Consider the following 57,671-nt stretch of genomic DNA (forward strand, 5'->3'; position numbering starts at 1 on the left):
GGTCCCCTCCCTCTCCCGGGGCGGGAGAGGGCGTTAACCTCACACCGCCCCCGAGAACTCCAGCGTGCCAAGCTGCAGCATCGGAATGCTCTCCTCGCCGACCAGGAAGCAGCGCTGGCCGATGCCCCGCACCGGTGTATCCTCCGACCAGTCCGTCGCCCGGCCCAGCTTCAGCGCATCCTCGGCATCGGCCGGGGCGCCGCCGTACAGCGTGGGCAGATAGACCTCGCCGTCCGGGCCGCCACGCACCACCATGTGCGCCGGGCGCCACAGCAGGTCGCGAGGGCGCTGGGGCGCGCGGAACTCGACCAGCTCCACCGTCTCGCTGGCGATCCAGAAATACTTGCCGGTGCTGGTGTAGACCTCGAAGAAGCCGCCGGTCAGGTCGTCCAGGTCGCGGAAATCGTCGAAAGGCGTGCCGTCATGGCTGCCGGACACCGGCGGGCGCATCTCCTCGGCCTGGGCCAGCTTCGCCACGGCGTCGGCGGTGTCGCCGGCGCGCAGGGCGACCAGCGCCTCCAGATGCAGGCGCAGATGGTCGGCCGGCTGGTCGATGAATTCCGGCACGCGGCCGTCGGCGAACAGCTGGCGCCGCGCCTGCTCGGCCCGCACCAGCTGGCGGAACAGCGCCATGGTGACGGCGACCTGCGGCTCCTGCGTGCCGATGGTGTCGAGCTGCAGGTCGGCGCGCTCCAGGTTGCCGGCGAAGCTCAGCAGCTCGGCCAGGAAGACGCGGCGGTCGAGATCGGTCGGCTTCTTCTTGATCTCGCCGTTCAGCGCGGTGATCGCCTCGTCGAGGCGGCCCGCCTGGAACAGCTGGGCTGCGGTTTCGCTCATGGTCTGTATCTCTCCCTGGATGGAGCGCCTGACTTGGGTTGACGGCCGGGTCAGGCCGCTCCGCCGGTTTGGGCCAGCTCGGTCACCAGCTTGAAGGTCGAGAAGACCTGATCCAGCTGGAAGTGCGGCCGAAGATGGATGACGCATTGATAATTGCCGGGCTTGCCCGGAATGGCGCGGACCTGGATGCTGCCCTCGCGCAAGGGATAGCGGGCCTTCTGGTCCAGGCTGGCGTCGTCGTTGCCCAGGCAATAGCCGTGCAGCCAGCTCTGCAGGTCGCGCTCGCATTCCTCCGGCGTGACGAAGGAGCCGACGCGGTCGCGTACCATCACCTTCAGGAAATGGGCGAAGCGTGCCACGCAGAACATGTATCGCAGCATCGCCGACAGCCGGGCGTTGGCCGTCGCCGTGGCGGTGGTGAGCTGGCCGACCCGCTGGACCGACTGGTTGCCGTAGAAGACCAGATAGGGCGTGTCCTTGCAGCGGCTGACCGGAATGAAGCCGAGATCGTCGAGATCGCGCTCCAACTGGTCGGAGATCGAGACCTCTATCGAGAATTTCTGCGCGACCTTCACGCTGTCGGTGGCGAAATCCGGCACCACCAGCTCGGTCACCAGCCCGCCGCCCACCACGTTGCGCTGGGCGCCGCGGATGTCGGCGAACCAGCCATGCTGCAGGAAGGAGCGGATCAGCACGGTGCCGAAGGCATAGACGGCATTGCCCCAGCAATGGTCCTCCAGCCGCATGCCTCCCTCTCCGCCCACCGATTCCTCGCGGAAGCGGAAGCCGTGACGGGCCTGCGGATCGTCGCCATAGGGTTCGCGCATCAGCACGCGCGGCAGGGCCACGCCGACGAACCGCGAATCCTCGGTCTCCTGGAAGCGTTGCCAGCGCTGGTACTCCGCTTGCCGCAGCACCGATTTGAGATCCAGCGGCAGGCCGAGCTCGTGGAAGGTCTCCAGCCCGAACAGCTCGGGCGCCGCGCCGACGATGGCCGGCGCGAAGGCGGCGGCGGCGACCTGCGCCAGCCCCTTGAGGCCGGAGACGTCGTCGGTCGGCCGCTCCCTGGTCGGGCGGTGCTGGACGGCATAATCGCACAGCAGCACGCCGAAGGGGCGACCGCCGGGCATGCCGAATTCGTCGCTGTAGACCTTGTTGAACAGCTGGCTCTGGTCGAACTCGATAGCGCGTTCCTGGTCGCGGCACAGTTCGGGCCAGGTCAGGTTGAGCAGGCGCAGCACCACCGTCTCGGCGTTCTGCGCCTGCTTCACCAGCGTGCGCACCCCGCGCCACGAGCCTTCCAGCGACTGGAAGCGCTTGTGGTGCAGGATGGCGTTGACCTGTTCGGACAGCAGCGCGTCGATGGCCGCGATGTCGCGGTCGAGCGCGGCGCGCAGCTTGTCCAGGCTGTCATGAACGGGCAGCGTGATGCCGAACCACAGCCGCAGCGCCTCCCCGGGGCCATTGGCCGCCAGGAAGGCGTCGAGCGGGCCGGCATCGTCGCGGCCGAGCGCCATGTCGACCGCCCGCAGACGCAACGGCCGTTCAAGGACCGTCGCCTCCGCGTCGTCGGCGTGGAATTCGGCAGCCTGGCCGGTCATGCGGTTATCAGCCGGCCTGCGGGATGCGGGCGACCATGCGCATGGAGGTGGTCAGTTCCTCCATCTGCAGCCACGGGCGCATCCAGGCGACGGCGTTGTAGGAGCCGGGCTTGCCCGGGATCTCCTTCACCTGCACCTTGGCTTCGGCCAGCGGGTACTTCGCCTTCATCTCCTGGCCCGCGGCTTCGTTGCCGTTGACGTAGTTCAGGATCCAGCGGTTCAGCCACGCCTCGCAGTCGCTCGCCTCCATGAAGGAGCCGATCTTGTCGCGCGCCATGATCTTCAAGTAGTGGGCGAAACGCGAGGTCGCCATGATGTAGGGCAGGCGGGCGGAGATCGCGGCGTTCGCGGTCGCCTCCGGCCGGTCGTACTTCTTGGGCTTCTGCGTGGTCTGGGCGCCGAAGAAGACGGCGTAGTCCTGGTTCTTGTAGTGGCAGAGCGGCAGGAAGCCCAGCTTCGACAGCTCGGCCTCGCGGCGGTCGGTGATGCCGATCTCGGTCGGGCACTTGGCGTCGCTGTCGCCGTCGTCCGAGGTGAAGGTGTGGAAGGGCAGGTTCTCCACCTTGCCGCCGCCCTCGGCGCCGCGGATGGCCGTGCACCAGCCATACTGCGAGAAGGCGTTGGTCAGGCGCTGGCCCATCGCGTAGGAGGCGTTCATCCAGCAGTAGTCGTTGTGGGCCATCGGCCGGGCGATACCGCCTTCGTACGGGGCTTCCTCGTACTCGAACTCCTCGATCGGCTTGGTGTTGGCGCCGTAAGGCATGCGGGCGAGCACGCGCGGCATGGTCAACGTGACGAAGCGGCTGTCGTCGCTCTCACGGAAGCTGCGCCACTTGGCGTATTCGACGCTGTCGAAGATCTTCTCCAGGTCGCGCGGCTTCGACAGCTCGGTCATGTCCTCGAAGCCGAACAGCTTCGGGCTGGCGGCCGAGATGAAGGGAGCGAAGGCGGCCGCCGCGACGTTGGAGACGCCAGTCAGCAGCTCCATGTCGTCGGGGTGGTTGGTGAACTCGTAGTCGCCGATCAGGGCGCCGTAGGGTTCGCCGCCGGCGATGCCGAACTCGTTCTCGTAGATCTTCTTGAACAGGTTGCTCTGGTCGAACTCGACCGCCTTCGAGATGTCCTTGTACAGGTCCTTCTTCGGGCAGTTCATGACGCGGATCTTGAGCGTGGAGCCCGTTTCCGAATTCATGACCAGATAGTTCAGGCCGCGCCACGAGCCTTCCAGCTTCTGGAACTTCTCGTGGTGCATGATGGCGTTGAGCTGCTTGCTGATCTTGGCGTCGATCGCGGCGATCGCCTTGTTGATCGTCTGGCCCAGGTTCTTGTTGAAGGTGACCGTGCCGGCCAGCGCTTCCTGGGTCAGGGTGCGCAGCAGCTCCTGCGCACGGTCCGGCTCGGTCTGCTTGGTGGCGGCGATGGCCTGGTCGAGAATCGAGAGGCCGGTACCTTCGGCAACGGCGCCGGTGGCGCCTGCGCCCTGGGTCTGAGCGTCGCTCATCGGATCAACCCTCCTTCTTCTCGGTGCCGAGCTCGCCGCTCAGCGCCTTCAGCTCGTCGGTGTTCTGCAGCACGCGCTCCAGCAGGCCCTCCAGCTCTTCCGAGCGGTCGGCCTTGCTCAGCAGGTCGCGCAGCTGGTTGCGGGTCTCCAGCAGCTTGCGCAGCGGCTCGACCTGCTGGACGACGCGGCCCGGCTCGAAATCCTCCATCGACTTGAAGGCGAGCTCGACAGCCATCTCGGTGCCGTCGTCGGCCAGGGTGTTTTCCACCTTCATCTTCAGGCCGGGCGTCATGCGGGCCATGACGTCGTTGAAGTTGTCGCGGTCGATCTGGATGAACTTGCGGTCCTTCAGGGGCTTCAGCGGCTCCGTCGGGTCGCCCGAGAAGTCGCCGAGCACGCCGACGACGAAGGGCAGCTCCTTGACGACGGTCGCACCCTCGGTCTCGACGTCGTAGGTGATGTGGACGCGGGGCTTGCGCACGCGATCCAGCTTCTGGTGGATACTCGCCATGTTATCGGACCTCCCTGCTCACGCCGTAGGATAGGCGGTGATCGTCAATACCCTGATTGCTCTGCCGGCGGCGGCGCCTTGGCGCCGGACGCGATGAAGAACTGCCGCCGCGTCTCCTCGTCCGTGATGAGCTCCTGCAGGAGTTCCTGCAAAGACATGCGGCCGCGGCGGACCACCTCCTCCAGCGTATAGGAGATGGGGGAATGGGGTTCCGTCTTGCGGAAGAAATCGGCGACCTGCAAGAGGACCTTGAAGGCTTCTTCGCGCGTTGTCACAGCCCCGCTTGCCTGCACCTTGGCGCCGGCAGCCGCGACCGCCCCGCCGCCGGTCGTCGCGGCCGGATCGGTGGACGCGGAGGCGGCCTCCGCCGCGGCGGGCTCGTCGCCGCCCAGCGTCGCCAGCCGGTCGCGCGCGGCGTAGTTCACCGCGTCGAGAGCCGCCGTCAGGACGTTGCGGATATTGCCGGCCGGCGGCGCATCGTAGCCGGCCTTGTCGTAGAGGATTTTGCCCAGCGCCTCGAACTCGTCGATGGCGCCCTGGATATCCTCCAGCAGCGTCTTGAATTCGGAGGCCGGCGTCTCGCGGACGCTCTGCTCGAACTGTTCCCAGGTCACGGCGCCGTTGTCGATGCGCGCCTGACGGCGCGCCTCGTCGGTGATCTTCGCCAGTTCGATGGCCTGCTCGTACTGCCAGAGCGAATAGGGAATGTCGCCCATGGTCAGCGGCACCTTGCGGACCGGCTGGATCAGCGTGCCGTCGGCCGATTCGCCGTTCAGGCCGGTCAGCGGGCCGACGCGGGTGGCGATGCCGTCCTCGTCCGGGGCCGGGTAGAGGTTGTCCCAGAACCGCTCCACCAGCCCGCGGGCCAGCGCGAAGCCGTCGCGCAGGCCGGCATAGCCCTCCGCCCGCAGCAGCGCCTCGATGAACCAGGCGGTGACTTCGAGGTCCTTGGCCTGGGTGCGCAGGATCCGCGGGCTGACTTCCAGAATGGTGCGCCATTCCGGCAGAAGGCCGCCGGCGTCGTCCTCCACATCCATGGATCGTTCGGCGGCGCGGGCGGCGCTGCGGGCATCCTTAACGGTGTAGTAGTCGGCCGAGGCATTCTCGCGAAGGTCGATTCCGCATTCGGAGTCTCCTTCGATCGGCTGCAAAAGCTCTTCGATGTCGAAAATCTGCGGTGTGGGCATGAAGGAAAGCACCCTTTCCACATTCGTATGAAGAAGGTCAGAGCCGCAGGGCGCGGAGCCCGCCGAATTGGGGTAAGCGTTCGTGCCGGGAAATTGATAGCGTTACTTCCGACGCTTCGACAAGGCTATTCGTCATTTCGAGGGCTGCCGAATAGAATATTGCAGTTGCGTAACAAATAAGCGCCGGGGCTACCCCTATGAGCTTGACGAAACGCAATTGCGGATGAATGCTGTTCGTCTGACGTCGGAACGAACCCTTCCCGGGATCCCATCTGCAATGACTCCTGACGCCATTCCAGCTGCAACCTCCGGCTTTGCTGCCGCTTCGGCGGAAAGTTCCGGAATTGTTTCTCCCGTCGTGATTGATAAACGCGATCCTGCCGGCCGTCTGCTCGCACGGGTCGGCATCGCCGACGGGATGCTGGAGGGGCCCTGCCTCTTCTTCGCGGAAGACGGGGAGACGGTGGTTGCGCGGACGCTGTTCCGTGCCGGCCGCCCGGTTCCGCCGCCGGCCGGGTACGATCCCGCGCCTTTCCTGCCCGGCGCCCCGGTGGCATCGGGCGAGTCGTTGTTCTGACCGGCCGGAGACACCGGATGCCGCCCGCCGCCCGCCTCGGCGACCTGATCAAGCAGGACACGCCGCACTGCCACGCACCGATCCACCCGCCGGCCCTGGTGCCGGCGCCGGCGCCGCATCCCGGCCTGCCGTTGGCAATCGTGCTGGGCAGCCCGACGGTGCTGATTGGGAAAATGCCGGCCGCGCGGCTGACCGACATTTCCGCCCCCTGCATGCTGCCGGGCTGCATTCCGGCCGGGCCGGGCATGATCTCCCAGGGGTCGGCGACGGTGCTGATCAACAGCCTGCCGGCGGCGCGCATCAACGACATGACCGCCCATGTCAGCTGCGTCGCGCCGATCCCCGCCCCGGTGGGCAAGGTGATGCCGCCCGGCTGTCCGACCGTCATCATCGGCGGCTGACCGCATGCGCCTTTCCCATTTCGAACGTCTGCGCCCGGTCTGCCCGCGCTGCCTCGCCACCCGCGGCGTGGCGGTGCCGCTGGCACTCGGCATCGTGGAGGCGGCGGACACCGGCGAGGTTCATTGGGGAACGCTGGTCTGCGGCGACGGGGCCTGCGCGATGGAATATCCCATCGTCGACGGCGCTCCGATCCTGGTGCCGGACCTGCGCGGCTGGATGGCGGCGAACGGGCATCTGCTGACCGCGCGCGCCGACATCCCGGCGGCGATGGAAGGGGTGCTCGGCGACGGGTTCGGGCCGGACAGCGCGTTCAACGCCACCCGGCAGCATCTGTCCAGCTATGGCTGGGATCATTACGGCGACCTCGATCCCGCCACGCCGGACGGGCAGGCCGGGTCGGTCGTCCGCTGCCTCGCCGCCGGGCTGGACCGGCTGGGTCCGCTGCCGGCGGGGCCGGTGCTGGATCTCGGCTGCGGCGCCGGGCGGACCAGTTTCGAGCTGGCGGCGCGCGGAGACGATCTGGTGCTCGGCCTCGATCTGCACTGGCCGCTGCTGACGCTGGCGCGGCGGGTGATGGCGCGGGGAGAGGCGGTCTTTCCGCTGCGCCGGTCGGGGATCGCCTATGACCGGCAGCGGATCGAGGCGCGGTTCGCCGCGGCGGAGCGGGTGGATTTCTGGATCGGCGACGCGCTGTTCCCGCCCTTCGCCCCGCAATCCTTCGCGCTGGTCGCGGCGATGAACGTCCTGGACTGCGTCGCCTCGCCGCCCGCCCTGCTGCGCGCCATCGACGGCATGGTGGCGGACGGCGGCGGCGCGCTGCTGGCGACGCCCTTCGACTGGTCGACACAGGCGACGCCGGTCGAGGCCTGGCTGGGCGGCCATTCGCAGCGCGGCGACGATGCCGGCCGCTGCGAGGCCGTGCTGGCGCGGCTGCTGACGCCGGGCGCTCACCCGCAATCGGTCGAGCGTCTGCATCCATTGGGAGAGCCGGTCGATGTTCCCTGGACGGTACGGATGCATGATCGCGCCTTCATGCAATATAGAACGCATTTGGTGATGTTACGGGCATGAATCGGGAATGAAACGAAGAAGTTTCAGTCTAATCGCGAAGCATAGCAGTGGATTTTTCAAAATGGCTTGGTCAGAGTCCGCGGCACAGCCACAGGACGAACCGGCCGGCCGGTTGAGTTGGCGCGGACGCCGCAGGCGCTCTGCCCGCATGGGTTGAAGTCACGCAAGTCACACGAAGGGGGTGGAGCCATGGTGGCGGTCGATCTGCAGAGCATGATTTCGCGGCTGAATCCTCTGTGCCGGCGGGCGTTGGAGGCTGCGGCCGGACAGACCCTGTCGCGCACGCATTACAATTGCGAGATCGAGCACTGGCTTCTCCAGCTGATCGGCGCCGCCGACGGCGACATCTCCGCCATTCTGCGCGTCTACGAGATCGATGCCGGCCGCCTGTCCGCCGACCTGACGCGGGTGCTGGACAAGCTGAAGACCGGCAACAGCCGGGCGCCGGCCCTGTCGCCCAATCTGGTGCAGCTGATGCGCGAGGCGTGGGTGCTGGCCTCGCTGCAATATGGCGAGGGGGCGGTGCGCTCCGGCCATCTGCTGGCGGCTCTGCTGTCCGACGAATCGCTGTCGGCCCAGGCGCGCGACATGTCCGGCCAGTTCGCGAAGATCACCGCGGACGTGCTGCGGCGTGACCTTCCCAAGATCGTCGCCGATACGGCGGAGGCGCGCACCAGCGCACCGGTCGCCGCGGCGGGCGGAGCAGCCGGCGGGGTCGCCGCGGGCGGCGCGCCGAAGGCCGGCGGGGCGACCCCCAACCTCGACCAGTACACCATCGACCTGACCGACCGCGCCAAGAACGGCAAGATCGATCCGGTGCTGGGCCGCGACGCCGAGATCCGCCAGATCATCGACGTGCTGACCCGCCGCCGCCAGAACAACCCGATCCTGACCGGCGAAGCCGGTGTCGGCAAGACGGCGGTGGTCGAAGGCTTCGCGCTGCGCATCGCCGCCGGCGACGTGCCGCCGGACCTGCGCAACGTCCGCCTGCTGTCGCTCGACCTCGGCCTGCTGCAGGCCGGCGCCGGCATGAAGGGCGAGTTCGAGAACCGGCTGAAGGGCGTGATCGACGAGGTGAAGGGCTCCAGCCAGCCCATCGTCATGTTCATCGACGAGGCGCACACCCTGATCGGCGCTGGCGGGCAGGCCGGCCAGAACGACGCCGCCAACCTGCTGAAGCCGGCGCTGGCGCGCGGCGAGATGCGCACCGTCGCCGCCACCACCTGGGCCGAATACAAGAAGTATTTCGAGAAGGACCCGGCGCTGACCCGCCGCTTCCAGGTGGTGAAGGTGGAGGAGCCGGCGGAGCCGGTCGCCGTCGACATGATGCGCGGCCTGACCGCCACGCTGGAGAAGCACCACAAGGTCCGCATCGTGACGGAGGGGTTGATCGAATCGGTCCGCCTGTCCAGCCGCTACATCCCGGCGCGCCAGCTTCCCGACAAGGCGGTCAGCCTGCTGGACACCGCCTGCGCCCGCGTGGCGATGAGCCAGACCGCGACGCCGCCGGCCATCGAGGATCGCCGCCGCACCATCCAGCTGACCGAGACCGAGGTCGCGATCCTGGAGCGCGAGGAGGCCATCGGCATCGACCATGCCGAACTGCTCGCCGCGCTGAAGGACAAGATCGCCGCCACCCAGGCCGACCTTGAGGCGCTGGAGGCGCGCTGGACCAAGGAACTGGAGCTGGTCAAGGCGATCAACGAGACGCGCGACCAGCTGGTCGCCGCGCATGAGCAGTCCAAGGCCCCGGCTGCGGAGGGGGCTCCTGCCGCCGAGCCGCTCGACGCGGATGCGCTGAACGCCAAGCTGTCGGCGCTGACCGCCGAGCTGACCGCTCTGCAGGGCGAGGATCCGCTGGTCAAGGTCGCGGTGGACGGGCAGGCGGTGGCCGAAGTGGTCGCCAACTGGACCGGCGTTCCGGTCGGCCGCATGGTCTCCAACGAGATCAAGACCATCCTGTCGCTCGCCGACCGCATGAAGGAGCGGATCATCGGCCAGGACCACGCGCTGGACGCCATCGCCCAGGCGATGTGGACCAGCCGGGCCAAGCTGACCGACCCGCGCAAGCCGATCGGCGTCTTCCTGATGGTCGGCACGTCGGGCGTCGGCAAGACCGAGACGGCGCTGACGCTCGCCGACCTGATCTATGGCGGTGAGCAGAACGTCACCACCATCAACATGACCGAGTACAAGGAGGAGCATAAGGTCTCCCTGCTGCTCGGATCTCCTCCCGGCTATGTCGGCTTCGGCGAGGGCGGCGTCCTGACCGAGGCGGTGCGCCGCCGGCCCTACAGCGTCGTCCTGCTGGACGAGCTGGAGAAGGCCCATCCCGGCGTGCAGGACATCTTCTTCCAGGTGTTCGACAAGGGCACGATCAAGGACGGCGAAGGCCGTGACATCGACTTCAAGAACACCGTCATCATCATGACGTCGAATGCCGGCACGGACCTGATCCACAAGCTGTGCGCCGACCCGGAGACGGCGCCCGACGCCGATGGCCTGCTGGAGGCCCTGCATCCCGAACTGCAGAAGAGCTTCAAGCCGGCCTTCCTCGGCCGCTGCACGGTCATCCCCTACTTCCAGTTGTCGGACGAGAATCTGGCGAAGATCGTTGTCCTGCAGTTGAACCGCATCGCCAAGCGGGTGGTGCAGAACTACAAGGCCGCCTTCTCCTACTCCGACGATCTGGTCCAGAGCATCGTCAACCGGTGCCAGGAGGTGTCGAGCGGCGCCCGCAACATCGAGACGATCCTGAGCCGCACGCTTCTGCCGGAGATCTCGTCCCGCATCCTCGCCCGCATGGGCGACGGCGAGCCGATCACCCGCATCCACGTCTCGGTCGATGGCGAAGACCGCTTCGTCTACGACATCGCCTGAGGCCCCAGGGAGCGGGAGGACCGGGGCGGGGGCGCAGAAGCCAGACGGGTCGTGATGCCCGTCACAGCACCCGCCTCAATTCTTTCGTAACCATACAGCACAGATCAAGCTTCCCCCGTTAAGACCGACTTCCAGAGAGCGAGGAGACAACCATGGCGATCTATGTTAAGTACGACGGCATCGACGGCGAGGCCACGCACGAGACCCACAAGAAGTGGCTGGACGTCAGTTCGCTGCAGTGGGGCGTCGGCCGTGCCATCAGCACCCCGTCGGGTTCGACCGCCAACCGCGAAGCGTCGGAGCCGTCGGTGTCGGAAGTGACCATCACCAAGCAGATGGACAGCTCCTCGCCGAAGTTCTTCGTCGAATCCTGCACCGGCGCCATCGGCAAGAAGGTGCAGATCCATCTCGTCACCACCGGCAGCCCGGGCAACACCTATGCCGAGTACACCCTGACCAACGCCCTGGTCTCGGCCTACTCGATGTCGTCGGGCGGTGACCGTCCGTCGGAATCGATCTCCATCAGCTTCACCAAGATGGAGTACAAGTTCATTCCGTACGACGACAAGAACAAGGCCGGCACGCCGATCTCGGTCTCCTACGACCTGTCGACGACCAAGAGCGCCTAAGTTCGGCTCCACTTGCCCCCACCCTAACCCTCCCCCGCTGGGCGGGGGAGGGGATCTCTCCCTCCCCTGCGAAGCGGGGGAGGGTAGGGGTGGGGGCAAAGCCTCTCCAGATCATTATCTTCCCAACACATAGGACCAAGCCCGCATGTCGGATGCGCCCACCATCTCGCAGACCGGCCGGCTTCTGTCGCTGACCTCGCCGCTCGGCGCGGACGTGCTGATCCCGGTTGCCGTCGAGGGAGAGGAAGGGCTGTCGCGCCTGTTCCGCTACACCATCACCATGATCTCGCCGCGGATGACCGTCGCGCCGGCCGACATCCTTGGAAAGTCGCTGACGCTGTCCGTCGCGCGCCAGGGTGGCAGCCCCCGCATTATCAACGGCATCGTGAAGAGTTTTTCCGCCGGGCCGCTGGCTCTGCGCGGCTACCGCCGCTATACGGCGGAGATCGTGCCGTCCCTGTGGCTGGCGACCCTGCGCTCCGACTGCCAGGTGTTCCAGGACAAGAGCGTCGTGCAGATCGTCGACACCATGCTGTCCGACTGCGGCGTGACCGAGGTGAAGAAGCAGGGGCTGTCCGGCACCCACAACGCCCGCCCTGTCTGTGTGCAGTACCGCGAAACCCATTTCGACTTCATCGCCCGCCTGCTGCAGGACGAGGGCATCTATTTCTATTTCCAGCACGAGGCCGGCAAGCACACGCTGGTGCTGAGCGACAGCGCGTCGGGCTACACCGACTGCCTGGACAAGAACGTCATCCACGCCGCCGCGTCGCAGGGCAACACGCTCGTCATCGACGGCTGGTCGCATTCCCAGTCCTACGTGTCCGGCAAATGGACGCTGCAGGACTATAATTTCGAGACGCCCAGCACCGACCTCGCCGCCAGCACCACCACGGTCCTCGGTGTTTCCGCCTTCAAGTCGCACGAGATGTTCGACTATCCCGGCGGCCATATGGTGAAGGCCGACGGCACCACCCTGTCCCGCCTGCGCATGGAGGAGACGGAGACCGGCTATGAGCGGGTGGAGGGTACGGCGACCTACCGCGGCCTGTCCGCCGGCGGCAAGATCTCCATGGCTGGCCATGCGGTGACGGCGGAGGTCGGCAAGGGCTATGTCATCACCGATCTGGCACTGAGCGCCCAGGACGAGACCCATCTCGGCAATGGTGGCATGCCCCCGCAATTCTCCTGCCGCTTCGCCGCGATCCCGGAGGCCACGGTGTTCCGTCCGCCGCCGGTGCCGCGCCCTCGCACCCATGGTCCCGACACCGCGACCGTCGTCGGTCCCAGCGGCGAGGAGATCTATTGCGACAAGTACGGCCGCGTCCGGGTGCAGTTCCATTGGGACCGCAAGGGCACCGACGACGAGAAGAGCTTTGTCTGGCTGCGCGTGGCCCAGACCATGGCCGGCAAGAACTGGGGCACCATCTTCACCCCGCGCGTCGGCATGGAGGTGCTGGTCGACTATATCGGCGGCGACCCCGACCGGCCGCTGATCGTCGGCTGCGTCTACAACGCCGAGAACATGCCGCCCTACACGCTGCCCGACAACAAGACGCAGAGCGGCATCAAGACCCGTTCCAGCAAGGGCGGCGACACCGCGACCTTCAACGAACTGCGCTTCGAGGACAAGAAGGACGCGGAAGAGATCTATTTCCACGCCCAGAAGGACTTCAAGCGGGTGGTGGAGAACGACGACACGCTGCAGGTCGACCACGACCAGACCATCACCATCAAGAACGACCGCACCGAAACGGTGTCGGAAGGCAACGAAACGGTCACCATCGCCAAGGGCAACCGCAGCGTCACTGTGTCGGAAGGCAACGACACCCATGACGTGACGAAGGGCAACCGGACCCTGACCGTCGGCGAAGGCAACCGCACCGTCACCGTCAGCAAGGGCAACGATACCCACACGGTCAGCCAGGGCAACCGGACGGTGGACGTCGGGCAGGGCAACGACAGCCTCACCGTCGGCCAGGGCAACATGGCGATCGACGTGAAGCAGGGCGACTACGCGCTGAAGCTCGGGCTGGGCGACGTGTCGGTGAAGGCCAGCACCGGCAAGATCACCATGGAGGCGACGACCTCCATCGAGCTGAAGGTCGGCGGCAACAGCGTCAAGATCGACCAGACCGGCATCACCGTCAAAGGCCTGATGGTCAAGGTCACCGGCGACAGCCAGGTGCAGATCAAGGGTGCGATGACCCAGGTGAACGGTGATGCGATGGTCCAGGTCAAGGGCGGCGTAGTAACCATCAATTGACGAACGCCGTCCACAGTGGGGCGGTCATCACAGCGGGGTTGGGACGGTGGACATCGGGCTTTTGCCGAAGTTGCGCTTCGCCCGCGCGGCCGAAGCGGTCGCGGGGCTGGACCTGTCGCCGGAGGCGAAGGCGCTGTTCGCGCCGAACGCTCCGACGGCGGTTTTCCTGAAGGCGCTGATCGACGGCGAATTGTATGCGGACGCCATCCGGCTGCTGGCCATTGCCCTGCCGCGGCGCGAGGCCGTGTGGTGGGGCTGCCTGTCCGCCCGCGGCGCGCTGCAGGCCGAGCCGGCGCCGGCCGACGTCGCGGCGCTGGAGGCGGCGGAGGCCTGGGTCTACCGCCCGACGGAGGAGAACCGCCGCGCCTGCTTCGCCCCGGCCGAGGCGATGAATTTCGAGACCGCTTGCGCCTATGCCGCCATGGCCGCCTTCTGGTCCGGCGGCAGCCTCGCCCCGCCCGACGCGGCGGTGGTGGTGCCGCCGGGCGACGGGCTGACCGGGACGGCCGCCGCCGCCGCCGTGCTGCTCGCCACCGCGGCGGTGCCCAAGGAGATCAAGGCACGCCACAGGGCGGCGCTGGCCCAGGCGCTGGACATCGCCAACGGCGGCAGCGGCAAGGTGGGGGCGGCGTGATCCGATGAAGCTGCGCCTGACCCTGATCCAATGCCCGCCCGCGCAGGGTGGCGACATCGCCCGCGATCTCGGCACCGGCCGGCTGGTGATCGGCCGCGGTCCCGATTGCGACTGGGTGCTGAACGATCCGGAGCGGATGCTGTCCAAGATCCACTGCATGGTGGAGTTCAAGGGTGGCGTCTACATCGTCATCGACAGTTCCACCAACGGCGTCTTCCTGAACGACGCGCCGACCCCCATCGGCCGCGGCAACTCCGCCGTGGTGGGCGAGGGCGACCGGCTGCGGATGGGCGGCTTCGTCATGCGCGCCGGCTTCGCCGCGGAGGAGGCGCCGCCCGCCAACGACCCCTTCCTGGCGGTGCTGCGCGGCTCCGACGAACCGGCGCAGTCACCGGCGGCCTCGCCCGAGGACGATCCCTTCGCCCTGCCGGCCTTCGGCCGCGGACCGATGTCGGTGATGCCGATTCCGGAGGATGACGACCTGTTCGGCGACCTGCCGCAGCCGGACACGCGCTGGGGCGGCAATTCGGCTGGCGGCTGGCAGCCGACCGCGGCCGGAAACGCCTCCGGCGGCGATCCCGACTGGCCGGGCTCCACCCAGACCGACTTCTCGCCGGACAGCCTCGGCACCATCCGGGTGTCGACCGGGCAGGCGGGATTCGGCGCCGCCAAGTTCGATGCCGGCTTCGATGCCGGCTTCCACAAGGGCAATGGCGGTTCGTCGATCCCCGACGACTGGCTGGACGATCCCGTCGACCTTCCGCCGGCCACCCAGCCGTCGAACCCGCCTGCAAACCCGCCCGCCATTCCGCCTGACGATTGGGCCGACGAGCCGCTGGTCCCGCCGGCCTTCGGCGCGCGTCCGTCGCCCTTCGCTGCGCCATCCGTCAACCCGGTTCCCGCCGATCCGGCCGCCGACGCGCTCAGCCGCGCGCTGGTCGATGTCGTGCTGTCGCTGGTGCGGCGGCAGGCGGCGCTGGAGGCCATGCTCGGCCTCGACCCGGACGACACGATGGCGCAGGGAGACTCGATCCTGCGCCGCGCCGTGGATGCCGACGACGCGCTCGCCCGCCTGCGTGCCCTGCCGCTCGCCGAGGCGGAGGCGCTGTTGCAGGCGGCGGTGTCCGACGGTGCGGCCCACCAGTCGGCCCTGCTGGCGGCGGTGCGCGAACTGACGGGGGAAACCGCCGACGGCGGCACCCGGCTGGCCGCCCTGTACCGCCGGCTCCTGCCGATCCACCGCCACGCGCTGGGCGGCTGACCGGCGGGACGGAACCCATGGCAACGACCATCAGCCTGCGAGAGGGAAAGCGCCCATGAGTTGGGACGACAAGGTCATCTGGTCCGAAGGCATGTTCCTGCGGGCGCAGCATTTCCAGCAGCAGGACCGCTATGTCGAGCGGCTGGTGCGCGGCCGTGTCGGCGGCATCCGCCCCTTCGCCTGGGGCATCAGCGAACTGACGATCAACCGCGAGCTTCTGGCCGTCGGCAAGTTCGCCGTCCTGCGCTGCAAGGGCATCCTGGAGGACGGGACGCCGATCAACATCCCCGACGACGACGATCCGCCGCCGCCGCTCGACCTGCCGGAAACGCTGGCCAACAGCATCGTCTATCTGGCCCTGCCCATCCGCCAGCGCGGCGGCGTGGAATTCGAGGTGGGCGAGAGCGCCGACGCGGCCACCCGCTATGTCGGTGAGGAGACGGAGACGGTCGACGCCATCGCCGGGTCGGCCAGCGTGTCGCGCATCCGCACCGGACGGCTGCGCCTGCGCTACCGGCTGGAGCGGCAGGAGCGCGCCGGCTACCACTGCCTGGGCCTCGCCCGCATCCAGGAGGTGCGGTCGGACCGCCAGGCCACGCTGGACGAGCGCTATATCCCGCCGGCCCTGAACGTCCAGGCGCTGGCCCCGCTGGCCGGCTTCGTCACCGAGATCCAGGGGTTGCTGAACAGCCGGTCGGAAGCGCTGGCCGCGCGTGTCGGCGGGTCCAACGGGCGCGGCGCCGGCGAGATGGCCGACTTCCTGATGCTGCAGGTCGCCAACCGCTCGGAACCGCTGTTCGCCAACATCGCCCGCATGCCCGACATCCATCCGGAACGGCTGCACGGCATGATGCTGGGGCTGGCCGGCGAACTGGCGACCTTCACCGCCGTCAACAAGCGGCCGCCCAGCTTCCCGCCCTACCGCCACGAGGATCTGCAGGGCACGCTCGAACCGGTGATGGCGGAGATCCGCCGCTCGCTGAGCGCGGTGCTGGAACAGACCGCCATTCCCATCGACCTGCAGGAGCGCAAATACGGCATCCGCGTCGGCACCATCGCCGACCGTTCGCTGATCACTACGGCGACCTTCGTGCTGGCGGTGCGGGCGGACATGCCGGGCGAGGCGTTGCGCCGCAACTTCCCCGCGCTGGTCAAGATCGGCCCGGTGGAGCAAATTCGCGAACTGGTCAATGTACAGTTGCCCGGAATCCGAGTAAGGCCGCTGCCTGTCGCTCTGCGCCAGCTGCCCTACCATGCAGGTGCCGTGTATTTCGAGCTCGAACGGGGTAGCCCGATTTGGAAACAGCTTGCAACTTCGGGCGGAATCGCGGTTCATCTAGCGGGTGATTTCCCCCAGGTGGCGATGGAGCTTTGGGCGATCCGTGGCTGAAGCATCACCTTTTCCTGTTGTAGGGACACCATGAGGCTGGGCGGGGTGCTGGCCCTGCGCACCGGTGCCGTCATAGCGGCGACGGTCGCGACCGCCGTGCTGTTGTCGGTTGCGTTGTCGGGACTGAAATTCGAGCAAAAGTTGCGCGAGGTCGCCGGATCCCGCCTGACGGTGGTGGCGGACGAGATGCGGCGCCGGGTCGAATACGGCCTGACGCTGGGCCTCGACCTGTCCGAGCTGGTCGATCTGCAGGCCCAGGCCGAGCGTGCCGCGTCCGGCGAGGAAATCCTCGGCGTCGAGGTGGTCGATGACCGCGGCATCGTTCTGTTCGCCGCCGACCGCAATGCCGTAGGGCAGCCTACGCCGGTCCGCTGGAAAGAGGACGCTTCAACCGGAACTCTGCGCCGGCAGATCGAGGGCGATGTCCTCATCCTCGGCTCGGACGTGCGCAACAGCTTCGGGCAGACGGTGGGGCAGGTGATCCTGCGCTCCTCCCTGACCGGGCTGAAGTCGCGGGTTGCGGCGGTCGAGGAGGGGTTGCGCGGCAGCATCCTGGCGCTGGTGGGGGTCGCCGCGCTGGTGACGCTGGCCGCCGTCTTCGTCGTGGTGCGGCAGCGCGGCGGACGCGGTGGATTGGCCGACGGCACTGCTCCGCTGGGCGTGGTGCGCGACCGCCTGAACCACGGCATCGCCGAGGCCGATCACGCCATGGAAGACCTGGAACGCGAATTGGACGCCATGGCGCCGAATGCCCCCGGACCACACCCAGCGAAGGGCGCGGTGACATGAGCGACCCGGCCCGCAACGCCCCTGCCAAATCCGCCGCCAAATCCGCCGCCAGGCCGACCAAGCGGCGCGATCCGATCAGCGCACTGGTGCTGCGGCTGACCATCGTCACGGTGGCGGTCCTGCTCCTGGCGGCCGGCGCGGCCTCCTGGCTGTCGCTGCGCAGCTTCGACCCGCTGTTCCAGCCGGAACTGGCGCGCAAGGCGCAGACGGTCGGCGACCTGATGGGGGCGCAGATCGACCGCGGGCTTGGCGTGCGCATTCCGCTGGAGCGCATGGCCGGCCTCGATGCCCTGCTGGCGGCGGAGGTCGAGCGCCACGACGACATCGCCTACATCGCGGTGACCGACCCGGCCGGACGCATCGTCGCCGCGGCGGGCGGACCGCTGGCCGGCATCACGGCGCTGTCGGCTGACCGGCTGACCGGCCCGGCCGACGGCCGGCTTGCCCGCGGCTTCGTCGATGTCCTGCGCCCGCTGGGCGACAGCGCCAGTCCGGCCGGCGGGCTGCATGTCGGCGTCGACAGCGCCTTCCTGGCCAAGGCCTCGACCGATCTGGCACTGGACGTGCTGTCGGTGGTCATCGTCTCCGTCCTGTTGATCTTCGAAGTGCTGCAGCTGGTGGTGAATCTCGCCATGCGGCGGGTGCTGACCCTTCGGCTGCTGGCCGACCGGGCGGAGGAGGGCGATTTCCGCGCCACCCTGCCGGAGATACCGGGGCCGCTCGCGGCGACGGAGGACCGGGCGCTGGAAGGCGGCGTGCGCGCCGCTCTGGACAGCGTGAACGCCCGCTATGCCGGGCTTGCCGCGCGGGTGGCGGAGCTTCGCGGCCGGCTGGGCGGCGACGACCCGCGGGTCGGCCGGGCCGAGGCCGGGCTGTCGGCGCTCGCCCGCCGCTTCCGCTTCCGCGATCCGGACTCCGCGCGCCCGCCGCCGACGCCGCTGAACCTCGTCTTCCTGCGACTGCCGGTCTTCCTGTTCTGCCTGTCGGAGGAGCTGTCGCGCCCCTTCCTGCCGGCCTATGCCAAGTCCTTCGCCGGCGAGGTGCCGTGGCTGACGCCGGACATGGTGGTCAGCCTGCCGATCACGCTGTTCATGCTGATCTGGGCGCTGTCGCAGCCGGGCGGCGCCCGCTTCTCCGAACGCTGGGGCCGGTCGCGCGCCTTCACCATCGGCGCGCTGCTGGGCTCCGTCAGCCTGGCGCTGACCGCCTTTGCCGGGTCGCTGGCAGAGCTGATGCTGTGGCGCTGCCTGACCGCGCTCGGCTATGGGCTTGTGCTGATCACCGCGCAGGGAATCGTCGTCGACCACACCACCCCGCGCAACCGCGCCGCCGGCATGGCCATGTTCATCGGCGCCCTGCTGGCCGCCGGCGTTTGCGGTCCGGTCAGCGGCGGCATCATCGCCGACCAGATCGGCTTCCGCGCCACCTTCCTGCTGGGTGCGCTTCTGGCGCTCGGGTCCGGCCTGTCGGTCAGCCTGCTTCTGCTGCGCGGACGCGGTGCGGCGCAATCTCCTGCCGCTGCCGGTGCGGCGTCCCGGCCGGCGATGGGCAGCGCCTTGCCGCTGTTCCGCGACTTCCGCTTCTCCGCCCTGATGGTGCTGAGCGCCATCCCGACGAAGATCGCATCCACCGCCTTCCTCTTCTGCCTCGTGCCGCTGCTGCTGACCGCCGACGGCGCGTCGAAGGCGGAGATCGGGCGGGTGCAGATGATGTATTTCGTCGCCTTCATCCTGGTGTCGCCGCTGGCCGCCAGCCTGTCCGACCGATGGCAGGCGCGGCGCGGTTTCATCGCCCTCGGCGGCATCGGCACGCTGGCGAGCTGCCTGCCGATCGTCGCCACCCAGGCGATGTGGGGGCCGCCGCTGGCCATCGCCCTGTTCGGCCTGTCGCAGGCGCTGGTCGGTGCGCCGCAGCTGACGCTGGTTTCGCAGATCGCCCGCGACGGCGGCCTGCCGGAAACCGCGGCCATCGGCTGGTACCGGCTGATCGAACGGCTGGGCGGCGCGCTCGGCCCCGTCACCGCAATGGCGGTGGCGGTCGCCACCTCCTACCGCGAGGCGATGCTGAGCATCGGCCTGCTGTGCGGGGTGAGCGCGCTTCTGTTCTGGATCCTTTTCCGCACCGGGCGTCCGGCAACTCCCGCCGCCCGGCCACAGGAGGCATGACCGCGATGAGAGTCGACGAAAGCGATCTCCTCCGCATCCGCCGCCGCTCGCTGCTGCGCCTCGCCGCTGCCGGCGGGCTGGCCCTGCCCGGACTGCCGCTGGCCGGCAACTCGCTGATCGGGACGGCGCTGGCCGCGACGGTGCCCGACAAGACCTTCCGCATCACCATGGTGCTGGGCCGCGGCGAAAGCGACAACGAGTTCGGCTTCAAGGATTATCTGGCCCGGCGCGGCCTGAAGGTGGACTACACCATCCGCAACACCGGCGGCGACACCGCCAAGCTCCCGGGTATCATCCAGGAGATCAAGGACACTCGGCCCGACCTCGTCTACAGCTGGGGGACGCCACAGACCAGGGCTCTGGTCGGCCCCTATGACGCGGCGGACCCGCAAAAGCACATCACCGACATTCCGGTGGTCTTCACCTTCGTCGCCGCTCCGGTTGACGCGAAGATCGTGCCCGACCTCGCAGGGTCGGGACGCAACGTCACCGGCACCATCCACATCGCGCCCATCGCGGTGCAGCTGAACACCATCCAGGCCTACCGCCCGATCAAGCGGCTAGGCGTGGTCTTCAACCCGCAGGAACGCAACTCCGTTCTCACGGTGGAAGGGCTGCGGGCCGAGACGGCGCTGCGCGGGCTGGAGCTGATCGAGGAGCCGGTCCCCCTGAACGACCGCGGCGAGCCGATCTCCGCCGCGGTGCCCGACGCGCTGGCCCGGGTGGCGAAGCGCGGGGGCGAGGTCCTCTATATCGGTCCCGACACCTTCATCGCCTTCCACAACCGCACCGTGGTGGCGGCGGAGGCGTTGCGCCTGGGCCTGCCGACCTTCTCGGTGACAGAGCTGATCGTGCGCACCGACAAGGCGATGCTGGCGCTGGCGAGCAGCGCCTACGGCATCGGCCGCTTCACCGCCTTCAAGGCGGCGCAGATCCTGGTGGACGGCGTCAGTCCGGCCGAAATTCCCGTGGAAACGCTGAAGCGCTTTTCCGTCATCATCAACATGGCCACCGTTCGGGCGCTGGAGTACTACCCGCCCATCGGCCTCCTGAATTTCGCGGAAATCATCGAATCATGAGCGCCCGCATCCCCATGACCCTGCCGTTCGGCGGAGCCCCCCTGTGTGGCGAGGCCGCCCGCGCGGTGGCCGCCGTCCGCCTGCAGGCGCTGGCCGCCGACCTGCCGGACGGGCTGACCGCCCGCATGATGGACCTGGACGATTCCAACCTGCTGGCCGACTTCCGCGTCCGCGTGGTGGCGACGCTGGAGGATCCCGACCATTACCGCATGGCGGGCGAGGTCGGGAACTTCGTCGCCGACCATCTGGGCGAGAAGGGGCTGACCGCCGGCATCTTCCGTCACGAGGGGCGCAGCGGCGATGGTTCCGGCGGCCGTCTGGTCGCCTACGGCGCGCTGGGCCTGCCGTCGGGCAAGGACCCCAACCGTGGCCGCGACCTCGATCTTCCGGAAGCGGAACTGCCCTGGGTCGCGCACATGTCGTCGGCGATGGTCGATCCGTCGGAGCGCGGGCGCGGCCTGCATCACCGGCTGATCGACTGGCGGATCGAGGTGGCGGAGGCGCTGGGCCGCCGGCACCTGATCACCACGGTCAGCACCCGCAACCACCGCAGCTGGGGCCATCTGGCCGGCCACGGCATCTATCCCAAGCGGCTGGTCCGCGTCGGCGGCGATCTGGTGCGCCTGCTGGTCCACCGCGATTTCACCGCCGATCCGATCTTCGACACCGCCAGCGCCGAACTGGTGGCGGTGGAGGAGCTGGCTGGACGCTGGGACGTGTTCGAGCGCGGCCATGTCTGGGGCCGCGTCGCCGTGGGCGACGGTGCCGCGCTGCGCTGGTACGCGCTGTGCGGCCGGGAAAAGGGCTCCGCTGGAGCATGATGGCACGGGGCCGGGCGGGCGCTGAGGCGCTCGGCCGGCTGGAGGGGGATGGCCGGGATGGGATCGGGCAGTTTCGGGGCGCGGCTGGCGGCGTTCATGGCGGTGGCGGTCTTCGTCTCCGCCCTGTCCGCCGTCGTGATGTGGACGCGCGAACAGGCACGCCGCCTGGACGAGGCCGTGACCTCCCAGGTCGGTTTCGTGCTGAGCGAGGCCAAGGCATCGCTCGAGACCCAGCTGAATCTCGGCCTTGCGCTGGGCGACCTGCCGCAGGTCGACGGGCTGCTGGCCCGCGCCCGCGTCGCCCTTCCCGGCATCCAGTCGGTCACCGTTCTGGACGAGACCGGCACCGTCCTGTTTTCGACCAACGCGGTGGAGGTGGGCGAGCATCTGCCCGTTCGGACCTCGGTCGAGCCTAATGGCGGCGTCAGCGGCTTCTGGTCGGAGGAGCGCGGGGACGAACGGGTCTATGGCGTCGGACTCGCCACCAGTTTCGACACGGTGGCAGGCAGCCTGCTGGTTCGCATGCCGGCCGGCGCGATGGACGAGCCGATGCGCCATTATGCCCTGACCCTTTCCATCGGCGCGGTGCTGATCGTGCTTCCGCTGGCCCTGCTGGGCTGGCTGGCTGGCCTGCGGCTTGCTGCCGGACCGCGCCGCTCGCTGTCCGACCTTGCGGCTACCCTCGAAGGGCTGGGGGAGGTCGGGCGCATCCGCGCCGAACTGCCGGCGCAGTTGGCGCACCAGACGTTAGGGCTGCCGGCCGCCGCCTTCACCGATGCGGTGCGGCGGCGCCTGACCATCCTGGACGAGGCGGAGCGCGAAGTCGCACGCCTGGATGAACTCGCATGACGACCCGCAACACCGTTCGCGGCGCATTCCGCGGCCATCGCCTGTTCATGGCCGGCATTCCCGCCGTCATCCTGCTGGTGGCCGCCCTGGTGATGGCCGGGGTCGGGTTGCTCGGCACCTGGCTGGCGCAGGACCAGCTGGGCGAGGCGCGCGCCGCCAAGGCCGCCGCGGTGGCGGAGGCGGTTCAGCATGATCTGGAACGCGCCATCGGCTACGGCATTCCCCTGCCGCGCATCGAAGGGGTGGCGGCCTTCCTTCAGGGCATCGCCAACCGCAACCCCGATCTGGGGTTCCTGGCGCTGACCGGCGGCGACGGTGTGCTGCTGCAGGGGGCGGTCAATGCCGGCGGCGGCATCGACGCTGCCGGGTTGCAGGCGCTGACCGCCGGCCTGCGCGGCCTGCCGACGCCGGAAACCCGTGCCGCGACCCTCCAGCCGATCGAGCGCGACGGCCTGCTGATCCTGCGGGTGCCGGTGCGGGTCGGCCGCCTGTCGTCGGAAGGCGGCGGCGGCGGAGTGGGCCAGCCGCCGGCCGGCCATGTGCTGGTGGGCGTCCAGCCGATGCAGGTGCGTGGTCAGATCGCCGGGGAGCTGGCGACGGTGGCGCTGGGAGGACTGGCGGTTCTGCTGCTGCTGGCCGAGCTGGCCGGCGTTCTGGCCCGTGCCAGCTTCCGTGCGCCGTTGCGCCGCCTTGCCCTTGCGATGGCGGATGCGGCGGACGGGCATTTCGCCACCCTGCTGGGCCGCCGTCCGCGCGATCAGGTCGGTCGGCTGCTGTTCGCCTTCAACGCCGTGGTCTTCGGCCTTCACGAGCGCCGCCAGCGCTTCGCCGCCCATGCCGACGAAGTGCGCGCCGCCGTCTTCGATCCGGAGGTGGCCTCTGCGGTCGAGAACACGCGACTGTCGGCTCTGACCGCCCTCGGTCCGGGCCTGGAGGCGGCGCCGCGCCGCGAGATCGATTCCCGATCCGACGATGTCCTCGCCTTCGCCCTGCTGTCGGCCGCGGCGGCGGCGATGCTGGTTCTCGCCGGCAGCCTTTCCCTGGCCGGTCCGGCGCTGGCCCTGGTGGTGGCCGCTGCATTGGTCGGTGCCATTGCCGGCTATGTCGTCCCGCCCGGCTGGCGCCGTGTCGCGGCGGTGCTGAATGCGCTGGCGCTGTTGTCGACGGCGGCGGTGCTGCTGCTCGGCGGTGCATCGCTGCCTGCCGGATTGGCCGGCGGAGTGTGCGGCGGTTTCGCCGCCGGGCTGGCGCTGTCCTATGTGCGCCGTCAGGCGGCCGATGGCGGGCAGCTTTCGCTGTTGCGGACGCTGGCCTCCGGGATTGTCGCGGCCCTCTTGTGGGCGGCGGCGGTCGGCTGGGACGGCGGGATGCTCGCGGCATCGTCGCTGTTGCCGGCGGCCTTGGCTGCGCTGCTGGCCCGCCCCATCGTCGTTTCGCGGAGCTGAGAGGCCCCCATGCTGCTTCAGACCCGCATCATCCTGTTCGTTCTCGCCACCGTCACCGTGGTGGCCGGTCTTCTTCTCGGTTTTGCCGCGCTGCGCGAGGATGCCCTCGACCGCCGTGCGCGCGAGCTTGAGCTGGCCCGGCTGGAAACCTCGTGGCAGCTGGCCGTGTCGGGCGCGGTCGGACGCATCGACCAGGGTCTCGGCCGGATGGCGGGCGACGCCGAGATCGCCCGCACGGTGGAGGCGGAGGACCGCGGCGCCCTCGACCGCCGTGTCGCGGCGCTCGGCATCGTCGCCGCCCCCGCCACCGGCGGGATCACCGACGTCAACCTGCTGTCGAAGTCGGGGGAGCTGCTCTACAGCACCGACCCGGCGCTGGAACCGCAACCGCTGCTGAACCGCGGCGCGCTGGACGCCATCCTGTCCGGTCAGAAGCTGGCGCGCGGCGTCCGTCTGGTCGACGGCGAGCGGCTGGTCGTGGTGGCCGGCGTGCCGATCTATGCCGGGACCGGGGCCGGCGGCGGGGCGGGCAGCGGGGCCGGCGTCACCGGTGCCGCCGTCGCCGGGCTGGATTTCGTCGCCGCGCTGGACGTGCTGCGGCGGACCACCGGCGGGCGCGTCTTCGCCGTGACCCGCAACGGCACGGTTTTCGACGGGCAAAGCGATCCGCTGTGGCCGGCGGTCAAGCCGCTGGTCCGCCCGGCGGAACGCAGCATCGCCACCATCGCCGGTGGCGGGCGCCGCTATGCGCTTGCCAGCCTGCCGGTCGCCGACCTTGCCGGCGGGCGTGTCGCCACCGTGCTGATCGCCACCGACGTCACCCAGGCGGTGGAGGAACAGGCTCTGTGGTCGGTCGCCTATGTCGCGGCGGTCGGGCTGGTGCTGCTGGGCGCGCTCGGCCTGCTCTACGGCTTCCTGCGGCGGAACTTCTCCACCCTCGACGGGGCGGTGAAGGCGTTGCAGGACCTCTCCCGCGGGCGCGCCATGGGCTATGTCGAACTGCCGGCCGGCAATGACGAGATCGGCCGGATCGCCGGTGCGGTGGAGGTCTTCCGCGGCGTGATGCGCGAGATCGAGCGCAGCGCCGGCCAGCGCGAACGGCGCCTGCGCCGCCAGCAGCGCTTCATCCGCCGCCAGATGGAGGCGCTGGCGGTGACGCTGGAGGAGGACGCCCGCCAGAACCTGCTGGAGGAGCTGCGCCAGATCGAGGCCGAGACCCACGACGCCCAGTCCGCCCAGTCCAAGGGCGTCGGCGATGAACTGGGGCTGCTGGCGCTGGGCTTCTCCAGGCTGGCGACGCGGGTCAGCACCCAGCAGGTGCAGCTGACCCAGATGGTGCGCGACCTGCGCGAGGCTCTCGCCGACAAGCGGCGGCTGATCAGCCTGCAGCAGGAGCTGGAGATCGCCCGCACCATGCAGCTGACCATCCTGCCGCAGGTCTTTCCCGACTTGGCCGAGCTGGACATCGCCGCGCGGATGATCCCGGCCAAGGAGGTCGGCGGCGACTTCTACGATTTCTTCCCGATTTCCGAGCACAAGGTGGCGCTGGTCATCGCCGACGTGTCGGGCAAGGGCATCCCGGCCGCCTTCTTCATGCTGATCACCCGCACCATGCTGCGCGCCATCGCCGAATCCGGCGTCGGCCCGGCGGAGACCATGCGCCGGGTCAACAACCTGCTTGCCGCGGAAAACGAACAGATGATGTTCGTCACCGTCTTCTACGGCGAGCTGGACCTGCGCACCGGCGTGCTCGCCTTTTCCAACGGCGGCCACAACCCGCCGCTGCGCATGACCGCGTCCGGCGCGGTGAAGGAGTTGGAGCGCACCCCCGGCATCGCGCTGGCCGCCATGCCCGACATGCCCTTCGGCGAGAAGAGCGTGACGCTGGACACCGGCGATATGGTGTTCCTGTTCACCGATGGCGTGACCGAGGCCTTCAATGGTGAAGAGGTGATGTATGGCGACCCGCGGCTTGTTGCCGCAGTCGGCGGGCAGGCCAATGCCTCCGCCCGCGACGGGCTGGACGGAGTGCTTGCCGACGTCGCCCGTTTCACCGCCGGTGCGCCGCAGTCCGACGACATCACCTGTCTGGTCCTGCGCTGGCGCGGGGCGGCGGAGGCGCCGACCGCCGCCGTGGCGCAGCTGGCCGATCCCGTCGCCTGATGCCGATAAATCGATGATGGCAGGCGCCCGTCCTGCCCTCGAATGCATCGTCGGACTTGCGAGGGCGTGGTATAAGCACGGGATAGGAAAGATCCTGGTAACATCCAGCTAAGACAAGGCGAGGGCAGGGGATGAATATTACCGAACAGTCGGTCAACGGCGTCACGGTGCTGCGCGCGGAAGGCCGTATCGACAGCGGCAACGCCGCCCAGTTCGAGGCGGCGCTGCTGTCGGCCATCGGGGCCGAGGGCACGCGGCTCGTTGTCGACATGGAGCAGCTTTCCTACATCAGTTCTGCCGGGCTTCGCTGTCTGCTGGTCGCCGCCAAGGCGGCCCGTGCGAAGCGCGGAGCCATCGCCCTGTCGGCCATGGCGTCGCACATCCGCGAGGTGTTCGATGTCAGCGGCTTCTCGTCTCTGTTCGAGATCCATGCCGATGCGGCTGCCGCCGTCGCGGCGCTGGGTGGATGACAGCGGGGATCGGGCGTCGGGGGTGCGTTTTCCGCCGGCTGCGGCCGGCCTTGCGATAAGGCGGTTCCCGAAAGGGGGCCGGGTGTGTGATGGGAAGTGCCATTCGGCCAAACATCCTGGTTGTTGAAGACTCGCCGGCCGTGCGGCTGTCGGTGGCCGGCTATCTCGAAGGCCGCGGTTTCGACGTGACCGAGGCGGAGAATGGCCGCGCCGCCATCCGCGCGCTGGACCGCCGCAGCTTCGACCTCATCGTCACCGACGTGCTAATGCCGGAGGTGGACGGGATCGAGCTGATCAAGGCGGCGCGCACCGCACAACCCGACGTGAAGATCCTCGCCATGTCCGGCGGCGCGCCCAACATGCCGGCGGGCTATCTCCTGAAGATGACGCGCATGTTCAATGCGGATGAGATCATCTACAAACCCTTCCTCAACGAGGAGTTGGGGGCTGCGGTTGCCCGCCTGCTCGACCAGTCGCATGCAAATTAAGCAGTTTGAAGTCTCTGCCCAATAATAGGGCGCAAAAGAAAGCGGCTTCGGTGCATGAAGCGCCGAAGCCGCAAGTGATGCGTGGAACCAACCGCTTATAGCCACGCAAAGTCCGTGCCAGAACTCTCCAGCTGGACCGTCGGCGGCCGGGAAAAATCCGGAACGCCATTTGGTCCCCCCTGTTGTTCGGGAAACGCGGGCGCACAGGCGCCGGTGGCCGATGCCAATCGCGCCGGGCCGACCGCAGTTCCAAGAATCCAGCAAGAGGGAGCCGACCACGATGGCGCAGCACGAGAATCGGTGGCGCGGTGAGGGCCGCGACTGGCGCAATGACGACCGCGAACCGAACCGGCACCGGGATTGGGGCGAGGCCCGCCATGCCGGCGTCTACGATCCGGACGATTACCGGTCCGGCGACCGCGAGAGCATGTATCACCCGCAGGCGCACCTTCACCAGGACGAGCGCGGCCGGCTTTCCCGCGATCCCAGTTACAAAGGGCGCGTCGGCAACGAATCCGGCGGCTTCGGCCGCGATTCCCATAGGGACAGCGGCGACAACCGCCGCGACAACGCCCGCGAGATGGAGCGGGTCTATGACCGCAGCTTCGGCGGCGGGCGCGACATGAGCCGCGGCGGCTATGGCGCCGGCTATGGCGGGCGCTCCGGGTCGAGCGAGTATGGCGGCTATGCCGGCGCCGGCAATGCCGGGACCGAAGGCAACTATACCAGCCGCGACGTCGGCAGCAGCGAGTATCGCGACCGCGATTACAGCGTGCGCCCCTATGGCGAGGGCGAGCAGGTCGTCCGCGGCCGCGGCTCCCTCGGCTATGGCGGCCGGGAATATGGCGAGCGCGAGTCCGGCGACCGCAACTATGCCAGCCGCGACGACCGCAACCGCGATTACGGCTCGCAGGGTGGTTATGGGGGCGGCGATGGCGGCGGTTACGAGTCCGGCCGGGACCGTGGCGAGTGGGAACGCGGCGGTTCGAGCCGGCGCGACTTCGGCAGCAGTTCATCGACCAGCTACGGCGGCAGCTATCGGCGCGACGAGGACCGCGACCGCTCCTGGGGCGAGGACCGCGGCGGGATGTACCGCGCGCAGGAGGCTCGGGGTGGCTACGGCGGTGGCCGGGGCGAGCGCCGGGGCGACGACCGTGGCCGCTCGCAGCAGCGCGGCTTCTGGGAACAGGCCGGCGACGAGATCGCCTCCTGGTTCGGCGACGACGATGCCGAACGCCGCCGGCACGACGACGAGCACCGTGCTTCCCAGCATCGTGGCCGCGGGCCGCGCGGCTACAGCCGCTCCGACGAGCGGGTGCGCGAGGATGTCAGCGACCGCCTGACCGATGACGCCTACATCGACGCGTCCGACATCGAGGTGACGGTCAGCAGCGGCGAGGTGACGCTGACCGGCATGGTCCCCGACCGTCACACCAAGCGCCGCGCCGAGGATGTCGCCGAGGCGGTGTCCGGCGTGACCCATGTGCAGAACAACCTGCGCGTCCGCAGCCAGACCGGCAATCGGGGCGGGTCCGGCTGGGGCAGCTCCACCGGGGCCGGCGCGTCGGCGATGGCGAATGCGGGGAGCGGTTCCGGGACCGGTCCGACCTCCGGTGCCTCCACCGGCACCACGTCCGGCACCACCGCCTCCGCCATGAGCGGCACGACGGGCGGCCTGCAGGGGGGCGACACCACGGTCGGCACCAACGCCGGCATCGGCGCGGCCACCGGCAGCGGCACCGGGTCCGCATCGCCGTCCTCAACCAGTTCCGGGGGCGGCACCGGGGCCGGCACCAGCGGCGGCCCTGCCGGCGCCTCCGCCGGGACCGGATCGATGAGCGGCTCCACCACCGGCGTCACCGGTTCGGTCGGCACCGGCCGATCCTCCACCACGCGGAGCTGACCTGCCACGCCCGCAAGGGTGCGTATTCGATGACGGCAAGTCCTCTCCATGGGCGCGGGTCCCGGTTTCCCAGGCAATATCGCCCTGGGACTCCGGGGCTCGCGCCCTTCCCGTTCTAATGATCCCGCCTCGCCACCGGCACAGCGTATGATGGTCGTGGTCCGGAGCGGTCAATCCCTTGCCCGCGATGGGCTTTTCAGCATGACGCCGATTTCATTTTCACTGGAGAGTGGTTCCTTGACACTCTAGGGAACTCCACTATCGTCATTTTTCGAAACCCGTGGGTTCCATTCATGCCTCTCGATGCGGAAGAGATACCTGACTGGCGGGCTCGGCGGCGCGAGGTGATCCTCAACGCCGCGGTGGAACTGTTCGCCGGCCGCGATTATGCCTCCGTCCAGGTCGAGGAGGTGGCGAAGCGGGCCGGCGTCGGCAAGGCCACGCTGTACCGCTACTTCCCCTCAAAGGAAGAGCTTTATCTGGAATCGCTGGAACGGGCGCTCGGCGGGCTGGAGCAGAAGCTGAACGCCGAAATCGCGCCGCAGCAGGTTCCGGCCTCCGTCCGGCTGTCGGCGATGGTCTCCGCCCTGGTCGGCACGCTGAGCGAGCAGTTGCAGACGCTGAAGCGGCTGGGCGGCGAGCAGTCGGACCTTGCCGACCGCACGCGCCGGATCATCGGCCGGCGCAGCGAGCGCACCGCGACCGCCCTGCAGCAGGTCATGGCCGACGGCATGGCGTCGGGCGAGTTCCGCAAGATCGATCTGGAAATCGTGCCGCTTCTGGTGATCGGCATGGTGCGCGGCGGCATCATGCAGATGGACGAACGCCCGCGCGAGGCGCTGGAGCGTTCCGTCATCGACTTCCTGATGTCCGGCCTGACCAATCTGCCTCCTTTCATATAAGCGCAAGCCGGCCCCCGGCGTTTGGAGTCCCAACGGATGAGACGGCTTTTCCTGGCCCTGCTGCTTGCGGCACTGCTCGGCGGCGGCGGGTACTACTGGTATGAGACCCGGCATGCCGGGGGCCAGTCCCAGACCGCCAAGGCCGAGGCGACGCCGGCGGGAACTCGTGCGGTTCCGGTGGTGACCCGGAAGGTGGCGGTCCAGGCCGTGCCGGAGCAGATCGTCACCATCGGCAGCGTCCAGCCCATCGCCGCCATCGCCATCAAGGCCCGCGTCGACAGCGTGGTCGAGACGGTGAACTTCGCCGAGGGGCAGGAGGTGAAGGCGGGAGACACGCTGTTCACCCTCGACAGCCGGGCGCTGGAGGCCCAACTGCGACAGGCTCAGGCCAATCTGGAGCGCGACCGCGCCAATCTGGAAAAGGCCAAGGGGGATGTCAGGCGCTATGCGGAGCTGGTGCGCACCAGCGCCATCTCCCGCACCACCTATGACGCTGCCGTCGCCACCGCCGACGCGCTGGAAGGCACGGTGAAGGCCGATCTCGCGGCGATCGAGGCGGCGAAGGTATCGCTCAGCTTCACCCGCATCGCCGCGCCGATGGATGGGCGTACCGGTACGGTGAATGCCAAGGTCGGCACCATGGTCCGCGCCGCCGACACCAACCCCCTGGTCACCCTGACCCAGCTGCGGCCGATCAACGTCTCCTTCAACGTCCCGGAAAGGCATCTGCCGGCGATCCGCGCCGCGATGGAGGCGGGAACCCTGCCGGTCACCGCCTCCATCGCCGGCAGCCGCGGCGAGACGGCGGAGGGCAGGCTGTCCTTCGTCGACAGCCAGGTCGACCAGCAGACCGGTACCATCCTGGTGAAGGGCGAATTCCCGAACGCCGACACCCGGCTGTGGCCGGGCCAGTTCGTCGACACCGTGCTGACCCTGCGGGTGGAGCACGACGCCCTGACCATCCCCGATCTTGCGGTGCAGACCGGCCAGAGAGGCCGCTTCGTCTATGTCGTCAAGGCCGACGAGACGGTGGAGGTCCGCCCGGTCACGGTCGAGCGCACCCATGGCGGCCTCAGCATCATCGCCTCAGGCCTGCAGGCCGGCGAGCGGGTGGTGGTCGATGGCCAGTCGCGCCTGTCCCCCGGCGCGAAGGTGACCGAGCGGCCCGGCGGCAAGCCCGCCGGAACCTCGTCCGGCGAAACCGCCGAGGGCGACCGCCGGCAGGGTTCCGCCGCACAGGACGCGGCCGGCCGCAGCGTCCTGACCCAGGACAAGACAGGCGGGGGTGCGACATGAACCTCTCCGAACTCTGCATCCGCCGTCCGGTGATGACCATTCTCCTGACGGCGGCGCTGGTGCTGAGCGGTCTCGCCGCCTATCGCCAGCTGCCCACCGCGGCGCTGCCGCGGGTGGATTTTCCGGTGGTCAGTGTCACCGCCACGCTGCCCGGCGCCTCGCCGGAGACGATGGCGGCATCGGTCGCCAGTCCGCTGGAGCGGGAATTCTCCACCATCGCCGGCATCGATACGCTGACCTCCAACAGCACGCTCGGCAACACCAGCATCACCATCCAGTTCGTGCTGGAGCGCGACATCGACGCGGCGGCGGCCGACGTGCAGGCGGCCATCGCCCGCACCCAGCGCCGGCTGCCGGCCGACATGACCACGCCGCCCAGCTATCGGAAGGTGAACCCGGCGGACCAGCCGATCCTGTTCCTGTCGCTGAACTCGCCGACCCTGCCGCTGGCGCGGCTGAACGACATCGCCGAAACGCTGATCCAGCCGAAGGTCGCGACCCTGCCGGGCGTGGCGCAGGTCCAGATCTACGGCTCGCAGAAATATGCGGTGCGGGTGCAGGTGAACCCCAACGCGCTGTCGCTGCGCGGCATCGGCATCGACGAGCTGCAGAAGGCGCTGGCCGCCGCCAACGCCAACACCCCGGTCGGCACCCTGACCGGCCAGCAGCAGCAGCTGGTGATTGCGGCCAACCCGCAGCTTCCCGATGCCGCCGCCTTCCGCGAGCTGATCGTCGCCTACCGCAACAACGCACCGGTGCGGCTGGGCGACGTGGCGCAGGTGCTGGACAGCGTGGAGAACAACCGCACCGCCAGCTGGCTGAACGGCACGCGCAGCATCATGCTGGCGGTCCAGCGCCAGCCCGACGCCAACACCGTCGACGTGGTGGACCGGGTGCGCGCGCTGGTGCCGGTGTTCCAGGCCCAGCTTCCGGCCTCCGCCGCCATCCAGATCGTCAACGACCGCTCGCAATCGATCCGTCAGGCGGTGGAGGACGTGCAGTTCACCCTGGCCCTGACCATCGTGCTGGTCGTGCTGGTGATCTTCCTGTTCCTGCGTCGTCTCTCCGCCACCCTGATCCCGGCGCTGGCCGTGCCGATTTCGCTGATCGCGACGGCGGGCGGCATGCACCTGATGGGGTTTTCGGTCGACAACATCTCGCTGATGGCCCTGACCCTGGCCGTCGGCCTCGTGGTGGACGACGCCATCGTGATGATGGAGAACATCGTCCGCTACGTCGAAGAAGGGATGAAGCCGTTCGAGGCCGCCATCAAGGGCTCGCGCGAGATCGGTTTCACCATTCTGTCGATCACCCTGTCGCTGGTCGCGGTGTTCATCCCGATCCTGCTGATGGGCGGCGTGGTCGGGCGGCTGTTCCATGAATTCGCGCTGGTCGTGACCATGGCGATTGCCGCGTCGGCCTTCGTGTCGCTGACGCTGACGCCGATGATGTGCTCCCGCTTCCTGGTCCACCATGCCCATGGCGAGAAGGAGGGCTGGTTCGGCCGTGTGCTGGAAGGCGGTTTCTCGGCGCTGCTCAACGGCTATGCCCGCACGCTGCGCTGGACGCTGCGCCACCGGCCGCTGATGGGGCTGGTGATGATCGCCACCGTGATCGGCACCGCGGTGCTCTATCAGGCGATCCCCAAGGGCTTCTTCCCGACCGAGGACATCGGCCAGATCCAGGTGACGACGGAGGCACGGGCAGACATCGCCTTCCCGTCCATGGCCGAGCGCCAGCAGCAGGTCGCCGCCATCATGAAGGCAAATCCGGCGGTGGTCGACGTGATCTCCTCGGTCGGTGTCGGCGGCAGCACCGGCAACCAGGGCCGCATGTTCGTCACGCTGAAGCCGCGCGCGGAGCGTCCTGCGATCGGCGACGTGATCCAGCAACTGCGTCGTCAGGTCAACGGCATTCCCGGCATGGCCGTCTATATGCAGCCGGTGCAGAACCTGCGCATCGGCGGCCGGACCTCCAAGAGCCTGTACCAGTACACCATCCAGGGGCTCGACCTGGACGAGCTCTATCAATGGTCGGGCCGGCTGGAGCAGACCCTGCACGGCATCCCCATCCTGCAGGACGTCACCAGCGACCTTCAGCTGAACAATCCGCAGGCCTATGTCCACATCGACCGCGAGAAGGCGGCGACTCTGGGCATCGGCGTCGATCAGGTGCGCTCGACCCTCTACAGCGCCTTCGGTCAGCGGCAGGTGTCGACCATCTACACCCCCAGCAACGACTATCAGGTGTTGATCGAGCTGGAGCCGAAATACCAGGGCGACGACAGTTCGCTGTCGCGCATTTATGTCCGCTCCACCACGTCGGGCAAGCTGGTACCTCTCGACGCCTTCGCGCGGGTGGAGCGGACGGCCGGGCCGCTGGCGGTGGCGCACCAGGGCCAGCTTCCGGCGGTCACCCTGTCCTTCAACCTGGCGCCCGGCGCCTCGCTGGGACAGGCGGTGGACATGATCCGCGAAGCTGAGCGCGAGATGGGCCTGCCGCCCACCATCACCACCGGCTTCGCCGGCACCGCCCAGGTGTTCCAGGATGCCCAGGCCGGGCAGGCGCTGCTGCTGTCGGCGGCGGTGCTGGTGATCTACATCGTGCTGGGCGTGCTGTATGAGAGCTTCGTCCACCCGCTGACCATCCTGTCCGGCCTGCCCTCCGCGGTGATCGGCGCGCTGGGCACGCTGATGCTGTTCGACACCGAACTCAGCATGATCGCCATCATCGGCATCCTGATGCTGATCGGCATCGTGAAGAAGAACGCGATCATGATGATCGACTTCGCGGTGGAGGCGCGGCGCAACGGCATGTCGGCGCATGACGCCATCGAACAGGCGTGCCTGCTGCGCTTCCGCCCGATCATGATGACCACCATGGCCGCCATCATGGGGACGCTGCCCATCGCCATCGCCCATGGCGCCGCCGCCGAGCTGCGCCAGCCGCTGGGCCTCGCCGTGGTCGGCGGGCTGTGCGTGTCGCAGGTGCTGACGCTCTACATCACGCCGTCGCTCTACCTCTACATGGAGGATTTCGGCCGCTTCGTCGCCAACCTGTTCCAGCGCGGCGGCAAGGCGGACTTGCCGCACGGCCCGATGCCGGCCGGCGGCGACGACTGATCCCGCAATCGCTCCGCGTGCAGAAGCATCTTGCGGGACGCGTGAAATGGCTTATCTTTGGGGACAGGCGTACCGGGGTGGCTAGACCCCGATACGCCCATCCGATCAGCGGTTCAGAAGATCAAGGCACGCCTTGATGATCTGCAACAGCAGGATCAGGAGTGCGAGGATTTTCTCCATCCTCTTCTCTCCCTTGGTGTGCGGCGGTGGCGGCCCATCCGCCACCCCGTCCGCACCCGGCCACTATAACCACATGGTTGCAGATGTGTGCGCCGGCTTGCGTTTTCGGCGAACAGAATTCTGCGGATAATCGCGTTCCGGGACGAGGGCGTGCCGTGTGCCGCCACACAGGCATGAAAAAGGCCGCTTCGTCAGCGGCCTTTTTTGATTGTCATGTGAAAAACGACTACCCGCGCGCGGTCGTGCGCAGCGTCTCTTCCGCGGCGCGGATCAGGGCCATCGACTTGTTGACGGTCTCCTGATACTCGGCCTCGGGATCGCTGTCGGCGACCACGCCGCCGCCGGCCTGGACATACATCATGCCGTCCTTCAGCACGGCGGTGCGCAGCGCGATGCAGGTGTCCATGGCACCCGACGCGCCGAAATAGCCGATGCAGCCGGCATAGACGCCGCGGCGCGCCTTCTCCAACTCGTCGATGATCTCCATGGCGCGGACCTTGGGCGCGCCGGACACCGTGCCGGCGGGGAAGCCGGCGACCAGCGCGTCGAGCGCGTCGAATTTCGGGTCCAGTTCGCCCTCGACGTTCGACACGATGTGCATGACGTGGCTGTAGAGTTCCACGATCATCTTGGCGGTCACCTTGACGGTGCCGACCTTCGCCACCCGGCCGACATCGTTGCGGCCGAGGTCGAGCAGCATCAGATGCTCGGCCAACTCCTTGGGATCGCTCAGCAGATCGGCGGCCAGCGCCTCGTCCTCCGCCGTGGTGGCGCCGCGCTTGCGCGTGCCGGCGATGGGACGGACGGTGACCTTGCCGTCGCGCACCCGCACCAGGATTTCCGGGCTGGAGCCGACGATGGTGAGGTCGCCGAAATCGCAGTGGAACAGGAAGGGCGACGGGTTCAGGCGGCGCAGCGTGCGGTACAGCGACAGCGGCGACGGCTTGAAGGGGAAGCGGATGCGCTGCGACGGCACGACCTGGAAGATGTCGCCGGCGCGGATGTACTCCTTCGCCCTCTCCACGATGGCGTGATATTCCTCGCGCGTCGTGTTGGAGGTCCAGGCCAGCGGCAGGCCGGTCTCGGTCCGCGGCTCGCGCCGGTAGGGCAGGGGGCGTTCGAGGTCGGCCAGCGCATCGGTCAGCCGTTCCCGCGCGTCGGCATAGGCCGCGGCGGAGTCCTTGCCAGCCTTCGGCCAGACCGGCGTCACCAGCGTGATCGAATCGGTGTGGCTGTCGAAGATGGCGACGATGCTGGGCCGGGTCAGGATGGCGTCGGGAATGTTCAGCTCGTCCGGATTGTTGTCCGGCAGCCGTTCCATCAGCCGCACCATGTCGTAGGTCATGTAGCCGAACAGCCCGGCGGCCATCGGCGGCAGTTCCTCCGGCAGTGGAATCCGGCTCTCCTTGATCAACGTGCGCAGTGCCTCGAGCGGTGCGGCGCCTAGCGGCTGGAAGGCGTCGCGGTCATGCAGGGCGTCGCGGTTGATCTCCGCCCTGTTGCCCCGCGACCGCCACACCACGTCCGGCTTGAAGCCGATCACCGAATAGCGGTCGCGCCGCGAGCCGGCCCCGCGCTCCGCCGATTCCAGCAGGAAGCCGAAGGGACGCCCGTCCGCCAGCTTCATATAGGCGGAGACCGGCGTCTCCAGGTCGCTGACCAGCGTGGTCCACACCACCTGCGGCCGACCGGCGGCGTAAGCGGCGTCGAAGCTGGCGATATCGGGCTGGACCTTCACGGCACGAGACCTCTTGCTTGGCTGTCGGCTAAGCCGGAGCCTCAGTTGCTGGCGAAGAACTGGTCGATGCGCTGGCGGTAGATCTGCACCGGATACTTGTCGCGCAGCGCGTTGGTGAACTCGGCCACCAGATCGTTCTCCAGCCCCTGCTCGACGGAGGCGCGGACCGGCGCCAGATCGGCATCGGCGGCCTTCGGATCGGCCGGAATGACCTCTTTCAGGCGGGCGACGACCTGGGCGTCGGCGGTGGTGCCGCTGACCACCTCGTTCGGCTTGGCGGCGAACAGCTTGGCGACCATGTCGCCCGGCAGGCCCTGGACCGATTGGGCATCGCGGGTGAAGGGCGCCGTCATGGCGAAGCTGGCGCCGGCCTGGGTGGCGACATCCTGGGCCGCGGCCTCCGCGCCCTGCTTCAGGCGGGCGGCGATCTCCTCCGCCTTCTTGGCGGCGCGTTCGGCGCGCTGTTCCTGCTGCCAGTCGGCGATGACCTGATCGCGGACGTCGGCCAGCGGACGAACCGCGGCGGGGATCACGCTGTCGACGCGGACGGCGGTGAAGATGCTGCCCTCGCCTTCGGTCAGGTTGGAGGTGGCGCCGGTCTTCAATTGGAACGCGGTGGGCAGCATCGCCTTCAGGCCGGGCAGGTCCGGAGCGGCGTCCTTGCCGTCCGGCGCCTTGCCGGTGCTGTCGATGGCGGCGACCTTGGTCAGGGCCAGCCCCTGGGCCTGCGCCACCTCGTCCAGCGACGCACCGCTGGCGAGCTGGTCCTCGACCCGGTTGGCGATGGAGAAGACGGAATCGAGCGCCTGCTCCTTCTTCAGGTCGTTCGCCAGCTGGTCGCGCACATCCTCGAAGCTGCGGGTGGTCGCCGGGGTCACGCCGGTGACGGCCATGACGTGCCAGCCGAGCGAGCTCTTGACCGCATCGGAGGTCTTGTCCTCTTCCAGCGCGAAGGCGGCGTCGCCGATTTCCGGCAGGTCGGTTCGGGCGATGTTGTCGAGCGTCACCGGCTCCTGGCCGGCATCCTTGGCGGCCTCGGCCAGCCCCTTGGTCTTGGCGGCTTCGGCGACCTGCTTCGCCTTCGCCTCGTCATCGAAAACCAGCATCTGGACGGTGCGCTTTTCCGGCGCGCCGAATTCGCTCGCCCGTTCCTCGTAGGCCTTGCGCAGCTCGGCATCGTCGATCTTGATGTCCTTGGCCAGCGCATCGGGCGACAGGAGGGCGACGGTCAGCGACCGGTATTCCGGGGCGGTGAAGCGGACCTGATGGTCTTCATAGGCCTGCTTGATCGCCGCGTCGTCGGGCACCCCGACATCGCCGATGGCGCCGTTGGGCAGGGTCACGACCTCCGCCACGCGCTTTTCGCCGCGGAAGCGGTAGAGGTCCTGCACCAGCGGCTGCGGCGGCGTCAGGCCGGCGGCGACGGCGCCGGCCACCAGCTGCCGCGCCGTGTCGCGCTGGATCATCGCGACATAGGCATCCTCGGTCAGCTGGGCGTTGCGCAGCGCCGAACGGAAGATGTTCGGATCGAACTGGCCCTGCTGGTTGCGGAAGGCCGGCTCGTCGGCGATGCGCAGCCGGATCACCTCCGGACCGACGGAAATGCCCATGTCGGTCGCGGCGAGATCGAACAGCGTGCGCTGGATCAGCGATTGCAGCGACTGTTCCAGAAGGCCGAAGCGCTTGGCCTGCTCGGCGGTCAGGGTGCCGCCCAGCATCGGGCGCAGCCGTTCCATCTGCCGGCGGAATTCCTGGTCCAGCGTCTGCTGCTCGATCTCCACCTTGCCGACTTGGGCGACGGTGGTGGGGGTGGAGGCACGGAACACGTCGCCGATGCCCCAAACGCCGAAGCTGAGGATCAACAGCACGAACAGGATCTTGACGACCCAGGAGCCGGCGAAATTGCGGATGAACTGGAGCATGGGACCCGAATCTGAGCGCGTCGTTCGGCCATCCGGCCGGGGCGGCGCATCATAGATAGGGGAGGGTGGGGCGGCAACAGCCCTTTTCCGTCAGAGTCATTTCCGGAAAGCCGATCTGCGGCGGGCCTTTTCTCACGACAAAGACCCGGCCCCGCTTCCGATGCGGCGCCGGGGCTTTCGGTCGCTGGGGCCAGAGCCTTACTTCAGGGCGTCGCGGGCGGCATCCTTGGCGCTGCCGACCGTGTTCTGAACCTTGCCGGCCGCCTTGTCGCCCTGGCCCTCGGTCTCGGTCTTCTTGTCGCCGGTCAGCTTGCCGGCGGCTTCCTTGATCGAGCCCTTGGCGGAGCGGGCGGCGCCCTCGATGCGGTCCTTGTCCATGGTGGCAACCTCCTGAGTGTTGGGTATGCCGGGACAACAGACCGGTAGGAGAAAGGCTCCATTAAATTTCGTACACGAAAGTCGAGCCTGGAAAGAGCCGGCCGTCAGGCCCGGCGCGGGCCATCGATACCACGGCCGATGCCGCGGCCGGCCGACCGCTCCGATGCCGAGGCTGCGACAGGCGTCGGGCCGGCGCTGCGACGCCGCAGCGTGGCCAACGTCAATGCGTGATGGCTGATGCGGCTGCGGAACTCGCCGTCCACACGGCTGAAGGCGCTGTAGGCCAGTTGGACGGCCGCCGGTGACCGGGTCCGTCGCGCCTCCTGCAGGGCGTCGCGCAGGGTGCGCAGCTCCAGGATGCCCGGCACGAAGGCCATTTCCACCGCTTCAGCGAGGATTTCGATCGAGCAGAGCACGGCTTCGTCGTCGAGCGCGCCTGCGTCGAGCGGGCGCTTTCCGGGCTGGAGGCTCATCTGCATGCTTCCGTCACGACGCTCAGGACCCGAGCAGGTCGAGAACCGCGTTCAGGCAACGGCGACGGGTCACGCAATCGTCACAGCAGCCGGTCGCCTGGAGATGCTGCGGGCAGTGCTGGCGGCGCAGCGCCTCCAATCCCTGGCACAGCGCATGCTTTTTCGCGTCCGAGATCACATCGGTGGCCCGGATGGTTTCCAAAGCGTCCTGCATGGGATTGGATGCGTCGATGAACATTTTGCCATGCCTCCATTCCCGACGAATCTATGCCGCACCCGCGGCCAAGTCCATGAACGGGCTGAAATATTTTCGGTGCAAATTGAAACGAGCTGTGGCGCAATTCGCCGCAGCGCAACGAATCGGCCTTTCGGAATCGCGATCCCTGCCATTGACGGCGGTCCGGGCGTGCACCAGCATCGCCGCAATCGGGTGACGGTGGCGATGCGGGGGGTGGATGGAGCGGGCGGTGTGGCCGACGCTGGCCTTGTACGGGGCGGCGGCGCTGGCGGAGATCGCAGGCTGTTTCGCCTTCTGGGGCTGGGCGCGGCTGGGGCGCAGCCTGTGGTGGACGCTGCCGGGGGTGACCAGCCTCTGCCTGTTCGCCTGGCTGCTGACGCGGGCGGATGTGGATTTTGCCGGCCGGGCCTATGCGGCCTACGGCGGCGTCTACATCGCCGCGTCGCTGCTGTGGCTCTGGCTGGTCGAAGGCGCGCGGCCGGACCGCTGGGACGCGGCCGGCGCGCTGCTCTGTCTGGCCGGGGCGGCGATCATCCTCGCTGGTCCCCGCGCGGGCTGAGGGATGGCGGAACCGGCCGGTTGACCGACCACCGCAGGGCAGGGCCGTTCACCAGGACCAGACGCCCCCCATCCACCCGCAGATAGGCTCCGACGCGCACACTGCCGCGCAGGATGTCGTCGTTGAGCATGATCTGCGCTTCGGCCAGGGACAACGGGGTGCCCTGGTAGTATGCACCGCCGTCGGCATGGCGGATCTGGTTGAATGCGTTGGTCATGTCACGGTGCTCCCTATCCGTTTCTTGAGCGGCGGACCGCTGGCGTTCCCGATACCCGACGGCGGCAGCCGCTGCCGCAACCGCTGCCGCAGCCTGTTGCCGAGGCCGGTATCGGATGAACGCCCAGAGAGTCCGGTTTATTCCTCCATCGAATGCACGCGGGTCGGAAACCACCGGGGCGCGCCTTGCCGGTCCGGACGAAACGCCGTGTTCCGCGAATATCCTGCGGGGAACACTGCCGGGGATCCGGATGCGAAGGCGCGATGCCACCGAAATGTCGCAGATCACACGCGCAAAAGCTGTGGTGGTGCGCCGGGCGGCGGTCGATTATTCCCGGGAACCGCACCGCGAATTGAACCATGTCAATCGCGCATCCGACTTCAACCGTTAGAGTGCTAACGCATCACGCTCAGACGGTCATGTGAATGATCGCTATGCCGCAGCTTGGCCGAACGTTGGAAAAGTTGCCGATAGGGGTCATAATACCTCCCTCGGATGTTCGATTGATAATATGGGTTGCCCAATCCTGTTTCGGCAGGCCGGCAGGCCGGCAGACCGAGACCAGCAACTGACACCAGCAGAAGAAAACGGATCGCTTCGTGAACCTACAAGCAGCGGATCAGATGAACGGCTCCGAAGTCAGCGGTCCCGGCGGCGATGCTTCCGTCCGGGAAGGCGGCGCCGCCGCCCTGCCGCAAGATCCGGCCTTCCTGGCTTCGCTGGCCTCCAGCCTGCTGGCCTCCAGTCCACCGGCCCAGAGCCGGCTGACCACCAACCCGCTGACCGCGAGCCCGCTCGACGGTGGCGGGGCGGTCCTGGTCTATGTCGACCGTGACCATGTGCTCCGCCATGCCGACCTGCGCTTCGCCGCCGTCCTGGATGCCGAACCGGCGGATCTCGTCGGCCATCCGCTGAGCGACTTCGATCATCCCGCGATCGCGACGCTGAGGACGGCCATCGAGACGGTCGGTCAATCGCCGTCCCGATGGTCGGTGCCGCTCGATTGCCTGACGGCCGGCCGCGACGGACGCCGCTCGATTCTCAGCGGCAGCGTGCTGGCCCATCGCGACGCCGATGGGGAGACGGTGGGGTATCTCGGCACCTTCCACCAGACCGGCGACCCCGACCGCATTGCGGAATTCGTGACCTGTCGCGATACCTTCATCGCGACCCTGCTCGACGCCGCGGTCGACGGCATCATCGTGTCCGACCGCAGCGGCATCATCCGTTCCATCAATCGCGCCTGCTGCCAGATGTTCGGCTATGACGAGGGCGAACTGGTCGGGCGGAACATGACCATCCTGATGCCGCCGCCCTTCTCGCGCGACCACAACCGCTACATCGACAGCTACGTGAAGACGGACCGGGCCAGGATCATCGGCATCGGCCGCGACACGCTGGGCCAGCGCAAGGACGGCACCGTGTTCCCCATCCATCTCAGCGTCGGCCAGGCGCGGCTGGGGGAGGAGATGACCTTCGTCGGCATCATCCGCGACATCTCCGACCGTCTGGCGGCCGAACAGCGCGCAACATATCTGGCGCGGCACGACCCGCTGACCGGCGTCCTCACCCGCACCGCCTTCCTCGAGGATTGCGAGGCACTGTTCGCCGAGCACGGCACCGCGGACGGAGAGGCGGCGGGCGCGGGGCTGTTCGCGCTCTTCTCCCTCGACGTCGACCAGTTCAGCGACGTGAACGAGGCCTTCGGCTTCCATGTCGGCGACGCGGCGCTGAAGGCCATGGTCAGCCGGGTGATGGAGGTTCTGCCTCCCAACACCATCGTCTGCCGCATCGCCGCCGACGAATTCGCAGCGCTGTCACGGGTGACCGACGGCGAGCATGCGCGCACGCTGGCCGGGGTCCTGCACGACCGGTTGACCGCTTCCATCTATGCCGACCGCCATTGGGTGCGGCTGCGGCTGTCGGTCGGGGCGGCTGTGCAGGACGAGTCGGTCAGCACGCTGGAGGATATGAACGCCAAGGCGAAGCTGGCCCTTCAGGCGGTGCAGCACAATGGCGGCAACGCCGTTTGCTTCTACACCCCGGAAATGGCGGCGGCGGCGACGCGGCGGATGCTGCTGACCATGCATCTCACCCACGCCATCGAACGCAACGAGCTGCATCTGGTCTATCAGCCCATTGTGGACCGCCACGGTCGCGTCCGGTCGGCAGAGGCGCTGCTGCGCTGGTCCCACCATGCCTTGGGGCCGGTCTCGCCGGGGGAGTTCATCCCGGTGGCGGAGGAAAGCGGGCTGATCGTCCCCATCACCGACTGGGTGCTGGCCACCGCCGTCGGCCAGATGTCGCAGTGGGAGGATGAGGGGGTTTTGCCCGACCGCGTGTTCCTCAACATTTCCGGCCAGCAGTTCCTGCGCGGCAACCTGACGCTGCGGCTGGAGGAGCTGCTGGGCCGGCACCCGTCGCTGCGCAGCCATCTGGGGCTGGAGATCACCGAACAGGCGGCGGTGCGCGATCTGAAGGTGGCGGTGCGCACGCTGGGGGAACTGGCCGACCTCGGCATCCAGGCGGCCATCGACGATTTCGGCTCCGGCTATTCCTCGCTCAGCTACGTGCAGCAGCTGCCGGTGGCGAAGCTGAAGATCGACCGCGCCTTCATCATCGACGTTCCGGACAATCCGAAGAACAACGCGCTGGTCCGTGCCGCCGTCGGCATGGCGCACGGCCTGGGCCTGACCACCGTCGCCGAGGGGGTGGAGACGGCGGAGCAGCGCGATTTCCTGGTGTCGGTCGGCTGCGACCTGATGCAGGGCTATTTCTTCGGCCGGCCGATGGCGCCGGAAGCGCTGGCCGACCTGCTGCGGGGGCAGGGAGCTTCCTCCTTGGGGTAAATCCTGGCTCGACAGTATATGCTGCAACTGATATCCATTCTCAGGACCTTGAGAGTCATTCGCAGTCCGGGAGTGTAGAATGTTCGTCGACAAGTTTGCTGGTATCGCTTTTGCCGTCGGTGCCTTGACCGCTTTCTCCGTCCAGGCGCAGGAAGTGAATGTTTACAACTCGCGACATTATAATACCGACCGCGTCATCTATGAGACCTTCACGAAGTCGACCGGCATCAAGGTCAACATCATCGAAGGCAATCACGACGAGCTGATCCAGCGGATGAAGTCGGAGGGCGCCAGCAGCCCGGCCGATCTGTTCATCACGGTGGACGCCAGCCGTCTGGCCTCCGCGGCGAAGGAAGGGCTGCTGGCTCCGGTCACCTCGCCGACGCTCGACGCCATCAAGGTCCCGGCACATTTGCGCGACCCGAACGGCGCCTGGTGGGGCCTGTCCAGCCGCGCCCGCATCGTCGTCTATGCCCGCGACCGGGTGAAGCCGGACCAGATCAGGAATTACGAAGACCTCGCCAAGCCGGAGTGGAAGGGTCGTGTCCTGACCCGCAGCGGCACCCATCCCTACAGCCTGGCCCTGACCGCCTCGATGATCGAAGCCCAGGGCGAGGAGAAGACCGAGGCGTGGGTGAAGGGGCTGGTGGCCAACCTCGCCCGTCCGCCGCAGGGCGGCGACACCGACCAGATCCGTGCGGTCGCCGTGGGCGAGGGCGACGTCGCCATCGCCAACACCTATTACGTCGGCAAGCTGATCACCTCGGCCAAGCAGGAGGACCGCGAGGTCGCCTCCAAGATCGGCGTGATCTTCCCCAACCAGGACAATCGCGGCACCCATGTGAACCTCAGCGGCGCCGGCGTGGTGAAGACCTCCAAGAACCAGGAGAGCGCCCGCAAGCTGCTGGAATATCTGCTGAGCCCCGAGGCGCAGCGGCTGTTCGCCGACGGCAACATGGAGTATCCGGTGAACCCGGCGGTCCAGCCGCATCCGGAGCTGGTGAAGCTCGGCACCTTCAAGGCCGCCGACGTCAACGCCGCCGCCTTCGCCGCCTACACCCCGCAGGCGCTGCGCATCATGGACCGTGCCGGCTGGAAGTAACAATGACCGACGCCCCGTTCACCGTGAATTCGTCCGCCCCCTCTCAATCGTCCGTCGTCCTTACGGGCATCACCCACCGCTACGGGCCGCTGATCGCCGTCGACGGCGTGTCGCTGTCGGTCGCCCCGCGGGAGGTGGTCTGCATCGTCGGCCCGTCGGGTTGTGGCAAATCGACTTTGCTGCGGCTGATCAGCGGGTTGGAGACGGTCCAGGCCGGCACGATCACGGTGGACGGGGTGCCGCTCGCCACCGCCGACCGTTCCCTGCCGCCGGAAAAGCGTCCGGTCGGCATGATGTTCCAGGATTTCGCGCTGTTCCCGCACCTGACGGTGGCGGGCAACATCGCCTTCGGCCAGACCGACCGTCCGCGCGCCGAGCGCAAGCGCCGGGTGGCCGAACTGCTTGAGACCATGGCGCTGACCCGCTACGCCGACGCCTACCCGCACACTTTGTCGGGCGGGCAGCAGCAGCGGGTGGCGCTGGCCCGCGCCATGGCGCGCGACCCCAAGGTCCTTCTGCTGGACGAACCCTTCTCCGCTCTCGACGAACAGCTTCGCCGTTCGGTCCGGGAAGAGGTGGTGCGGATCATCCGTGCCAGCGGCATCGCCACCATCGTCGTCACCCACGACCCGGAAGAGGCGATGGAGATGGGCAACCGCGTGGTGGTGATGGAGGCCGGGCGGATCGTCCAGGCCGACACGCCGGTGAATCTCTATCAGCGCCCGGCCAACAGCTTCGTCGCCCGCCTGTTCGGCGAGGTCAACCGCTTTCAGTCGACGGTGCGCGACGGCCAGATCGTCACGCCGCTCGGCCGCATCCAGGCGCCGCACCTGCCCGGCGGGACCAGGGTGGAGGTCGCCTGTCGCGTGGAGGATCTGGAACTGGTGCCGCTGGGCGCCCGTCCGGACGCGGTGCCGGTGCGCGTCCGCCATTCCAGCTTCCTGGGCCCGGCGACGCGGGTCTGCCTGGATTTGCCGGGCGGCGCCTCCGAGGTCCACGCCCGCCTGCCGGGGCATGTGGATGTGCGTGCGGGAGAGGAGTTGTCGGCTGCGATGGCGGCCGAACGGGTGATGGTGTTTCCGGCGGAGTGAGGGAGTTGTCGGGGCCATTGCCCCCTCCCTAACCCTCTCCCTCCCTCGGCCGGCCGAAGGCCGGTCCGATCGAGGGAGAGGGGACTGCCGCCTCTCCTTTGCCAAACCTCACCAAGCGTTCTACCCCCTCCACCGCCAAGGGCGGGGGAGGGATGGGGAGGGGGCAATCGGTGCAGATCCCTCAAGCCCCCGCCCGAACCTCATCCTCGCCGAACTGCAGCCGGCACAGCCGGGCATAGGCGCCGTCGGCGGCCAGCAGCGCCTCATGCGTGCCCTGTTCGATGATGCGGCCGCCTTCCATCACCACGATGCGGTCGGCATTGCGCACGGTCGCCAGCCGGTGGGCGATCACCAGCGTCGTGCGGCCCGCCGTCAGCCGTTCCAGCGCCGCCTGCACCAGACGCTCCGATTCGCTGTCCAGTGCGCTGGTCGCCTCGTCCAGCAGCAGGATCGGCGCGTCCTTCAGGAAGGCGCGGGCCAGCGCCAGCCGCTGGCGTTCGCCGCCCGACAGCTTCACGCCGCGGTCGCCGATCACCGTGTCGTAGCCCTCCGGCAGCTTCGAGACGAAGTCATGGGCGGCGGCGGCCTTGGCGGCGGCGACGATCTCGTCCATCCCGGCATCGAGCCGGCCGAAGCCGATGTTCGCCCGCACCGTGTCGTTGAACAGCACGGTGTCCTGGCTGACGATTGACACCGCGCCGCGCAGGCTGCGCAGGGTGGCGCCGCGCACGTCCTGGCCGTCGACCAGCACCTCGCCCCCCGTCACGTCGTAAAGGCGCGGAATCAGGTTGAAGACGGTCGATTTGCCGGCACCGCTGCGCCCCACCAGCGCCACCGTGCTGCCGGCCGGCACGTCGAGGTCGATGCCCTTCAGCGTGTCGCCCCCCTCCTCGTAGGAGAACTGGACGCCGCGCAGGGCGACGGCACCGTCGGTCACGGCCAGCGGCTTGGCGTCGGGCCGCTCCAGGATGGTCGGCTGCTGGTCGAGCAGTTCGAAGATGCGCTGGGCGGCGGCCAGCCCCTCCTGCAGGGCGGCGTTCAGCGTGCCGATGGCGCGCACCGGCTGGGCCGCCATCAGCAGCGCGCCGACGAAGCCGGAGAAGGCACCGACCGACCCCTCGCCCATCGTCATGCGGTAGCCGGCAAAGGCGATCACCCCCGCCACCGCGACGCCGCCCAGCACCTCCATCATCGGATCGATGCGCGAGCGGGCGCGCACCGCCTTCATGGTCAGCCGGTAGTTGTCGTGGAAGGCGCGTCCGGCGCGGGCACGCTCATAGTCTTCGAGATTGTAGGTCTTGACCATGCGCGCGCCCGACAGGCTTTCGGTCAGCAGCGAGGTCATGTCGCCCATCTGGGCCTGGGTGTCGCGCGACACGCGGCGCAGGCGCTTGCCGATTTGGACGATGGGCACCGCGGCGATGGGGTAGATGATGAAGACGATCAGCGACAGGAACCAGTCGAGATAGAACATCGACCCGACCAGCGCAATCACCGTCAGGATGTCGCGCACCAGCCCGGTCAGCGTGCGCGACAGCGCGTTGCGGATCAGGTCGACGTCGTTGATGAAGCGCGAGGTCAGCGACCCGGTGGGCGTGGCGTGCAGCTGTGCCATGTCGGCGGTCTGCAGATGCGTGAACATCGACAGGCGGATGTCGGCGATGACGCGCTGGACGATGTCGCTGGTCACCACCGTCTGCGAGTAGAGCGATACGCCCTTGATCGCCGTCACCGCGACGATGGCCAGGGGAATCGCCAGCAGCATGCCGCGGTCCTGGGCGGAGAACATGGCATAGGACTGGTCGATCAGCAGCGGATAGGCGCCGGTGGTCGCCGCAACCACCGCCATCAGCAGGAAGGACAGCATCAGCTTGCCGCGATAGGGCCGCACCCACTCGCGCCACATCCGCGCCACCAGCCGTTCGGTCGCCGCATCCAGGCGCAGGGGCTTGCCGCTCTTGTTCGTCACGGTCGCATCCGATCTCTTGTCCGTTGCCGATGGCTTAGCCCATGGGCTTCGGCTTTGTCCACCGGTCGGCGTGCCGGCCCGGTTCCGGTTACAGCCTTCCTTTACCGCTTTCGTGCAAGACTGCGGATGATCGGCATGGCGGATGTCCGTGCTGCTGGGGAAGGGGAAGCCCATGGCGAACGGGAATGGCACCAACGGGCATGAGGGCAGCGCGCGGCGTCCGCGCATCGGCCTTGCGCTGGGCGGCGGGGTGGCGCGCGGCTGGGCGCATATCGGGGTGCTGCGGGCGCTGAAGCGTTATGGCATCGAGGCCGACATCGTCTGCGGCGCCTCGGTGGGCGCGCTGGTCGGCGGCATCCATCTGGCGGGAAAGCTCGACGCGCTGGAAGAATGGGTGCGCGACCTGACCCGGCTGAAGATCGTCGGCTATCTCGACCTGCGGCTGCGCCAGGGCGGCGGGCTGATCAGCGGCGACCGTCTGCTGGCGGAGCTTCGCCTGCATCTGGGCGACCAGCGGATCGAGGAACTGCCCTGTCCCTATGCCGCCATCACCACCGATCTGGTGACCGGGCACGAGGTGTGGCTGCAGCGCGGCGAACTGGTCGACGCCATGCGGGCGTCCTTCTCGCTGCCGGGGGTGTTTCCGCCGGTGCTGATCGACGGGCGCTGGCTGATCGACGGCGCGCTGGTCAATCCGGTGCCGGTGTCGGCCTGCCGGGCGCTGGGGGCGCAGATGGTGATCGCGGTCAATCTGGCCGGCGACATCCTGGGCAAGGCGCGCAAGCCCGGGGCCAGCGTGCCGACCGCCGCCGGGTTCGACCTGCTGCGGCTGGTGGAGGGGGAGGCGCCGGAACACCGCCCGCCGAGCGGGATCGGGGCGCTGACCCGCCGCATCTTCCGCCGCGATTATGAGGGGCCGAGCCTGTTCGGCGTGATGGTGTCGTCGCTGGGCATCGTCACCGACCGCATCACCCGCTCGCGGCTGGCCGGCGACCCGCCGGACGTCCACATCGTGCCGCGGCTGGGCCACATCGGCCTGACCGAGTTCGACCGTGCCGAGGACTGCATCCGCGAGGGCGAGGCGTCGGTGGAGCGCGTCCTGCCGGAACTGCATGACGCGCTCGCCGTCTTCGCCACCGGCCCGCGGGAAACGATGCGCGAGCCGGTGCGCGGATAGCTCCGGGCGGGGAGCGGCGCTTTAGCGATCGATGGCCGTGCCGAGCGCCGCACCGCCCAGGCCGCCGATCACGGCGCCGCGGGTGCCGTCCACCGCGTAACCGCCGGCCGCGCCGGCCGTACCGCCGACCACGCCGCCGGTCGAGCAGGCGGTGAGAGAAAGAAGCGCGAACACCGCACCGATCAGACGCAAACGGGACATCATGCAACCCTCCTCATGTTGACTGTTCGATGTCTAAACACACGAAAGGGCATTTTGCTTCCATCGCCTGCCGATCTTTCGGTTCTGATTCTTTCGAGGGGAACCTCTTAACCCCACCAGCGTTGACCGGACTTTGATCGTGCAACGTTGATACGGGGGAACGACCATGCGGCGCATCACCAACCGCCTGCGCGCAACCGCCATCGCCGCCACCGCGGCCCTGTCCCTGGCCGCCTGCCAGACCGGCAACAGCGGTGGCATCGGCGGGATGAACACCTCGGAAACCGTCGGCACGCTGGGCGGCGCCGTCGCCGGTGGCCTGCTCGGCTCGCGTTTCGGCGGCGGGGCCGGCAAGCTGGCGACCACGGCCATCGGCACGCTGCTCGGCGCCTATGCCGGCCAGCAGCTGGCCCGCCAGTTCACGCCGGCCGACCAGAACCGGGCGTCGGATGCGGAGGAGCGTGCGGTCGCCAACAACCAGACCATCACCTGGAACAACCCGCAATCCGGCAACAGCGGCACCATCCAGCCGGTACGCACATATCAGGGCAACAGCGGGCAAACCTGCCGCGACTACAACCACACCGTGGTGATCGACGGCAAGACCGAGGTCGCGCGCGGCACCGCCTGCCGGCAGGCTGACGGAAGCTGGAAGCTGGTATCGTAAGCGTACAGCCTTTCCGAATGACCGCCTCCGGCTTCTACGCCTTGCGGATGTGCAGGGTTGCCGTCAAAATCAAAGGGTTCCGCCAAGGGGCGGCCTGATGCGAACGGCGTGTGGGGCTCATGGAGGCGGTCAGCTATATCATTCTCATCGGGTCCACGCTGCTGATCGTCAGCGTGCTGACCAGCTACCTCGCCTTGCGCATCGGCGCCCCGCTGCTTTTGATCTTCCTCGGCATCGGCCTGCTGGCGGGGGAGGACGGCATCGGCCGGATCGCCTTCAACGATGCCGGCTCCGCCTTCCTGATCGGGTCGATGGCGCTGGCGGTGATCCTGTTCGAAAGCGGATTCGACACCAAGCTCGCCAGCTACAAGGCCGCGGCCTGGCCGGCGATGACGCTGGCGACCGTCGGCGTCGCCGTCACCACCGGTGTCGTCGGCGTGGCCGCCCATTACCTGATGAATTTGGGGTGGTGGGAGGCGTTGCTGATCGGCGCCGCCTGCAGCTCCACCGACGCGGCGGCGGTCTTCTTCCTGCTGCGGGTGGGCGGCATCACCTTGCGCGACCGGGTCCGCTCGACGCTGGAGATCGAATCGGGCAGCAACGACCCGGTCGCCATCATGCTGACCATCTTGCTGGTGGAGGCGGCGACCCATGGTCTGGCGTCGCCCGCCGCCATCGTCGGCGAACTGGCGCTGGCCTTCGCGCTGGGCGGGGTGATGGGTCTGGCCGGCGGCTGGCTGCTGGTGGCCTTCATCAACAAGGCGAATTTCGAGACCGGGCTGAACCCGGTGGTGACGCTGACCTTCGCCCTGTTCATCTTCGCCGCCACCAACGTGCTGGGCGGCAGCGGCTATCTGGCCGTCTATGCCGCCGGCCTCTATGCCGGGAACGTCAAGCTGCGCGGCGCGCTGGAACTGCGGCGCTTCCATTCCGGCCTGACCTGGCTCAGCCAGATCGTCATGTTCGTCATGCTGGGCCTGCTCGCCACCCCGCGGGAGTTCGCGGGCATGCTGCTGCCGGCGCTGGGCGTGGCGCTGGTGCTGATCGTCGTCGCCCGGCCGCTGGCGGTGTGGATGTGCCTGCTGCCCTTCCGCTTCTCGGTGCGGGAGACCAGCTTCATCGCCTGGGTGGGCTTGCGCGGCGCGGTGTCGTTGCTGCTGGCGCTGGTTCCGGTATTGGGCGGGCTGGAGAATGGGCAGCTGATCTTCAACACCGCCTTCGTCGTCGTGGTCGTCTCTCTGCTGGTGCAGGGCTGGACCATCGGCAGCATGGCCCGCGCGCTGGAGCTGATCGTCCCGCCCCGCCGCGGCCCGGTGGAGCGTGTGGAACTGGAGCTTCCCGGAAACGCCGACCAGGAGCTTGTCGCCTACACCGTCCATGGCAAGAGCCCGGCGGCGCGCGGCCAGCGCATGCCGCGCTGGGCCAAGCCGTCGCTGGTCATCCGCGCCGGCGCGGTGGTGCCGCTGCACAAGGCCAAGCCGCTGCAGCCCGGCGACCATGTCTATCTGTTCACGCCGCAGCACCGGCTGCCGCTGATCGACAAGCTCTATGGTGGCAGCCGGGCGCTCGACCAGTCCGACCGCGAGTTCTACGGCGATCTGGTGCTGAGCCCCGATGCGACGGTGGAGCAGATCGCCGAGATGTACGGCCTGCCGCTGTCGCTGTCCAACGCCCGGCTGACGCTGAGCGACCTGCTGCGCAACGAGTTCGGCGGCTCCTGCGAGTTGGGCGACCGGGTGCGCATGGGCGGTGTCGAACTGATCGTGCGCGACATGGACGAGGACACCATCACCTCGGTCGGTCTGGCGCTGGAGCCCGTCCGCGTCACCAGCCGGCGTCGGCCGCTCTACCAGCGCGTCACCGTCATAGGCGGGCGGCTGCGCGGCTGGTGGAACGAGCATGCCTTCCGCCGCTGGAAGGAGCGCGAGAAACTGCGGGCCCGGCAGCTCGCCGCCCCCCCACCTGTGGCGGAGCCGCCCCGTGAGGAGAGGGTGGAAAGCCGCAACGAGGCGTGAAGGCGGCTAGCCCCGGTGGCCGGGACGCGACGAGGCGATGGTGCGGCTCAGATAGATGACGGGGGCGAGGCCGACCAGAACGATCACCAGGGCGGGCAGGGCGGCGTCGTCCAGCCGCTCGGTGGAGGCCATGCGGAAGGCCTCGATCGCCAGCGTGTCGAAGTTGAAGGGCCGCAGGATCATCGTCGCCGGCAGCTCCTTGGTGATGTCGACGAACACCAGCATGGCGGCGCTCAGCAGGCTGGGGCGCAGCAGCGGCAGATGGACCCGGCGCAGCACCTGCAGCGGCGTATGGCCGAGCGAGCGGGCCGCCCCTTCCAGATTCGGGCCGATCTTGGCGAAACCGGATTCGAGCGGCCCATAGGCCACCACGAAGAAACGGATCAGATAGCCGTAGAGGATGCCGGCGATGGTCGCGCCGAGGATGGCGCCGACCGGCCAGCCGGTCCAGTCGCGGGTCAATCCAACCGTGATCAGGATGCCCACCGCGATCACCGTGCCCGGCGTGGCATAGCCGAGCGAGGCGAGGCGCGCGGCGCCGGTGGCAAGCCCGCTGCGGTCGTGGCGCACGCCATGGATCACCAGCAGCGCCACGACGACGACCAGCGCGGCACCGCTGGCGCCGAGGATGAAGGTGTTGACCGTCAGGTCGGTGAAGCGGGCGAGCGTCAACTCCGTGCCGCCGCGCAGGATCATGCGGATCAGCACCGCGCCCGGCAGCAGGAAGCCGAACAGCACCGGGGTCAGGCAGACGATCCAGGCCACCACCGTGCCGCGGGCCGACAGGCGCGGGGCGGGCAGGGCGCGGTAACGGCCGGTGGTCTGGTGGAAGCGCATCTTCCCGCGCGACAGCCGCTCCAGACCGACCAGGACCAGCACCACCAGCAGCAGCACGGCCGCCAGCTGCGCGGCCGCGGCCGGGTCGCCGAGCGCGAACCAGGTGCGGTAGATGCCGACGGTGAAGGTGTCGATGCCGAAATAGCGCACGGCGCCGAAATCGGCCAGCGTCTCCATCAGCGCATAGCCGACGCCGGCCACCAGCGCCGGGCGGGCCAGCGGCAGGGCCACGCGGCGGAAAGCGCCGAACTGGGTGCAGCCCAGCGTGCGGCTGGCCTCCAGCACGCAGACAGACTGCTCGAGGAAGGCGGCGCGGGTCAGCACATAGACGTAGGGGTACAGCACCGACGACAGCACCAGCCCGGCGCCCCAGGCGGTGTGGATGTCCGGAAACCAGTAGTCGCCGCGGCGCCAGCCGAAGGTGGCGCGCAGGAAGGACTGCAGCGGTCCGGCGAATTGCAGGAAATCGGTGTAGGTGTAGGCCAGCACATAGGCCGGCATGGCCAGCGGCAGCAGCAGCAGCCATTGCAGCACCCCACGCCCGCGGAAGTCGTGCATGGTGACGGTCCAGGCGCAGGCGACGCCGGTCACCAGCGTGACCACGCCGACGATTCCCAGCAGGATCAGGGTGTTGAGGATGTAGCCGGGAAGCACCGTCCGCGCCATGTGCCCCCACAGGTCGGTGGAGACGCCGGCGGCCTGGACGAAGACGGCGAGGATCGGCAAAGCGATCAGCAGTGCAAGGACCAGGGCGAACAGCCCGGTCGGACCGACCCGCGACCACAGCCGGCGAGGAGAGAGGGACGGGGAGCCGGAAGACTTCGCGTCGGTCGCCATCGCCATGCGGGGGTGTCCTCGCTGTCGGAAAAATGGTCGGTGCGGGGTGCCCCCTCCCTCCCGCTTCGCGGGTCCCTCCCTCCCCCGCTTCGCGGGAGAGGGTGGATTTGCTATGCGGCGGGTCCCCTCTCCCGCGTGAGCGGGGGAGGGTTAGGGAGGGGGCATCAACGCCAGTACTCTACTCTAAAACGCCAGCCCTTATCAGCTCGCTTCGGCGGCGCGCTGGTGACGCTTGCGCTCGTTCGGGTCGAGGTAGCGCTTGCGCAGGCGGATGGACTTGGGCGTCACCTCCACCAGCTCGTCGTCGGAGATGTAGGACAGCGCCTTTTCCAGGGTCATCTGGATCGGCGGGGTCAGGCGGACAGCCTCGTCCTTGCTGGTGGTGCGGATGTTCGTCAGCTGCTTGCCCTTGATGACATTGACCTCAAGGTCGTTGCCGCGGGTGTGCTCGCCGATGATCATGCCCTGATAGACCGGAACGCCCGGATCGATCAGCATCGGGCCGCGATCCTCCAGGTTCCACAGCGCATAGGCAACCGCGGTGCCGTCGCTGTTGGAGATCAGAACGCCGGTGCGCCGCGCCGCGATGGCGCCCTTGAACGGGGCGTAGCCGTGGAACAGGCGGTTCATGATGCCGGTGCCGCGGGTGTCGGTCAGGAACTCGCCCTGATAGCCGATCAGGCCGCGCGACGGAGCGTGGAAGACGATGCGGGTCTTGCCGCCGCCGCTCGGGCGCATCTCGATCAGGTCGGCCTTGCGCTCCGCCATCTTCTGGACGACGGTGCCCGAGAACTCCTCATCGACGTCGACGACGACTTCCTCGATCGGCTCCAGACGCTGGCCGTTCAGCGGGTCGGTCTTGAACAGCACGCGCGGACGGCTGATCGCCAGCTCATACCCCTCGCGGCGCATGGTCTCGATCAGGATGCCCAGCTGCAGTTCGCCGCGGCCGGCCACCTCGAAGGCGTCGCCGCCCTCGGTGTCGGCGATGCGCAGAGCCACGTTGCCTTCCGCTTCGCGGAACAGGCGGTCGCGGATCATGCGGCTGGTGACCTTGTCGCCCTCGCGGCCGGCCAGCGGGCTGTCGTTGACCGAGAAGGTCATCGCCAGGGTCGGCGGGTCGATCGGCTGGGCGGCCAGCGGCTCGGCCACTTCCGGCGCGCAGATGGTGTCGGCCACGGTGGTGTTGGTCAGGCCGGCCAGCGCGACGATGTCGCCGGCATGCGCCTCGTCCACCGGAACGCGCTCCAGGCCGCGGAAGGCCAGCACCTTGCTGATGCGGGCGTTCTCGACCAGCTTGCCGTCGCGGCTCATCGACTTAACGGACATGTTGACCTTGACCGAACCCGTCTGGATGCGGCCGGTCAGGATGCGGCCCAGATAGGGGTTCGCTTCCAGCGTGGTCGCCAGCATGGTGAAGGGCAGGTCTTCCTCGACCTTCGGGGCCGGGACATGGTCGCGGATCAGTTCGAACAGCGGGGTCAGCGTCTCGCGGGCGCCGTTCTCCAGGTCCGTGGTCGCCCAGCCGTTGCGGCCCGAGGCGAACAGGGTCGGGAAGTCCAGCTGCTCGTTCGAGGCGTCGAGCGAGGCGAACAGGTCGAACACCTCGTCATGCACCTCGTGCGGACGGCCGTCGGGACGGTCCACCTTGTTGATGACGACGATGGGGCGCAGGCCCAGCTTCAGGGCCTTGCCCAGCACGAACTTGGTCTGCGGCAGCGGGCCTTCGGCCGCGTCGCAGAGCAGGACGACGCCGTCGACCATGGAGAGGATGCGCTCCACCTCGCCGCCGAAATCGGCGTGGCCGGGGGTGTCGACGATGTTGATGCGCAGGTCGTTCCACAGAACGGACGTGCACTTGGCCAGGATGGTGATGCCGCGCTCGCGCTCCAGGTCGTTGGAGTCCATGGCGCGTTCGGCGACCTGCTGGTTCTCGCGGAACGAGCCGGCCTGCTTGAGAAGTTGGTCGACCAGCGTGGTCTTGCCGTGGTCGACGTGGGCGATGATGGCGACGTTACGGAGATTCATGGAGCCTTCGGTCTCGCAAGGGCACCCCCGACACGCAGCAGCGTCATGCCACAAACAACAAAAAGGCCCAACGAACATTAATCCGTGGGCGCTGTCGGGGAAACTGTTGCGGCGCAATATATGGATCCGAAGGAAAAACGCAAGTGCCGTGCCCTTTGGTCTAACGCGAATTTCCGGGATGGAGCCATGCGTGGTCGCAGCCTACATTGTGGGCGATGATCCGCTTCGCTTCCGCTTCCCGCCGCAGGATGGCCGCCGCAACCCAGGTTGCAGCCGCGCCCTTCAAGGCTCCCATCGCCGCTCCCCTGGTCGCCGCCCTGCTGCTGCTGGGGCCGTCCGGCGCCGGCCGCGCCCAGGATTCGCCGGCCGACGGCTTCCAGCCCGCCCCAGCGCTGGACGCCCCCGCCGAGGAAGAGGTGCGGCCGGCCGGCATCCGCTACGAGGTCGAGATCACCGGCGTCGAGGATGACGGGCTGCGTGGCACGCTCAACGACGCCTCGACCCTGGTGGAGTTGAAGGGGGAGACGCCGCCCTCGCTGATCGGGCTGGAACGCCGGGCCGACAGCGACCGCGACCGATTGCAGACGGCGCTGCGCTCCGCCGGCTACTACGACGCGCGGCTGGACATCCGCATCGAGGATCCGGCAGCGACCGGCACCCTGCCCGCGGGCGGGGAGGCGCCGCCGGTCAAGGTGACGGTCGCGGTGACGCCGGGTCCGCTCTACCACTTCAAGACGGTGACGGTGCGAGGCGCCAACGGGGCGACCCTGCCGGGGGAGGTCGCGACCGACGACCTCGGCCTTGCCGCCGGGGCGCCGGCGGTGGCGCAACGGGTGCTGGATGCCGAATCGGAACTGGTCGGCCGTCTCGCCAGGCGCGGCTACGCCTTCGCCAAGGCGTCCGACCGCGAGGTGGTGGTCGATCATTCCGACCGGACGATGGACGTCGCCTACACCGTCGATCCCGGCCCGCTGACCCGCTATGGCGCCACCCGAATCGAAGGGCTGGAGAAGGTCGACGAGGATCTCGTGCGCGGGCGGCTGGCCTGGAAGGAAGGGCAGGTCTACGACCCCGGCGCCACCGACCGGGCGCGGCAGGACATCGCAGTATTGCAGGTCTTCGACACCGTCCGCGTGCGGATGGCGGACGAGCCGGGGCCGGACGGCGTGACGCCGGTGATCGTCACGGTGGGCGAGCGCAAGCGCCGCTTCATCGGCGGCGGCATCACCTTCTCGACCGAGGACGGGCTGGGCACCAACGCCTATTGGGGCCACCGCAACCTGTTCGGCGGGGCGGAGCAGCTGCGCCTCGGCGTCGATGTCGGCCGAGTCGCCGGCTCCAGCGGCGGCAGCTCCAACACCGGCAACGACCTGCCCGACCTGCGTTTCAGCGTCAATTTCCGCAAGCCCGACTTCCTGGCGGTGAAGCAGTCGCTGGTGGTCAATTTCGCCGTGGTCAACGACCAGCCGCCGGCTTACAGCCGCGTCGCCTCGGAACTGACGGTCAAGCTCGAACGGCCGCTGACCGACCAGCTGACGATCAGCTACGGCGTGACCGGCGAGCGCGGCCGGGTGAAGACGGAGGACACCACCTATCAGACCGCTTTCATCGGCGTGCCGCTGGGTTCGGCCTGGAACGGCACCGACAATCTGCTGAACCCCACCTCCGGCCAGCGGGCATCGCTGCAGGTGACGCCGTGGTTCCCGGTCGGCGGCGACACCGAATCGCCCTTCACCTCGGTGCTGCTCAACGGCTCCACCTATTACGACCTCGGCAACGACGGGCGCTATGTCGCCGCGGCGCGGATCGGGGTCGGCAGCATCCTCGGCACCTCGCTGACCGACATCCCGCCCGACCACCGCTTCTATGCCGGCGGCGGTGGGTCGGTGCGCGGCTACGGCTTCCAGAAGGCGGGGCCGCGCGACCGCTACGACGATCCCGTCGGCGGCCGGTCGCTGTTCGAGATCGGGGCGGAGCTGCGCATCAAGGTGACGGAGAGCATCGGCGTCGTTCCCTTCGTCGATGCCGGCACGGTCTATGATTCGGCCTATCCCGACTTCAGCGAGCCGCTGCGCGTCGGCGCCGGCCTCGGCCTGCGCTATTATACCGACTTCGGTCCGCTGCGGGTCGATGTCGGCATTCCCCTCAACCCGGCGAGCGGCGACGCGCGCTGGCAGCTGTATCTCAGCCTGGGGCAGGCGTTCTGATGGCGCAAAATCGTCCCAATCCTTCGGGACGATGACCGTCTATTGCGGTTGAGACAAGGTTGGCCCGGTCGGGGTGGTCGTGCTGGTGAAAGGGCGTGGTGTGACGGTTCGCATATTCCTGGTCGGTCTGATCCTTCTGGCCGGCCTGTTCGTTGGGCCGCAGCCGGCCCGCGCCCTGTCGCTGTTCGGCGATTCCACCCGCGAGTGGCTGACGGAGAAGATCGAGGGCGCCGTCGAATCGCCGGACATGCAGTTGAAGCTCGGCGCCATCGAGGGCGGCTTTCCCACCGATTTCACCATCGCCACCGTCACGCTGTCCGACAGTCAGGGCGTCTGGCTGACCATCGACCGGCTGCATGTGGTACTGTCGCCGTCCGCCCTGTTCCTGCGCAGCGCCAAGATCGATTCGCTGGAGGCGGCCAGCATCGTCGTCACCCGCGCCCCCGTCAGCACCCAGCCCGCCGCGCCATCCGATCCCGACGCCCCGCTGCTGCCCAGCCTGCCGGTCGACATCGACCTGGACAGGCTGGTGGTGGAGCGGCTGGAGTTGGGGCCGGCCCTGCTCGGCGAGCCGGCGGTCCTGCGGATAACCGGGGCGGCCGAACTGGCGCATGGCGGCGGGGCGCTGGACACCACCCTGTCGGTGGCGCGCATCTACGACAAGCCCGGCAAGGCCGATATCGCCGCCGCCTACAAGCCGGACGAGAACACGCTGACCCTCTCGGTCGACGCGTCGGAACCCGCGGG

General features: G+C 68.5%; 46 protein-coding genes (1 of these 46 only partly in view). 31 read left to right on the top strand and 15 right to left on the bottom strand.

What is annotated here, in order from left to right:
- Window positions 1-39: 39 nt before the first annotated feature.
- Genes AZOLI_RS04325 through tssA form a run of 5 tightly spaced genes read right to left on the bottom strand, consistent with a single transcriptional unit; the run spans window position 40 to window position 5,637 of the window.
- Complete coding sequence (locus tag AZOLI_RS04325; protein ID WP_014247364.1) at window positions 40-837, bottom strand: type VI secretion system accessory protein TagJ; 798 nt, start codon at window positions 835-837, stop codon at window positions 40-42.
- Window positions 838-887: 50 nt separating this feature from the next.
- Window positions 888-2,438: a type VI secretion system contractile sheath large subunit gene (gene tssC, locus AZOLI_RS04330; protein WP_014247365.1), complete on the bottom strand. Its 1,551-nt coding sequence runs from the start codon at window positions 2,436-2,438 to the stop codon at window positions 888-890.
- 7 nt (window positions 2,439-2,445) lie between these two features.
- A complete protein-coding gene (gene tssC, locus AZOLI_RS04335) occupies window positions 2,446-3,939 on the bottom strand; it encodes a type VI secretion system contractile sheath large subunit (RefSeq protein ID WP_014247366.1) in 1,494 nt (497 codons plus the stop codon).
- Between the two features lie 4 nt (window positions 3,940-3,943).
- Window positions 3,944-4,450, bottom strand: coding sequence for a type VI secretion system contractile sheath small subunit (gene tssB / locus AZOLI_RS04340; protein ID WP_014247367.1), 507 nt, complete (start codon window positions 4,448-4,450; stop codon window positions 3,944-3,946).
- Between the two features lie 44 nt (window positions 4,451-4,494).
- Window positions 4,495-5,637 carry a type VI secretion system protein TssA gene (gene tssA, locus AZOLI_RS04345; RefSeq protein WP_014247368.1) on the bottom strand — a complete coding sequence of 381 codons (1,143 nt, stop codon included), beginning with the start codon at window positions 5,635-5,637 and terminating at the stop codon, window positions 4,495-4,497.
- A 277-nt stretch (window positions 5,638-5,914) separates the two neighbouring features.
- On the opposite strand from tssA, the gene AZOLI_RS04350 reads away from it, so the two are divergent.
- From AZOLI_RS04350 to AZOLI_RS04455, 22 genes are all read left to right on the top strand, one after another.
- The gene (locus tag AZOLI_RS04350) at window positions 5,915-6,214 is read left to right on the top strand and encodes a hypothetical protein (RefSeq protein WP_162487977.1); all 300 of its coding nucleotides are present in this window, start codon (window positions 5,915-5,917) and stop codon (window positions 6,212-6,214) included.
- Between the two features lie 17 nt (window positions 6,215-6,231).
- On the top strand, window positions 6,232-6,615 hold the full coding sequence (locus tag AZOLI_RS04355) for a PAAR domain-containing protein (RefSeq protein WP_014247370.1): 384 nt from the start codon (window positions 6,232-6,234) through the stop codon (window positions 6,613-6,615).
- A 4-nt stretch (window positions 6,616-6,619) separates the two neighbouring features.
- Window positions 6,620-7,687 (top strand): methyltransferase domain-containing protein, encoded by a 1,068-nt coding sequence (locus AZOLI_RS04360; RefSeq protein WP_014247371.1) that lies wholly within the window; start codon window positions 6,620-6,622, stop codon window positions 7,685-7,687.
- 189 nt (window positions 7,688-7,876) lie between these two features.
- Window positions 7,877-10,567: a type VI secretion system ATPase TssH gene (gene tssH, locus AZOLI_RS04365; RefSeq protein ID WP_014247372.1), complete on the top strand. Its 2,691-nt coding sequence runs from the start codon at window positions 7,877-7,879 to the stop codon at window positions 10,565-10,567.
- Window positions 10,568-10,719: 152 nt separating this feature from the next.
- On the top strand, window positions 10,720-11,196 hold the full coding sequence (locus AZOLI_RS04370; RefSeq protein ID WP_014247373.1) for an Hcp family type VI secretion system effector: 477 nt from the start codon (window positions 10,720-10,722) through the stop codon (window positions 11,194-11,196).
- Window positions 11,197-11,341: 145 nt separating this feature from the next.
- Entirely contained in the window at window positions 11,342-13,462 is a 2,121-nt protein-coding gene (locus tag AZOLI_RS04375) for a type VI secretion system Vgr family protein (RefSeq protein ID WP_014247374.1), read from the top strand.
- Window positions 13,463-13,523: 61 nt separating this feature from the next.
- Window positions 13,524-14,096 carry a DUF6931 family protein gene (locus AZOLI_RS04380; RefSeq protein ID WP_244442519.1) on the top strand — a complete coding sequence of 191 codons (573 nt, stop codon included), beginning with the start codon at window positions 13,524-13,526 and terminating at the stop codon, window positions 14,094-14,096.
- Window positions 14,097-14,100: 4 nt separating this feature from the next.
- Window positions 14,101-15,357, top strand: a complete 1,257-nt coding sequence (locus AZOLI_RS04385) for a type VI secretion system-associated FHA domain protein (RefSeq protein ID WP_014247376.1) — start codon at window positions 14,101-14,103, stop codon at window positions 15,355-15,357.
- A 55-nt stretch (window positions 15,358-15,412) separates the two neighbouring features.
- Window positions 15,413-16,747: a type VI secretion system baseplate subunit TssK gene (gene tssK, locus AZOLI_RS04390; RefSeq protein ID WP_014247377.1), complete on the top strand. Its 1,335-nt coding sequence runs from the start codon at window positions 15,413-15,415 to the stop codon at window positions 16,745-16,747.
- 30 nt (window positions 16,748-16,777) lie between these two features.
- On the top strand, window positions 16,778-17,536 hold the full coding sequence (locus AZOLI_RS04395) for a hypothetical protein (RefSeq protein ID WP_014247378.1): 759 nt from the start codon (window positions 16,778-16,780) through the stop codon (window positions 17,534-17,536).
- Entirely contained in the window at window positions 17,533-19,701 is a 2,169-nt protein-coding gene (locus tag AZOLI_RS04400) for an MFS transporter (RefSeq protein WP_014247379.1), read from the top strand. Before AZOLI_RS04395 ends, AZOLI_RS04400 begins: the two co-directional genes overlap by 4 nt.
- A 5-nt stretch (window positions 19,702-19,706) precedes the next feature.
- Window positions 19,707-20,780, top strand: a complete 1,074-nt coding sequence (locus tag AZOLI_RS04405) for an ABC transporter substrate-binding protein (protein WP_244442520.1) — start codon at window positions 19,707-19,709, stop codon at window positions 20,778-20,780.
- A complete protein-coding gene (locus tag AZOLI_RS04410; RefSeq protein WP_014247381.1) occupies window positions 20,777-21,601 on the top strand; it encodes a GNAT family N-acetyltransferase in 825 nt (274 codons plus the stop codon). The genes AZOLI_RS04405 and AZOLI_RS04410 overlap by 4 nt, the downstream gene beginning before the upstream one ends.
- Before the next feature lie 57 nt (window positions 21,602-21,658).
- Window positions 21,659-22,450, top strand: a complete 792-nt coding sequence (locus AZOLI_RS04415) for a hypothetical protein (RefSeq protein ID WP_014247382.1) — start codon at window positions 21,659-21,661, stop codon at window positions 22,448-22,450.
- The gene (locus tag AZOLI_RS04420) at window positions 22,447-23,895 is read left to right on the top strand and encodes a HAMP domain-containing protein (protein WP_014247383.1); all 1,449 of its coding nucleotides are present in this window, start codon (window positions 22,447-22,449) and stop codon (window positions 23,893-23,895) included. The genes AZOLI_RS04415 and AZOLI_RS04420 overlap by 4 nt, the downstream gene beginning before the upstream one ends.
- Before the next feature lie 9 nt (window positions 23,896-23,904).
- Window positions 23,905-26,058, top strand: a complete 2,154-nt coding sequence (locus tag AZOLI_RS04425) for a PP2C family protein-serine/threonine phosphatase (RefSeq protein WP_014247384.1) — start codon at window positions 23,905-23,907, stop codon at window positions 26,056-26,058.
- 131 nt (window positions 26,059-26,189) lie between these two features.
- The gene (locus tag AZOLI_RS04430; RefSeq protein ID WP_014247385.1) at window positions 26,190-26,528 is read left to right on the top strand and encodes an STAS domain-containing protein; all 339 of its coding nucleotides are present in this window, start codon (window positions 26,190-26,192) and stop codon (window positions 26,526-26,528) included.
- Between the two features lie 89 nt (window positions 26,529-26,617).
- Window positions 26,618-27,016 (top strand): response regulator, encoded by a 399-nt coding sequence (locus AZOLI_RS04435; RefSeq protein WP_044549680.1) that lies wholly within the window; start codon window positions 26,618-26,620, stop codon window positions 27,014-27,016.
- 280 nt (window positions 27,017-27,296) lie between these two features.
- Entirely contained in the window at window positions 27,297-28,919 is a 1,623-nt protein-coding gene (locus tag AZOLI_RS30280) for a BON domain-containing protein (protein ID WP_014247387.1), read from the top strand.
- Window positions 28,920-29,212: 293 nt separating this feature from the next.
- Window positions 29,213-29,821 (top strand): TetR/AcrR family transcriptional regulator, encoded by a 609-nt coding sequence (locus AZOLI_RS04445; RefSeq protein ID WP_014247388.1) that lies wholly within the window; start codon window positions 29,213-29,215, stop codon window positions 29,819-29,821.
- Window positions 29,822-29,857: 36 nt separating this feature from the next.
- Window positions 29,858-31,117 (top strand): efflux RND transporter periplasmic adaptor subunit, encoded by a 1,260-nt coding sequence (locus tag AZOLI_RS04450; protein ID WP_014247389.1) that lies wholly within the window; start codon window positions 29,858-29,860, stop codon window positions 31,115-31,117.
- Complete coding sequence (locus AZOLI_RS04455; protein WP_014247390.1) at window positions 31,114-34,239, top strand: efflux RND transporter permease subunit; 3,126 nt, start codon at window positions 31,114-31,116, stop codon at window positions 34,237-34,239. Before AZOLI_RS04450 ends, AZOLI_RS04455 begins: the two co-directional genes overlap by 4 nt.
- Before the next feature lie 406 nt (window positions 34,240-34,645).
- Here the strand turns inward: AZOLI_RS04455 and trpE are convergent, their stop codons facing one another.
- The 5 genes from trpE to AZOLI_RS04480 all read right to left on the bottom strand — a co-directional run bounded on the left by trpE (window position 34,646) and on the right by AZOLI_RS04480 (window position 39,168).
- Window positions 34,646-36,157, bottom strand: coding sequence for an anthranilate synthase component I (gene trpE, locus AZOLI_RS04460; protein WP_014247391.1), 1,512 nt, complete (start codon window positions 36,155-36,157; stop codon window positions 34,646-34,648).
- A 41-nt stretch (window positions 36,158-36,198) separates the two neighbouring features.
- Entirely contained in the window at window positions 36,199-38,079 is a 1,881-nt protein-coding gene (locus AZOLI_RS04465; RefSeq protein ID WP_014247392.1) for a peptidylprolyl isomerase, read from the bottom strand.
- Between the two features lie 198 nt (window positions 38,080-38,277).
- Window positions 38,278-38,457, bottom strand: a complete 180-nt coding sequence (locus AZOLI_RS04470) for a CsbD family protein (RefSeq protein WP_014247393.1) — start codon at window positions 38,455-38,457, stop codon at window positions 38,278-38,280.
- Between the two features lie 104 nt (window positions 38,458-38,561).
- Window positions 38,562-38,930 carry a hypothetical protein gene (locus AZOLI_RS04475; protein WP_014247394.1) on the bottom strand — a complete coding sequence of 123 codons (369 nt, stop codon included), beginning with the start codon at window positions 38,928-38,930 and terminating at the stop codon, window positions 38,562-38,564.
- Window positions 38,931-38,952: 22 nt separating this feature from the next.
- Window positions 38,953-39,168 carry a hypothetical protein gene (locus AZOLI_RS04480; protein WP_014247395.1) on the bottom strand — a complete coding sequence of 72 codons (216 nt, stop codon included), beginning with the start codon at window positions 39,166-39,168 and terminating at the stop codon, window positions 38,953-38,955.
- 217 nt (window positions 39,169-39,385) lie between these two features.
- Here AZOLI_RS04480 and AZOLI_RS04485 point away from each other — a divergent pair, with 217 nt between their 5' ends.
- Window positions 39,386-39,727 (top strand): YnfA family protein, encoded by a 342-nt coding sequence (locus tag AZOLI_RS04485; RefSeq protein ID WP_014247396.1) that lies wholly within the window; start codon window positions 39,386-39,388, stop codon window positions 39,725-39,727.
- Here the strand turns inward: AZOLI_RS04485 and AZOLI_RS04490 are convergent.
- Window positions 39,699-39,944, bottom strand: a complete 246-nt coding sequence (locus AZOLI_RS04490; RefSeq protein ID WP_044549684.1) for a hypothetical protein — start codon at window positions 39,942-39,944, stop codon at window positions 39,699-39,701. The genes AZOLI_RS04485 and AZOLI_RS04490 overlap by 29 nt on opposite strands.
- Window positions 39,945-40,567: 623 nt before the next feature.
- On the opposite strand from AZOLI_RS04490, the gene AZOLI_RS04495 reads away from it, so the two are divergent.
- The 3 genes from AZOLI_RS04495 to AZOLI_RS04505 all read left to right on the top strand — a co-directional run bounded on the left by AZOLI_RS04495 (window position 40,568) and on the right by AZOLI_RS04505 (window position 44,986).
- Window positions 40,568-42,793, top strand: a complete 2,226-nt coding sequence (locus AZOLI_RS04495) for a putative bifunctional diguanylate cyclase/phosphodiesterase (protein ID WP_014247398.1) — start codon at window positions 40,568-40,570, stop codon at window positions 42,791-42,793.
- A gap of 79 nt (window positions 42,794-42,872) precedes the next feature.
- Entirely contained in the window at window positions 42,873-43,895 is a 1,023-nt protein-coding gene (locus AZOLI_RS04500; RefSeq protein ID WP_014247399.1) for a Fe(3+) ABC transporter substrate-binding protein, read from the top strand.
- Window positions 43,896-43,897: 2 nt separating this feature from the next.
- A complete protein-coding gene (locus tag AZOLI_RS04505; protein WP_014247400.1) occupies window positions 43,898-44,986 on the top strand; it encodes an ABC transporter ATP-binding protein in 1,089 nt (362 codons plus the stop codon).
- Between the two features lie 181 nt (window positions 44,987-45,167).
- On the opposite strand, the gene AZOLI_RS04510 is transcribed toward AZOLI_RS04505, so the two are convergent.
- Complete coding sequence (locus AZOLI_RS04510) at window positions 45,168-46,955, bottom strand: ABC transporter ATP-binding protein (RefSeq protein ID WP_014247401.1); 1,788 nt, start codon at window positions 46,953-46,955, stop codon at window positions 45,168-45,170.
- Between the two features lie 172 nt (window positions 46,956-47,127).
- On the opposite strand from AZOLI_RS04510, the gene AZOLI_RS04515 reads away from it, so the two are divergent.
- Window positions 47,128-48,132 carry a patatin-like phospholipase family protein gene (locus tag AZOLI_RS04515; protein ID WP_048816503.1) on the top strand — a complete coding sequence of 335 codons (1,005 nt, stop codon included), beginning with the start codon at window positions 47,128-47,130 and terminating at the stop codon, window positions 48,130-48,132.
- Between the two features lie 21 nt (window positions 48,133-48,153).
- On the opposite strand, the gene AZOLI_RS04520 is transcribed toward AZOLI_RS04515, so the two are convergent.
- Window positions 48,154-48,333: a hypothetical protein gene (locus AZOLI_RS04520; RefSeq protein ID WP_244442521.1), complete on the bottom strand. Its 180-nt coding sequence runs from the start codon at window positions 48,331-48,333 to the stop codon at window positions 48,154-48,156.
- Between the two features lie 166 nt (window positions 48,334-48,499).
- Between AZOLI_RS04520 and AZOLI_RS04525 the strand changes: the two genes are divergently transcribed.
- Both AZOLI_RS04525 and AZOLI_RS04530 read left to right on the top strand, forming a co-directional pair.
- Window positions 48,500-49,000: an RT0821/Lpp0805 family surface protein gene (locus tag AZOLI_RS04525; protein WP_014247403.1), complete on the top strand. Its 501-nt coding sequence runs from the start codon at window positions 48,500-48,502 to the stop codon at window positions 48,998-49,000.
- A 119-nt stretch (window positions 49,001-49,119) separates the two neighbouring features.
- A complete protein-coding gene (locus AZOLI_RS04530) occupies window positions 49,120-51,015 on the top strand; it encodes a potassium/proton antiporter (protein ID WP_014247404.1) in 1,896 nt (631 codons plus the stop codon).
- A 6-nt stretch (window positions 51,016-51,021) separates the two neighbouring features.
- Here AZOLI_RS04530 and AZOLI_RS04535 read toward each other — a convergent pair whose 3' ends face one another.
- Window positions 51,022-52,695, bottom strand: a complete 1,674-nt coding sequence (locus tag AZOLI_RS04535) for an ABC transporter permease (RefSeq protein ID WP_014247405.1) — start codon at window positions 52,693-52,695, stop codon at window positions 51,022-51,024.
- A gap of 195 nt (window positions 52,696-52,890) precedes the next feature.
- Entirely contained in the window at window positions 52,891-54,717 is a 1,827-nt protein-coding gene (gene typA, locus AZOLI_RS04540) for a translational GTPase TypA (protein ID WP_014247406.1), read from the bottom strand.
- 215 nt (window positions 54,718-54,932) lie between these two features.
- On the opposite strand from typA, the gene AZOLI_RS04545 reads away from it, so the two are divergent.
- A complete protein-coding gene (locus AZOLI_RS04545) occupies window positions 54,933-56,924 on the top strand; it encodes an autotransporter assembly complex protein TamA (RefSeq protein WP_162487980.1) in 1,992 nt (663 codons plus the stop codon).
- 100 nt (window positions 56,925-57,024) lie between these two features.
- A protein-coding gene (locus AZOLI_RS04550; protein ID WP_244442522.1) for a translocation/assembly module TamB domain-containing protein crosses the window boundary here: on the top strand, window positions 57,025-57,671 show its 5' portion. The gene runs 3,697 nt beyond the window's last position; only the first 647 of its 4,344 coding nucleotides appear in the window; the start codon lies at window positions 57,025-57,027; the stop codon falls past the right edge of the window.

The sequence above is a fragment of the Azospirillum lipoferum 4B genome (assembly GCF_000283655.1).
Taxonomy (GTDB): domain Bacteria; phylum Pseudomonadota; class Alphaproteobacteria; order Azospirillales; family Azospirillaceae; genus Azospirillum; species Azospirillum lipoferum_C.

Coding starts and splice junctions, on each gene's coding strand:
- AZOLI_RS04360 (WP_014247371.1), top strand. CDS start 6,620: ATGCGCCTTTCCCATTTCGAACGTCTGCGCCCGGTCTGCCCGCGCTGC.
- AZOLI_RS04450 (WP_014247389.1), top strand. CDS start 29,858: ATGAGACGGCTTTTCCTGGCCCTGCTGCTTGCGGCACTGCTCGGCGGC.
- AZOLI_RS04535 (WP_014247405.1), bottom strand. CDS start 52,695: ATGGCGATGGCGACCGACGCGAAGTCTTCCGGCTCCCCGTCCCTCTCT.
- AZOLI_RS04410 (WP_014247381.1), top strand. CDS start 20,777: ATGAGCGCCCGCATCCCCATGACCCTGCCGTTCGGCGGAGCCCCCCTG.
- AZOLI_RS04435 (WP_044549680.1), top strand. CDS start 26,618: ATGGGAAGTGCCATTCGGCCAAACATCCTGGTTGTTGAAGACTCGCCG.
- AZOLI_RS04500 (WP_014247399.1), top strand. CDS start 42,873: ATGTTCGTCGACAAGTTTGCTGGTATCGCTTTTGCCGTCGGTGCCTTG.
- AZOLI_RS04505 (WP_014247400.1), top strand. CDS start 43,898: ATGACCGACGCCCCGTTCACCGTGAATTCGTCCGCCCCCTCTCAATCG.
- AZOLI_RS04370 (WP_014247373.1), top strand. CDS start 10,720: ATGGCGATCTATGTTAAGTACGACGGCATCGACGGCGAGGCCACGCAC.
- AZOLI_RS04455 (WP_014247390.1), top strand. CDS start 31,114: ATGAACCTCTCCGAACTCTGCATCCGCCGTCCGGTGATGACCATTCTC.
- AZOLI_RS04395 (WP_014247378.1), top strand. CDS start 16,778: ATGAGGCTGGGCGGGGTGCTGGCCCTGCGCACCGGTGCCGTCATAGCG.
- AZOLI_RS04385 (WP_014247376.1), top strand. CDS start 14,101: ATGAAGCTGCGCCTGACCCTGATCCAATGCCCGCCCGCGCAGGGTGGC.
- AZOLI_RS04530 (WP_014247404.1), top strand. CDS start 49,120: ATGGAGGCGGTCAGCTATATCATTCTCATCGGGTCCACGCTGCTGATC.
- AZOLI_RS04355 (WP_014247370.1), top strand. CDS start 6,232: ATGCCGCCCGCCGCCCGCCTCGGCGACCTGATCAAGCAGGACACGCCG.
- AZOLI_RS04445 (WP_014247388.1), top strand. CDS start 29,213: ATGCCTCTCGATGCGGAAGAGATACCTGACTGGCGGGCTCGGCGGCGC.
- AZOLI_RS04545 (WP_162487980.1), top strand. CDS start 54,933: ATGATCCGCTTCGCTTCCGCTTCCCGCCGCAGGATGGCCGCCGCAACC.
- AZOLI_RS04470 (WP_014247393.1), bottom strand. CDS start 38,457: ATGGACAAGGACCGCATCGAGGGCGCCGCCCGCTCCGCCAAGGGCTCG.
- AZOLI_RS04430 (WP_014247385.1), top strand. CDS start 26,190: ATGAATATTACCGAACAGTCGGTCAACGGCGTCACGGTGCTGCGCGCG.
- tssC (WP_014247365.1), bottom strand. CDS start 2,438: ATGACCGGCCAGGCTGCCGAATTCCACGCCGACGACGCGGAGGCGACG.
- AZOLI_RS04485 (WP_014247396.1), top strand. CDS start 39,386: ATGGAGCGGGCGGTGTGGCCGACGCTGGCCTTGTACGGGGCGGCGGCG.
- AZOLI_RS04325 (WP_014247364.1), bottom strand. CDS start 837: ATGAGCGAAACCGCAGCCCAGCTGTTCCAGGCGGGCCGCCTCGACGAG.
- tssC (WP_014247366.1), bottom strand. CDS start 3,939: ATGAGCGACGCTCAGACCCAGGGCGCAGGCGCCACCGGCGCCGTTGCC.
- tssH (WP_014247372.1), top strand. CDS start 7,877: ATGGTGGCGGTCGATCTGCAGAGCATGATTTCGCGGCTGAATCCTCTG.
- AZOLI_RS04350 (WP_162487977.1), top strand. CDS start 5,915: ATGACTCCTGACGCCATTCCAGCTGCAACCTCCGGCTTTGCTGCCGCT.
- AZOLI_RS04415 (WP_014247382.1), top strand. CDS start 21,659: ATGGGATCGGGCAGTTTCGGGGCGCGGCTGGCGGCGTTCATGGCGGTG.
- AZOLI_RS04490 (WP_044549684.1), bottom strand. CDS start 39,944: ATGACCAACGCATTCAACCAGATCCGCCATGCCGACGGCGGTGCATAC.
- tssA (WP_014247368.1), bottom strand. CDS start 5,637: ATGCCCACACCGCAGATTTTCGACATCGAAGAGCTTTTGCAGCCGATC.
- AZOLI_RS04420 (WP_014247383.1), top strand. CDS start 22,447: ATGACGACCCGCAACACCGTTCGCGGCGCATTCCGCGGCCATCGCCTG.
- AZOLI_RS04515 (WP_048816503.1), top strand. CDS start 47,128: ATGGCGAACGGGAATGGCACCAACGGGCATGAGGGCAGCGCGCGGCGT.
- AZOLI_RS04405 (WP_244442520.1), top strand. CDS start 19,707: ATGAGAGTCGACGAAAGCGATCTCCTCCGCATCCGCCGCCGCTCGCTG.
- AZOLI_RS04375 (WP_014247374.1), top strand. CDS start 11,342: ATGTCGGATGCGCCCACCATCTCGCAGACCGGCCGGCTTCTGTCGCTG.
- tssB (WP_014247367.1), bottom strand. CDS start 4,450: ATGGCGAGTATCCACCAGAAGCTGGATCGCGTGCGCAAGCCCCGCGTC.
- AZOLI_RS04475 (WP_014247394.1), bottom strand. CDS start 38,930: ATGAGCCTCCAGCCCGGAAAGCGCCCGCTCGACGCAGGCGCGCTCGAC.
- typA (WP_014247406.1), bottom strand. CDS start 54,717: ATGAATCTCCGTAACGTCGCCATCATCGCCCACGTCGACCACGGCAAG.
- AZOLI_RS04465 (WP_014247392.1), bottom strand. CDS start 38,079: ATGCTCCAGTTCATCCGCAATTTCGCCGGCTCCTGGGTCGTCAAGATC.
- tssK (WP_014247377.1), top strand. CDS start 15,413: ATGAGTTGGGACGACAAGGTCATCTGGTCCGAAGGCATGTTCCTGCGG.
- AZOLI_RS04520 (WP_244442521.1), bottom strand. CDS start 48,333: ATGTCCCGTTTGCGTCTGATCGGTGCGGTGTTCGCGCTTCTTTCTCTC.
- AZOLI_RS04525 (WP_014247403.1), top strand. CDS start 48,500: ATGCGGCGCATCACCAACCGCCTGCGCGCAACCGCCATCGCCGCCACC.
- AZOLI_RS04400 (WP_014247379.1), top strand. CDS start 17,533: ATGAGCGACCCGGCCCGCAACGCCCCTGCCAAATCCGCCGCCAAATCC.
- AZOLI_RS04495 (WP_014247398.1), top strand. CDS start 40,568: ATGAACGGCTCCGAAGTCAGCGGTCCCGGCGGCGATGCTTCCGTCCGG.
- AZOLI_RS04480 (WP_014247395.1), bottom strand. CDS start 39,168: ATGTTCATCGACGCATCCAATCCCATGCAGGACGCTTTGGAAACCATC.
- AZOLI_RS04425 (WP_014247384.1), top strand. CDS start 23,905: ATGCTGCTTCAGACCCGCATCATCCTGTTCGTTCTCGCCACCGTCACC.
- AZOLI_RS30280 (WP_014247387.1), top strand. CDS start 27,297: ATGGCGCAGCACGAGAATCGGTGGCGCGGTGAGGGCCGCGACTGGCGC.